At 64.3% G+C, this 55,555-nt stretch carries 59 protein-coding genes and 1 other RNA gene (2 of these 60 only partly in view); 34 read left to right on the top strand and 26 right to left on the bottom strand.

Going from position 1 to position 55,555, the window contains the following annotated elements; genetic code table 11:
* Positions 1-402: the final stretch of a BCCT family transporter gene (locus tag BG457_RS10105; protein WP_071797018.1), read on the top strand. The gene continues 1,278 nt to the left of window position 1, outside the view; 402 of the gene's 1,680 nt are visible here — the last part of the coding sequence; its start codon lies beyond the left edge, outside the window; it ends in the stop codon at positions 400-402.
* Between the two features lie 316 nt (positions 403-718).
* Here the strand turns inward: BG457_RS10105 and rpmG are convergent, their stop codons facing one another.
* The 3 genes from rpmG to rnpB form a co-directional block, all read right to left on the bottom strand.
* Entirely contained in the window at positions 719-886 is a 168-nt protein-coding gene (gene rpmG / locus BG457_RS10100) for a 50S ribosomal protein L33 (RefSeq protein WP_071797017.1), read from the bottom strand.
* Between the two features lie 109 nt (positions 887-995).
* A complete protein-coding gene (locus tag BG457_RS10095) occupies positions 996-2,465 on the bottom strand; it encodes an exopolysaccharide biosynthesis polyprenyl glycosylphosphotransferase (protein WP_071797016.1) in 1,470 nt (489 codons plus the stop codon).
* Positions 2,466-2,533: 68 nt separating this feature from the next.
* Positions 2,534-2,941: RNase P RNA component class A (gene rnpB, locus BG457_RS10090), an RNA gene on the bottom strand.
* Positions 2,942-3,027: 86 nt separating this feature from the next.
* Here rnpB and BG457_RS10085 point away from each other — a divergent pair.
* From BG457_RS10085 to BG457_RS10055, 7 genes are all read left to right on the top strand, one after another.
* Entirely contained in the window at positions 3,028-4,200 is a 1,173-nt protein-coding gene (locus BG457_RS10085) for a T6SS phospholipase effector Tle1-like catalytic domain-containing protein (protein ID WP_071797015.1), read from the top strand.
* Between the two features lie 58 nt (positions 4,201-4,258).
* Positions 4,259-5,044 carry a 5'/3'-nucleotidase SurE gene (surE, locus tag BG457_RS10080; protein ID WP_071797014.1) on the top strand — a complete coding sequence of 262 codons (786 nt, stop codon included), beginning with the start codon at positions 4,259-4,261 and terminating at the stop codon, positions 5,042-5,044.
* The gene (locus BG457_RS10075; RefSeq protein WP_071797013.1) at positions 5,041-5,688 is read left to right on the top strand and encodes a protein-L-isoaspartate(D-aspartate) O-methyltransferase; all 648 of its coding nucleotides are present in this window, start codon (positions 5,041-5,043) and stop codon (positions 5,686-5,688) included. The genes surE and BG457_RS10075 overlap by 4 nt, the downstream gene beginning before the upstream one ends.
* Positions 5,689-5,832: 144 nt before the next feature.
* A complete protein-coding gene (locus BG457_RS10070) occupies positions 5,833-6,939 on the top strand; it encodes a peptidoglycan DD-metalloendopeptidase family protein (protein ID WP_245770975.1) in 1,107 nt (368 codons plus the stop codon).
* A gap of 76 nt (positions 6,940-7,015) precedes the next feature.
* On the top strand, positions 7,016-7,657 hold the full coding sequence (eda, locus tag BG457_RS10065; RefSeq protein WP_071797011.1) for a bifunctional 4-hydroxy-2-oxoglutarate aldolase/2-dehydro-3-deoxy-phosphogluconate aldolase: 642 nt from the start codon (positions 7,016-7,018) through the stop codon (positions 7,655-7,657).
* Between the two features lie 126 nt (positions 7,658-7,783).
* Positions 7,784-8,506, top strand: coding sequence for a L,D-transpeptidase (locus BG457_RS10060; protein ID WP_217649513.1), 723 nt, complete (start codon positions 7,784-7,786; stop codon positions 8,504-8,506).
* 64 nt (positions 8,507-8,570) lie between these two features.
* On the top strand, positions 8,571-9,215 hold the full coding sequence (locus tag BG457_RS10055; RefSeq protein ID WP_071797010.1) for a L,D-transpeptidase: 645 nt from the start codon (positions 8,571-8,573) through the stop codon (positions 9,213-9,215).
* Positions 9,216-9,281: 66 nt separating this feature from the next.
* Here the strand turns inward: BG457_RS10055 and BG457_RS10050 are convergent, their stop codons facing one another.
* From BG457_RS10050 to lepB, 11 genes are all read right to left on the bottom strand, one after another.
* A complete protein-coding gene (locus BG457_RS10050) occupies positions 9,282-10,055 on the bottom strand; it encodes a gamma-glutamyl-gamma-aminobutyrate hydrolase family protein (RefSeq protein WP_071797009.1) in 774 nt (257 codons plus the stop codon).
* Positions 10,056-10,132: 77 nt separating this feature from the next.
* Positions 10,133-10,687 carry a GNAT family N-acetyltransferase gene (locus BG457_RS10045; protein ID WP_071797008.1) on the bottom strand — a complete coding sequence of 185 codons (555 nt, stop codon included), beginning with the start codon at positions 10,685-10,687 and terminating at the stop codon, positions 10,133-10,135.
* Positions 10,688-10,694: 7 nt separating this feature from the next.
* Positions 10,695-11,237 (bottom strand): GNAT family N-acetyltransferase, encoded by a 543-nt coding sequence (locus BG457_RS10040; RefSeq protein ID WP_071797094.1) that lies wholly within the window; start codon positions 11,235-11,237, stop codon positions 10,695-10,697.
* A gap of 148 nt (positions 11,238-11,385) precedes the next feature.
* A complete protein-coding gene (rpmA, locus tag BG457_RS10035) occupies positions 11,386-11,655 on the bottom strand; it encodes a 50S ribosomal protein L27 (RefSeq protein ID WP_071797007.1) in 270 nt (89 codons plus the stop codon).
* A gap of 6 nt (positions 11,656-11,661) precedes the next feature.
* Positions 11,662-12,225, bottom strand: a complete 564-nt coding sequence (gene rplU, locus BG457_RS10030; protein ID WP_084657579.1) for a 50S ribosomal protein L21 — start codon at positions 12,223-12,225, stop codon at positions 11,662-11,664.
* A gap of 244 nt (positions 12,226-12,469) precedes the next feature.
* Positions 12,470-14,635: an ATP-binding protein gene (locus tag BG457_RS10025; protein ID WP_071797006.1), complete on the bottom strand. Its 2,166-nt coding sequence runs from the start codon at positions 14,633-14,635 to the stop codon at positions 12,470-12,472.
* Positions 14,636-14,734: 99 nt separating this feature from the next.
* Positions 14,735-15,061: a DUF1491 family protein gene (locus BG457_RS10020; RefSeq protein WP_071797005.1), complete on the bottom strand. Its 327-nt coding sequence runs from the start codon at positions 15,059-15,061 to the stop codon at positions 14,735-14,737.
* Positions 15,058-15,969 (bottom strand): GTPase Era, encoded by a 912-nt coding sequence (gene era / locus BG457_RS10015; protein WP_071797004.1) that lies wholly within the window; start codon positions 15,967-15,969, stop codon positions 15,058-15,060. Before era ends, BG457_RS10020 begins: the two co-directional genes overlap by 4 nt.
* Positions 15,970-15,991: 22 nt before the next feature.
* Positions 15,992-16,879 carry a DMT family transporter gene (locus tag BG457_RS10010; protein WP_071797003.1) on the bottom strand — a complete coding sequence of 296 codons (888 nt, stop codon included), beginning with the start codon at positions 16,877-16,879 and terminating at the stop codon, positions 15,992-15,994.
* The gene (gene rnc / locus BG457_RS10005; protein WP_071797093.1) at positions 16,876-17,562 is read right to left on the bottom strand and encodes a ribonuclease III; all 687 of its coding nucleotides are present in this window, start codon (positions 17,560-17,562) and stop codon (positions 16,876-16,878) included. The genes BG457_RS10010 and rnc overlap by 4 nt, the downstream gene beginning before the upstream one ends.
* Positions 17,559-18,347 carry a signal peptidase I gene (lepB, locus tag BG457_RS10000; RefSeq protein ID WP_071797002.1) on the bottom strand — a complete coding sequence of 263 codons (789 nt, stop codon included), beginning with the start codon at positions 18,345-18,347 and terminating at the stop codon, positions 17,559-17,561. Before lepB ends, rnc begins: the two co-directional genes overlap by 4 nt.
* Before the next feature lie 286 nt (positions 18,348-18,633).
* Between lepB and BG457_RS09995 the strand changes: the two genes are divergently transcribed.
* Positions 18,634-20,199 (top strand): 2-isopropylmalate synthase, encoded by a 1,566-nt coding sequence (locus tag BG457_RS09995; RefSeq protein ID WP_071797001.1) that lies wholly within the window; start codon positions 18,634-18,636, stop codon positions 20,197-20,199.
* Positions 20,200-20,242: 43 nt separating this feature from the next.
* Here the strand turns inward: BG457_RS09995 and BG457_RS09990 are convergent, their stop codons facing one another.
* Positions 20,243-21,136 carry an NAD-dependent epimerase/dehydratase family protein gene (locus tag BG457_RS09990; protein WP_071797000.1) on the bottom strand — a complete coding sequence of 298 codons (894 nt, stop codon included), beginning with the start codon at positions 21,134-21,136 and terminating at the stop codon, positions 20,243-20,245.
* A gap of 267 nt (positions 21,137-21,403) precedes the next feature.
* Here BG457_RS09990 and BG457_RS09985 point away from each other — a divergent pair, with 267 nt between their 5' ends.
* From BG457_RS09985 to BG457_RS09950, 8 genes are all read left to right on the top strand, one after another.
* Positions 21,404-22,441 carry a rod shape-determining protein gene (locus BG457_RS09985; RefSeq protein WP_139257665.1) on the top strand — a complete coding sequence of 346 codons (1,038 nt, stop codon included), beginning with the start codon at positions 21,404-21,406 and terminating at the stop codon, positions 22,439-22,441.
* Between the two features lie 25 nt (positions 22,442-22,466).
* Positions 22,467-23,384 (top strand): rod shape-determining protein MreC, encoded by a 918-nt coding sequence (mreC, locus tag BG457_RS09980; RefSeq protein ID WP_071796998.1) that lies wholly within the window; start codon positions 22,467-22,469, stop codon positions 23,382-23,384.
* Entirely contained in the window at positions 23,377-23,973 is a 597-nt protein-coding gene (locus BG457_RS09975) for a hypothetical protein (protein ID WP_071796997.1), read from the top strand. Before mreC ends, BG457_RS09975 begins: the two co-directional genes overlap by 8 nt.
* Entirely contained in the window at positions 23,970-25,907 is a 1,938-nt protein-coding gene (gene mrdA / locus BG457_RS09970) for a penicillin-binding protein 2 (RefSeq protein ID WP_071796996.1), read from the top strand. Before BG457_RS09975 ends, mrdA begins: the two co-directional genes overlap by 4 nt.
* Positions 25,904-27,052 carry a rod shape-determining protein RodA gene (gene rodA / locus BG457_RS09965; RefSeq protein WP_071796995.1) on the top strand — a complete coding sequence of 383 codons (1,149 nt, stop codon included), beginning with the start codon at positions 25,904-25,906 and terminating at the stop codon, positions 27,050-27,052. Before mrdA ends, rodA begins: the two co-directional genes overlap by 4 nt.
* Positions 27,049-27,981 carry a 2-hydroxyacid dehydrogenase gene (locus BG457_RS09960; protein WP_071796994.1) on the top strand — a complete coding sequence of 311 codons (933 nt, stop codon included), beginning with the start codon at positions 27,049-27,051 and terminating at the stop codon, positions 27,979-27,981. Before rodA ends, BG457_RS09960 begins: the two co-directional genes overlap by 4 nt.
* A gap of 92 nt (positions 27,982-28,073) precedes the next feature.
* Entirely contained in the window at positions 28,074-28,703 is a 630-nt protein-coding gene (locus BG457_RS09955) for a hypothetical protein (RefSeq protein ID WP_071796993.1), read from the top strand.
* Between the two features lie 173 nt (positions 28,704-28,876).
* The gene (locus BG457_RS09950) at positions 28,877-30,106 is read left to right on the top strand and encodes an NAD(P)/FAD-dependent oxidoreductase (RefSeq protein ID WP_071797091.1); all 1,230 of its coding nucleotides are present in this window, start codon (positions 28,877-28,879) and stop codon (positions 30,104-30,106) included.
* Here BG457_RS09950 and BG457_RS09945 read toward each other — a convergent pair.
* From BG457_RS09945 to BG457_RS09935, 3 genes are read right to left on the bottom strand one after another with little or no spacing between them, the layout of a single operon-like run.
* Entirely contained in the window at positions 30,085-30,888 is an 804-nt protein-coding gene (locus BG457_RS09945; protein ID WP_071797092.1) for a metal ABC transporter permease, read from the bottom strand. The two genes, BG457_RS09950 and BG457_RS09945, sit on opposite strands and share 22 nt — an antisense overlap.
* Positions 30,878-31,642: an ATP-binding cassette domain-containing protein gene (locus BG457_RS09940; protein WP_071796992.1), complete on the bottom strand. Its 765-nt coding sequence runs from the start codon at positions 31,640-31,642 to the stop codon at positions 30,878-30,880. Before BG457_RS09940 ends, BG457_RS09945 begins: the two co-directional genes overlap by 11 nt.
* Positions 31,639-32,136: a Fur family transcriptional regulator gene (locus BG457_RS09935; protein WP_071796991.1), complete on the bottom strand. Its 498-nt coding sequence runs from the start codon at positions 32,134-32,136 to the stop codon at positions 31,639-31,641. The genes BG457_RS09940 and BG457_RS09935 overlap by 4 nt, the downstream gene beginning before the upstream one ends.
* A gap of 69 nt (positions 32,137-32,205) precedes the next feature.
* On the opposite strand from BG457_RS09935, the gene BG457_RS09930 reads away from it, so the two are divergent.
* The 6 genes from BG457_RS09930 to BG457_RS09905 all read left to right on the top strand — a co-directional run bounded on the left by BG457_RS09930 (position 32,206) and on the right by BG457_RS09905 (position 36,681).
* Complete coding sequence (locus tag BG457_RS09930) at positions 32,206-33,306, top strand: zinc ABC transporter substrate-binding protein (protein ID WP_071796990.1); 1,101 nt, start codon at positions 32,206-32,208, stop codon at positions 33,304-33,306.
* 60 nt (positions 33,307-33,366) lie between these two features.
* Complete coding sequence (gene ispH, locus BG457_RS09925) at positions 33,367-34,320, top strand: 4-hydroxy-3-methylbut-2-enyl diphosphate reductase (RefSeq protein ID WP_071796989.1); 954 nt, start codon at positions 33,367-33,369, stop codon at positions 34,318-34,320.
* Entirely contained in the window at positions 34,317-34,922 is a 606-nt protein-coding gene (locus tag BG457_RS09920; RefSeq protein ID WP_071796988.1) for a LysE family translocator, read from the top strand. The genes ispH and BG457_RS09920 overlap by 4 nt, the downstream gene beginning before the upstream one ends.
* Before the next feature lie 79 nt (positions 34,923-35,001).
* On the top strand, positions 35,002-35,607 hold the full coding sequence (locus BG457_RS09915) for a glutathione S-transferase family protein (protein ID WP_071796987.1): 606 nt from the start codon (positions 35,002-35,004) through the stop codon (positions 35,605-35,607).
* Positions 35,600-36,061, top strand: a complete 462-nt coding sequence (gene rnhA / locus BG457_RS09910; protein ID WP_071796986.1) for a ribonuclease HI — start codon at positions 35,600-35,602, stop codon at positions 36,059-36,061. The genes BG457_RS09915 and rnhA overlap by 8 nt, the downstream gene beginning before the upstream one ends.
* The gene (locus tag BG457_RS09905) at positions 36,058-36,681 is read left to right on the top strand and encodes a trimeric intracellular cation channel family protein (protein ID WP_071796985.1); all 624 of its coding nucleotides are present in this window, start codon (positions 36,058-36,060) and stop codon (positions 36,679-36,681) included. The genes rnhA and BG457_RS09905 overlap by 4 nt, the downstream gene beginning before the upstream one ends.
* Positions 36,682-36,697: 16 nt before the next feature.
* Here the strand turns inward: BG457_RS09905 and BG457_RS09900 are convergent, their stop codons facing one another.
* The gene (locus tag BG457_RS09900; protein WP_071796984.1) at positions 36,698-37,240 is read right to left on the bottom strand and encodes an invasion associated locus B family protein; all 543 of its coding nucleotides are present in this window, start codon (positions 37,238-37,240) and stop codon (positions 36,698-36,700) included.
* Between the two features lie 386 nt (positions 37,241-37,626).
* On the opposite strand from BG457_RS09900, the gene BG457_RS09890 reads away from it, so the two are divergent.
* The 4 genes from BG457_RS09890 to BG457_RS09875 all read left to right on the top strand — a co-directional run bounded on the left by BG457_RS09890 (position 37,627) and on the right by BG457_RS09875 (position 43,266).
* A complete protein-coding gene (locus BG457_RS09890) occupies positions 37,627-37,896 on the top strand; it encodes a hypothetical protein (RefSeq protein WP_071796982.1) in 270 nt (89 codons plus the stop codon).
* Positions 37,897-37,982: 86 nt separating this feature from the next.
* Positions 37,983-39,269, top strand: coding sequence for an O-acetylhomoserine aminocarboxypropyltransferase/cysteine synthase family protein (locus BG457_RS09885; protein WP_071796981.1), 1,287 nt, complete (start codon positions 37,983-37,985; stop codon positions 39,267-39,269).
* A 133-nt stretch (positions 39,270-39,402) separates the two neighbouring features.
* Positions 39,403-42,627: a hypothetical protein gene (locus tag BG457_RS09880; protein WP_071796980.1), complete on the top strand. Its 3,225-nt coding sequence runs from the start codon at positions 39,403-39,405 to the stop codon at positions 42,625-42,627.
* A gap of 39 nt (positions 42,628-42,666) precedes the next feature.
* Positions 42,667-43,266 carry an inner membrane-spanning protein YciB gene (locus BG457_RS09875; RefSeq protein WP_071796979.1) on the top strand — a complete coding sequence of 200 codons (600 nt, stop codon included), beginning with the start codon at positions 42,667-42,669 and terminating at the stop codon, positions 43,264-43,266.
* Positions 43,267-43,317: 51 nt separating this feature from the next.
* Here the strand turns inward: BG457_RS09875 and BG457_RS09870 are convergent, their stop codons facing one another.
* From BG457_RS09870 to BG457_RS09845, 6 genes are all read right to left on the bottom strand, one after another.
* A complete protein-coding gene (locus BG457_RS09870) occupies positions 43,318-44,019 on the bottom strand; it encodes a glutathione S-transferase N-terminal domain-containing protein (RefSeq protein ID WP_071796978.1) in 702 nt (233 codons plus the stop codon).
* A 119-nt stretch (positions 44,020-44,138) separates the two neighbouring features.
* On the bottom strand, positions 44,139-44,927 hold the full coding sequence (locus BG457_RS09865) for an FAD binding domain-containing protein (protein WP_071796977.1): 789 nt from the start codon (positions 44,925-44,927) through the stop codon (positions 44,139-44,141).
* A 14-nt stretch (positions 44,928-44,941) separates the two neighbouring features.
* The gene (locus BG457_RS09860; RefSeq protein ID WP_071796976.1) at positions 44,942-47,314 is read right to left on the bottom strand and encodes a xanthine dehydrogenase family protein molybdopterin-binding subunit; all 2,373 of its coding nucleotides are present in this window, start codon (positions 47,312-47,314) and stop codon (positions 44,942-44,944) included.
* Between the two features lie 65 nt (positions 47,315-47,379).
* Positions 47,380-47,865 (bottom strand): (2Fe-2S)-binding protein, encoded by a 486-nt coding sequence (locus BG457_RS09855; protein ID WP_071796975.1) that lies wholly within the window; start codon positions 47,863-47,865, stop codon positions 47,380-47,382.
* A 72-nt stretch (positions 47,866-47,937) separates the two neighbouring features.
* Positions 47,938-48,963, bottom strand: coding sequence for a molybdopterin-binding protein (locus tag BG457_RS09850; protein ID WP_071796974.1), 1,026 nt, complete (start codon positions 48,961-48,963; stop codon positions 47,938-47,940).
* Positions 48,960-49,946, bottom strand: coding sequence for an XdhC family protein (locus tag BG457_RS09845; RefSeq protein ID WP_071796973.1), 987 nt, complete (start codon positions 49,944-49,946; stop codon positions 48,960-48,962). Before BG457_RS09845 ends, BG457_RS09850 begins: the two co-directional genes overlap by 4 nt.
* Positions 49,947-50,134: 188 nt before the next feature.
* On the opposite strand from BG457_RS09845, the gene BG457_RS09840 reads away from it, so the two are divergent.
* A complete protein-coding gene (locus tag BG457_RS09840) occupies positions 50,135-50,944 on the top strand; it encodes a glycerophosphodiester phosphodiesterase family protein (protein ID WP_071796972.1) in 810 nt (269 codons plus the stop codon).
* Here BG457_RS09840 and trhA read toward each other — a convergent pair.
* Complete coding sequence (gene trhA, locus BG457_RS09835; protein ID WP_071796971.1) at positions 50,897-51,568, bottom strand: PAQR family membrane homeostasis protein TrhA; 672 nt, start codon at positions 51,566-51,568, stop codon at positions 50,897-50,899. The genes BG457_RS09840 and trhA overlap by 48 nt on opposite strands.
* Before the next feature lie 151 nt (positions 51,569-51,719).
* On the opposite strand from trhA, the gene BG457_RS09830 reads away from it, so the two are divergent.
* From BG457_RS09830 to BG457_RS09805, 6 genes are all read left to right on the top strand, one after another.
* Positions 51,720-52,331, top strand: a complete 612-nt coding sequence (locus BG457_RS09830; protein ID WP_071796970.1) for a ribonuclease D — start codon at positions 51,720-51,722, stop codon at positions 52,329-52,331.
* A gap of 9 nt (positions 52,332-52,340) precedes the next feature.
* Positions 52,341-52,970, top strand: coding sequence for a hypothetical protein (locus tag BG457_RS09825; protein WP_139257663.1), 630 nt, complete (start codon positions 52,341-52,343; stop codon positions 52,968-52,970).
* 14 nt (positions 52,971-52,984) lie between these two features.
* A complete protein-coding gene (locus BG457_RS09820; protein ID WP_139257661.1) occupies positions 52,985-53,473 on the top strand; it encodes an LptA/OstA family protein in 489 nt (162 codons plus the stop codon).
* Between the two features lie 6 nt (positions 53,474-53,479).
* Positions 53,480-54,250, top strand: a complete 771-nt coding sequence (gene lptB / locus BG457_RS09815) for an LPS export ABC transporter ATP-binding protein (protein WP_245770974.1) — start codon at positions 53,480-53,482, stop codon at positions 54,248-54,250.
* A gap of 207 nt (positions 54,251-54,457) precedes the next feature.
* A complete protein-coding gene (gene hpf, locus BG457_RS09810) occupies positions 54,458-55,024 on the top strand; it encodes a ribosome hibernation-promoting factor, HPF/YfiA family (RefSeq protein WP_071796967.1) in 567 nt (188 codons plus the stop codon).
* Positions 55,025-55,104: 80 nt separating this feature from the next.
* Positions 55,105-55,555: the 5' portion of a PTS sugar transporter subunit IIA gene (locus tag BG457_RS09805; RefSeq protein ID WP_071796966.1), read on the top strand. The gene runs 14 nt beyond the window's last position; 451 of the gene's 465 nt are visible here — the first part of the coding sequence; its start codon is at positions 55,105-55,107; its stop codon lies off the right edge, out of view.

Raw genomic sequence — 55,555 nt, 5'->3', positions numbered from 1 at the left:
ATCAGCCAGTTGATCGACAATGTGGCTGAAAGCGCCGTCTATGGCTTCGTGGTCGAAGCCTATGTGCCGGAGCTTTCGCTCTTCGGGATGCTCTCGGAACTGCCCCTTGCCGCGATTACCTCGGTTCTGGGCATCATTCTGGTGATCGTGTTCTTTGTCACCTCGTCCGATTCCGGCTCGCTGGTCATCGACACGATCACGGCAGGCGGCAAGATCAACGCGCCGGTCAGCCAGCGGGTTTTCTGGGTGATCTTCGAGGGTCTGGTGGCGGCAGCGCTGCTGCTGGGCGGCGGGCTTGTGGCGCTGCAGGCGGCATCGGTCTCGACCGGACTGCCCTTTGCCATCGTGCTGCTGATGGCCTGTTACGCGCTGGTCAAGGGGTTGATGAACGAACCCCGCTAGCCGGAGGCACCTGAGGCACCCCTACCCTCGGCGCCTCTGCGACTGATGGCAAGGCCCTCGCTTCCGGCGGGGGCCTTGTGCGTCAATCAGGTGAGCGAATGGCCTATGCTGAGGCCGGGGCGGCCGCGTTCGGCCGGTGATCTATCGCGCAAGGTGGCGGCAGGGTGTCCGTCCCGAGGCATGCCGCCGCTGCCGGTAAGGTGCGTGCTGCAGCACGCACCTTACATCCCGTAGCGCCCCCCCCTGTCCGCATGGCGGAACGAAAAAAGCCGCGTCCCGAGGGAGGCGGCCTTCCAGTCGGTCAAAGCGGGCAGGATTACTTGATCTTGCCTTCCTTGTATTCGACATGCTTGCGCACAACGGGGTCGTATTTCTTGATCGAGAATTTCTCGGTCATGGTGCGGGCGTTTTTCTTGGTGACGTAGAAATGCCCGGTTCCCGCGGTCGAGTTCAGGCGGATCTTGATGGTGGTTGGCTTTGCCATTGTCTCTCTCCTGACCGGGCAAAGCGCGGTGCGCGCCCGATTGAATTCTGAACCCGCCTTCTACTGGTCTGCTGCGCCATGTCAACCGCAAAGGGCCGGAAATCAGCACTCAGACCGCGTTTTCGCCACGCAGGACCGATGGCAGGGTCAGGGCAAGGATGCGCAGGTCCAGCATCAGTGACCAGCGGTCGATATATTCGAGATCCAGCGCCACGCGGCGGCTGATCTGATCCGGCGTCTGGACCGGCCCGCGCAGCCCCTGCACCTGCGCAAGCCCGGTGATGCCGGGCTTGACGCGGTGGCGCGCGGCATAGCTGCGCACGACGGCCGCGAATTCCATCTCGCGGTTGCGCGCGCCCAGTGCATGCGGGCGCGGCCCGACAAGGGACATGCTGCCTTCGATCACATTGAAGAGCTGCGGCAACTCGTCCAGCGAGCTCTTGCGCAGGATCCGCCCCAGACGGGTTACGCGGCTGTCGCCCGCAGTCACGGGCACCACCGCGCCGGGATCGCTTTGCGCGTGATGCAGGCTGCGGAATTTCCAGACATGGAAGGGGCGCGAGGCGTAGCCTTCGCGCGCCTGCCGGAAAAACACCGGGCCCGGACTGTCCAGCCGGATCGCGAGCGCGATCAGCCCGAAAAGCGGCGCGAGCAGCATCAGGATCAGCGCAGCAAGGCAGAGGTCAAAGCTGCGTTTGAGCGCGGCATCCGCCGCGCGCAGGGGCCGGTCGAAAAGGTCGAGCAGCGCGACGCCGCCCAGCCAGCGATAGGTCCGGGGACGGTAGATCAGGGTCGAGCGCACCGGTGCCAGCCGGATATCGACCGGCATGGCCCAGAGATCCGAAAGGATCTGGCCGATCCGGGCCTCTGCACTTGGCGGCATGGTCACGATAACCAGATCGAAAGGGGTGCGGCGCAGGAAAGCGGGCATGTCGCGGATCCGGCCCAGTTTGGCCACGCCCTGTTGCACCAGCGGCGAGCGCGCGGGTTCGCGATCATCAAAAATCCCCAGCACCTGCACGCCCTGACGGCGCAGTTTCGCAAGTTCCATCAGGGTCTCGCGCGCCTCGCGCCCGCCGCCCGCGACAACGACACGCAGGCCAAGGCGGCCTTGCCGGATCAGCCGACGCACCCGCGACGACAGCGCCGCGCGCCAGAGCAGGGACAGGAGCGCTGCGGGCAGAAGCCCGGTTGCCGCGATAAGCGCGGCTTCGGGTCCGAGTGCGGCATGCACCGGGCCGAGCGTGAGCGGCAAGGCGATCAGCCAAAGCCGTCGGGCATGGCGCAGGGCCTGTCCGGGCTGGTCATAGGCGCCGAGGATCTGGCTAGGCCGGGGGCGCGTCAGCCGGGCCCAGCCCCATACCAGAGCCGCCCCGGCAAGCACCCAGGACCCGCCCTGCCAGACCGGCCAATGCGGCATCCCAGCCCAGAGCCATGCGCCCAGCAGGCAGGCGGCGATCAGCGCCACCTCGCCCCCGCGGGCGAGGGTGAGGAATTGCGCCGGGTTCAGGCGCAGGCGCGCAGGTGGGGCCACGGCTTCCAGCCCCGGCAAGAGATCGGATTGGCGGGTCTGTCGCATCTGGCCCCATCCTGCGCGGCGGCATTGCTATGAGCTTGCCATACCGGGGCTTAAGAAAGGCTGAAGCGCGATGCGGAGGGTCTGTAAGCCGGGTTCTGTCCCGGAGTTGCCTCCGGGGATGACCATTCATCTGCCCCTGCCCTTGCGGACAGGATCTAGCTGCCAACCCGGACTTCGGGCTGAGGCGGCCCTGCGGGGATATCCGGAAGACCCGGATCACGCCCGCGCGAAGTCCCTATTCGGCATTGCTCCGGGTGGGGCTTGCCGTGCCGGTCCGGTTGCCCGTCCCGCGGTGGGCTCTTACCCCACCGTTTCACCCTTACCCAGCCGGTCCGGCATAGCCGACGCGACTGGGCGGTCTGTTTTCTGTGGCGCTTTCCCTTGGGTTGCCCCAGCCGGGCGTTACCCGGCACCCTTGCCTCATGGAGCCCGGACTTTCCTCGCACCGAAAGGGGCGCGGTCATCCGACCTTCCGCATCGCAGCTTTGACATAGGCGCGTTGCACGGGTGACGCAAGCGGGGATCCGGGCTATGCTTGGGTCCGTCTTCCCGGGAGCCATGCATGACCAAGACGATCATTCTGCTCTTCGATGGCACGGCGAATACGGTCCGGTCCAACCGCAGCAATATCCTGCGGCTTTATGGCTGTCTGGAGAAATCCGACCGCCAGCTGGTCTGGTACAGCCCCGGTGTCGGCACATTCGGCGGCGAGAATTCGCTGTTCTACTGGCGCGCGCGCCTGCGCGAGGTCTTTGACCGCGCAACCGGCTGGGGGCTGGATCGAAATGTCAAGGACGCCTACCGTTTTCTGGTGGAGAATTACGATAACGGGAAGCGCGACGGCAAGCGGGTGCAGCCGCGCGACCGTGTGGTGCTGTTCGGGTTTTCGCGTGGCGCCTATACCGCGCGGGTGCTGGCGGGGTTTCTGAATGCTTTCGGGCTGATGGCGCCCCGCCATCTGAACCTGCTTGATCAGGCATACCGCGCCTATAAGGGCGTGGCCGAACGCCCCGATGCGAGGGGCGACTGGGAGGAGATGGATCTGTGGTATCGGGTGTTGCGGCCCGATCTGGTGCCAATTGCGTGCCTGGGTCTGTTCGATACGGTCAGTTCGGTCTTTGAATGGGGGCGCAATGGGCCGCGCTTTCGCGCGCATGCCAATACGAGCGAGAACCCGTCCGTGGCAGCGGTGCGTCATGCCGTGGCGCTTGATGAGCGGCGCGCACTCTATCAGCCGCTGCACTGGCCGGGCGGGCAGATTTGCCATGGCAACCGCTTCAGGCGCGGCCCCGGACAGCCGCAGGATCTGCGCGAGATGTGGTTTGCGGGCGTCCATGCCGATGTGGGCGGCGGCTATCCCGAACACGATTCGGCGCTGGGCAAAGTGGCGCTGGACTGGATGATCCGCGAGACCGAGGCGCTGGGGGTGCAGTATCGGTGGGGCACTGTCAAGCGTATCGTTCTAGGCAGGCAGGGCGACGGGCCTTCGCCGCGCTATGTTGCGCCAGATCCGGGGGCGCCCGCGCAGAACTCGCTCTCGCTGCTCTGGAAGCTGACGGGTTTTCTGCCGCGCCGTGGCCCGCCCGCGCTTGCGTCTTTTGGCCTTTATCTGCCGCTCTGGCGCAGGCGCAGGGTCGGCGCGGCGGATCTGGTTCATGCTTCGGTGGCCGGGCGTCAGGGCAGCCCGCATCTTGCCTCGCCCAATCTGCCTGAGGATCCGAACTATCAGCCCTGAGGGCCTTGCCCGTCACCGGGCGCTGTTCTAAGCAGGTCGAAAGGCAATCGGGGGCGAGATGCGCATTCTTCTGACCAATGACGACGGGATCAATGCTCCGGGTCTGGCGGTGCTGGAGGAAATCGCGCTGAATGTCGCGGGGCCCGATGGCGAGGTCTGGATCGTGGCGCCTGCTTTCGAGCAATCGGGCGTGGCGCATTGCATCAGCTACACCCATCCGATGATGATCGCGAAACTGGGCAGGCGGCGCTATGCGGCTGAGGGCTCGCCTGCCGATTGCGTGCTGGCCGGGCTTTACGATGTGCTGCAGGGAGCCAAGCCCGATCTGGTGCTTTCGGGTGTGAACCGGGGCAATAATTCGGCCGAGAATGTGCTCTATTCCGGCACGGTCGGCGGCGCGATGGAAGCCGCGCTGCAGGGCCTGCCCGCGATTGCGCTGTCGCAATATATGGGACCGTTGAGCGAGGATCTGCCATCGCCCTTTGACGCAGCGGTCGGGCATGGCGAGGCGATCATCCGCCGCCTGCTAAAGCGCGGGATCTGGGATAAGGGCGACTACCGGCTGTTTTACAATGTGAATTTCCCGCCGGTCGGGCGCGAGGCCGTCAAGGGGATGAAGGTCGCCCCGCAAGGCTATAGAAAAGATACGTTTTTCGGGGTTGAGTCGCAAATTTCACCCACCGGGCGCAAATTCCTGTGGATCAAGGGCGGGCCGCAGCATCTGCCGACCGCAGCGGGCACGGATGCGGCGGTCAATCTGGATGGCTATATCTCGGTCACGCCGATGCGCGCGGATCTGAGCGCGCATGACGCGATGGATGATGTGCGAAAGGCGCTGGAATGAGTGATCCTGACGCGCTGATCGAGGCGCGGATGCGCTTCATCTACACGATCCGCTCGCGGGGCGTGACGGATACGCGCGTGTTGCAGGCGATGGAGAAGATCGACCGGCGGGCCTTTGTGACGGGGATTTTCGCCGATCGCGCCTATGAGGACATGCCACTGCCGATTGCCTGCGGCCAGACGATCAGCCAGCCCTCGGTCGTGGCGCTGATGACCGAGGCGCTGCAGGTCGGCCCGCGCGACAAGGTGCTGGAGATCGGCACCGGCTCGGGCTATCAGGCGGCGATCCTGAGCCAGCTTGCGCGGCGGGTCTATTCGCTGGAGCGTCACCGCCAATTGGCGCAGGCCGCACAAAAGGTTTTTGACGCTCTGGGACTGAACAATGTCACCGCGATGGTCACCGATGGCAGCCATGGCCTGCCCGATATCGCGCCTTTTGATCGCATTATCGTGACCGCAGCCGCAGAAGACCCGCCCGGCCCGCTCTTGGCGCAGTTGCGGATTGGGGGTATCATGGTCGTGCCGGTCGGCCAGTCTGACACGGTGCAGACATTGATCCGGGTGATCCGGCGTGACGACGGGTATGAGTACGAGGAATTGCGCGCAGTCCGCTTTGTGCCGCTGGTCGAGGGCCTGGGGCAATAGCCAGCGGATGGCAAGGAAGGGCGGATCAACCGCCGAAGTGACGCGCAGAAAAACATGAGGGCAGAGCAGATGTCGAGAACTCCGAAAACAGTGTTGCTGTGCAGCGTCGCCTTGCTTGGTTTGAGCGCCTGTAGCGACTTCGACATGGATATGCGTCGCTCCGATAATGGCTTCTCCACCGCTGAAGCCGCGCGACAGGCCACTGCCGCCCGTCCGCGCCCCGATGCGCGCGGCATCATAACCTATCCTGATTATCAGGTCGTTGTGGCGCGCCCCGGTGATACGGTCTCTGCTGTCGCGCAGCGTGTCGGCATTGCAGAAGGTGAGCTTGCGCGGTTCAACGCGCTGGATTCCGGCACGGCGCTGCGCGGTGGCGAAGTCCTTGCTCTGCCGCGCCGGGTCGATGGGACGGGCGGCACAACGGGCGTCGCGCAGAACGGGGCTATCGAGATCTCGACGCTGGCTGATGCCGCGATTGCGCGGGCCGAGGGCGGCAGCCCCGCGCCGCAAACACAGCGCCCTGCGGTTCAGCCAGCCTCGGAGCAGCCGCGCCAGCACCGGGTGCAGCGCGGCGAAACCGCGTTCCAGATTGCGCGGCTCTACAATGTCGCGCCGCGTGCATTGGCCGACTGGAACGGGCTGGACCCGGAAATGCGCGTACGCGAAGGCCAGGTGCTGATGATCCCGGTGCCCGATCAGCCTGCCCCGGCCCGCGCGGCGCCTGAGCCCGCCCCTGAACCTGCGGTTCCGGCCCCCGGTTCGGGCAGTGCCACGCCTTTGCCGCCAAGCGCCTCGACGCCACTGCCCCCGCCAGAGCCGCCCGCACGCGAACAGGAGGCTGCGGCGCAAGAGGCCCGCCCGCCCTCGCCCGCGCTGTCCGAGACCCGGACCGAGGCCACACGCCCGCGCTTTGTCATGCCTGTGGAGGGTCGGATCATCCGCGCCTATGCGCCGGGGCGCAATGAGGGGATCGGGATTGCGGCCAGCGCCGGAACCGCTGTCAAGGCGACCGCAGCCGGGCGCGTTGCCGCGATCACCGAGGACACGAACAAGGTGCCGGTCGTTGTGATCCAGCATGACAATGGCCTGCTGTCGGTCTATGCGCAGCTTGAGGGTCTGACGGTCGCGCGCGGTGCGTCGGTGACGCAGGGCCAGACCATCGGACGCGTTCGCGCAGGTGATCCGAGCTTCCTGCATTTCGAGGTGCGCCAAGGCATGAACAGCGTCGATCCGATGCGCTATCTGCAATAGGGGATGCGCGTCAGGCTTGCCAAACCGGGTCTTTGCGCGTATCCGTTAGCGCAAACACCGCAAGCGGAGTGATCCCATGACCCCAGCCGAGCAAAGCCAGCACGCCCTCGCCCTGTGCCAGATGGCCCCTGTCATCCCGGTTCTGGTGATCGAGGATATCGCCCATGCCCTGCCGCTGGCGCAGGCGCTGGTGGCCGGTGGATTGCCGGTGCTGGAAGTCACCTTGCGCACCGATTGCGCGCTGGATGCGATCAGGGCCATGGCGCAGGTCGAAGGCGCGGTCGTGGGCGCAGGCACGGTGTTGAGCCCCCAGCAGATGGAAGCCGCCGCGCAGGCGGGCGCACGCTTTGCGGTCTCGCCCGGTGCGACGCCCGCGCTGATTGATGCGGCCCGCGTCCACAACATGCCGCTTCTGCCCGGCGCGCAGACCTGTTCCGAGGTGATGGCGCTGCTGGAACAGGGCTATACGGTGCAGAAGTTCTTTCCTGCCGAATCCATCGGCGGGGCGAGCGCGCTGAAATCCATCGGCGGCCCGCTGCCGCAGGTCACATTCTGCCCGACAGGCGGGATCAGCGTGACGCGCGCCCCCGATTACCTGAGCCTGCCGAATGTGGCCTGTGTCGGCGGATCCTGGATTGCACCCAAGGATGCGATGATCCGGGGCGACTGGCAGGCGATCACCGATCTGGCGCGCGCGGCCAGCCAGTTGCCGCGCTGACGCGCGCTGCGGTGGCGCAAAGGTCACAGACCGCCCCGCATGCGCAATTTGTCGCTGTTCATGCTCCATCGCTTCGCCTAGCCTGAACCCGAGGCAGGAAAACAGGCAACCACAACAGGTTGCACGATGATGAGATTTTCCAGACGCGGGTTTCTGGCATCCGGCAGCGCGGCGGGCGCAGTGGCGCTGGCGGGCTGCGAAGCTTCGCAAACCACGGGTTCCGGAGCGGATCGCCTGCGCTTCACCGAAGACGGTCGCCCGATTGCGACCACGCGCGCCGAGCCCCTGTCCGATCTGGCTGCGCGTTTCGACATCACGCCAATCTCTTACGCAGAGCGTCAGGATGGCGACCGCATCCTGCCCGCCACCGGCATGAGCCTGATCCCGCCGCAGTTTCACCGGCAGGTGGTGGAATATCCCTCACCGCATCGCAAAGGCACGATTCTGGTGCAGAACAGCACGCGGCATCTTTACTTCATCCTCGATGAGGGCCATGCGCTGCGCTACGGGATCGCGGTCGGGCGCGAGGGGCTGACATGGCGCGGACGCGGGCATATCTATCGCCGCGCAGAGTGGCCGACATGGACCCCGACCGCGCGGATGATGCGCGAAGACCCGAGCCTGACGCGCTTTGCAGGCGGCATGCCGGGCGGACCGCGCAATCCGCTGGGCGCGCGGGCGCTTTATCTGATGTCGGGCGGGCGTGATCAGGGCTACCGTATCCATGGTACGCCGGAATACTGGTTGATCGGGCAATATGTCTCGTCTGGCTGTATCCGCATGGTCAATCACGATGCGATTGATCTTTACAACCGGGTGCCCGTCGGCACGCGCGTGATCACGATCTGACACAAGCTCTTGCAAATGCCTTGGGGTTTGCGATCATGTCTCCGTGAGTTCAGGAAAGCCGAAAATGACCGCACCCTTGTTGACCCGTCGCCGCCTGCTGGCGCTCTCTGCCAGCGCCCTTGCGCTTGGGGCCTGCGTGCCTGCGCTTGTGGCGCCGCCGCCCCCGCCCGAATTCGAGCCCATCGACTATGCCAGCCGCCGCGACGGGGCGCACCGCCTGCGCGCGATCAATCTGCAGGAGATCCCCGAATTTCTGCATCGGCAAGTGGTGCCCTATCAGAGTGAGGAAGCCCCCGGCACCATCGTCATCGAGAACAATAATCGCCTGCTCTATCTGATTCTCGAAAACGGCTATGCGCTGCGCTATGGCATCTCGGTCGGGCGCGAAGGCTTTGACTGGACCGGCGAATCGACGGTCTATCGCAAGGCGCATTGGCCGACATGGACCCCGCCGCCCGAAATGATCGAACGCGACCCGAAACTGGAGCGCTGGAAAGATGGCCAGCCGGGCGGGCCGGAAAATCCGCTGGGTGCGCGGGCGCTCTATCTGATGACCGACGGGCGCGATCAGGGCTACCGCATTCACGGGACGCCGGAATGGCGTTCGATCGGGCGGTTTGCCTCATCGGGCTGTTTCCGCATGCTGCAGCAGGATGTGATCGACCTCTATCAGCGGGTGCCCATCGGCACGCGGGTTGTGGTGATCTGAGGCCACTGCATTTTCTTGCTGAAAATACTCAATCCTCACCGCTGCGCAGGGCGCATCGGTTGCGCCTCACGCGCTCTGCGCCCAAGGTGTGCGGGTTTTGGCCCAGGCGCGCACCGCGTCGCCAAAAGCCTCGAATAGCGGGCGCGAGACCGGATCCTGCCCGGCCCGCCATTCCGGGTGCCATTGCACCGAGAGGGTGAAACCGGGCGCGCCCTCGACATAGAGTGCTTCGGGTGTGCCGTCGGGGGCGTGCCCGTCGATGATGATCCGCGCGCCGGGGGTCTTGATCCCCTGCCCGTGCAGCGTGTTGGTCAGCACCTCGGACGCCCCCATCAGGCGGTGAAACACGCCGCCCTCGCGGAAGCTCACCTTGTGGCGCAGAGCGAATTTCTCTTCCAGCGTGCCATCGGGCGGCATGCGGTGATTCATCCGGCCCGGCAGGTCGCGGATTTCCGGGTGAAGCGTGCCCCCCAGCGCCACATTGACTTCCTGAAAGCCACGGCAGACCCCAAAAAACGGCTGGCCGCGCGCCACGCAGGCCCGCACCAGCGGGAGCGTGATCGCATCGCGCGCGCGGTCAAACGCCCCATGCGCCGGGGTCTCGGCCTCGCCATATTCCTCGGGATGGACATTGGGGCGCCCGCCGGTCAGCAGGAAGCCGTCACAGACTTCGAGCAATTCCTCGACTGAGACAAGGCGCGGGTCCGAGGGCACAAGCAGCGGCAGGCAGCCCGAGACCTCGGCCACGGCCTCGGAATTCATGGTACCACCGGCATGGGCGGGGTATTCATCGTTGATCAGATAGGAATTGCCGATGATTCCGACGACCGGTCTGCGCATGCGCCCCTCTGCCCGTTAGGTCAGGATATGGTATCACGCTTCTGCCAAAGGTCTAGAGGCTGGGGCTGAAATGGCGCTCAGCAGGGCCGGTCCGGGCTGGGATGCTGCGGCGCCTGCCCGCGCGGCAGGCAGAGCTGATACAGGCGCTCTGCCCCGCAGCGCAGGGGTGAGCAATTCCCCTCACGCTGCCCGGTCTCGACAAAACCAAGGCCAAGCAGCAAGGCCATCGATGCCGCGTTGTCGTGATATACCTCGGCGCGGATCGCTGGCAGTTCCGTCTGCGCAAAGACATGGGTGACAAAACCGGCCAGTGCGACCCGCATCAGCCCTTGGCCTTCGGCCTCTGGCACAAGAAAGAAGGTCAGCTGTTCGGGATCGCGTTCGGACAGGCCGACAAGGCCAAGAAACCGCCCGTCGCCTGCATCAAGCGCGAAGCAGGGCCAGTCGACGCGACTGGCAAGGCGCGCAATCAGCGACCGGGCCTGCTGGAGTGTCCAGCCAGCGGGGAAGCCATGCAGCATTCGTCCGATCCGGGGCAATGTGACGGCCCCGTGCAGCGCCGGGGCATCCGCCTGCTGCAGGGGCCGCAAATGTAGCTCTGGATATTGGTCATGGTTCAGTGACAGCCGCATCAGCGCGTCACATCCGTCGGATATAGGTCCATGTCGGCACCGTGGCGCGGCGGGCCACCGAATAGGCTTCGGCATCGCCCAGATAGTCGAACCCGGCATTGGTCAGCACATGGGCCGTGGCCGCATTGTCCTGAAACACCTCGGCGAAGAGCGTGCGCGCGTGATGTGGATTGGACTTGATCACCGCGCGCACGGCTTCAGAGGCGAAACCTGCATTCCAGAAAGCCGGGGCCACCCAGAAGCCGATCTGGCTTTGCTGCCGCTCCAAGGGTTTCAACGACAAGAGCCCCATCACCTGCGCCGCCCCCGACACCGAGCCATCGAGCACCCAGACATCTTCTTCGCGCTCCGGCGCGGTCGAGCGGGCGATGAACTGTTCGGTGGCACCCGGCGGCAAGGGATGGGGGATCGAGCGCGTGCCTTCGGCCACGCGCCTATCGCTCGTATACAGCGCCAGAAGTGCGGCATCGCTCTGCGCGAGCGGGCGCAGGACGAGCCGTGCAGTTGTCAGAATTGGTTGATCCGCTTGAATCGTCTTGTCAAAACTCATGCTCATTCTCTCCTGTCAGGCCGCAGCCTGCCCTCCTCAATCCTTGAGCATGCGGCCGGTTCCAATGATATAGGAACGGATCGCACAAAAAAGAACAGGGCCGACGCTGCCGCCGACCCTGCTTACATCCGAAATGTAAAAGTTCGGCTTATTCGGCAGCAGTCTCCATCGGCACGACGGATACGAAGCTGCGCCCTTTGAGACCTTTGGTAAATACGATACGGCCTTCGGTCAGGGCAAACAGCGTATGGTCGCGGCCCATGCCCACGCCTGCGCCGGCCCAATGCTTGGTGCCGCGCTGACGCACGATGATATTGCCGGGAATGACGTGCTGGCCGCCATAGAGTTTCACGCCCAGGCGACGACCGGCTGAGTCGCGCCCGTTACGGGATGAACCGCCTGCTTTCTTGTGTGCCATGAGGGATTACTCCTCTGTCTTGGCTGCGGGCTTCTTCGCAGCGCGTTTCGGTTTGGCGGGCGCTTCTGCGGTTTCCGCAGCAGGCTCTGCCTTGGCTTTCTTGGCTTTCTTCGCGGGGGCGTCAGCCTCTGCGGCAACGTCGGCCTTTTTCGCCTTTTTGGGCTTCGGGGCTTCTGCCGGGGCGGCCGGGGCCTCTGCGGACCAGTCCTTGACCGAACCGGTGCCGATGGCGGCTTTCACGCCGGAAGCGTCTGCGCCCGAGGCGAGGATATCGGTGATCTTGATCAGCGTCAGTTTCTGGCGGTGGCCCTTGGTGCGCTGCGAGCTGTGCTTGCGGCGGCGCTTGACATAATGGATCACCTTGTCGGCCTTGATCTGGTCGATCACCTCGGCCTGAACGCCAGCACCGTCGACAGTCGGCGCACCGATCACCGGGCTGTCACCGCCCAGCATCAGGATCTCGTTGAACTGAACTGTTTCACCAGCATGGGCAGCAATGCGCTCGACGCGCAGCAGATCGCCTGCCTGCACGCGGTATTGCTTGCCACCGGTTTTGAGGACCGCAAACATCGGGTCTTTCCTTCTTTACTCTGCCGCGCCCTGTGGCCCCTGCGGATCAGATGCAGGCGTTTGGTGCTCTCGGACTGCGTGTCCGGAATCGCCGGACAATAGCTGACTGCCGCGCGGGCCGGATGCCCGAACGGAAGCTGGGATATGCTGGAAAGCAATTACAGTGTCAAGCGCGATGTCGGCAGCAATGGATCAACCCGCTGCGATTTCGCCGGGCAGGACGCAACCCGAAAGCCAGGCCCGTTCAGGAGCGAGACGCGAGCGCATGTTGCACGGTCTCGACCAGTGTTTCGCGCCGCACGGGTTTGGGGATCGTACCCGCAAAGCCCTCGTTGAGGTAGTGGCGGACCTGATCGGTCATGACATTCGCGGTTACGGCGATGGCGACGGGCGGCTGACCTCCCGCTTCCCGCGCCTCGCGGATCATGATCCGCAGGGCCTCGACCCCATCCAGCACCGGCATCGAGATATCCAAGAGGGCCACATCGAAATTGCCGCGCCGCCACAAATCGCATGCTTCCTCGCCATTGCTCGCGAATTCGGCACTGGCACCGAGCCGCGTCAATATCGTGCCCAGAACCTTGCGGTTGACCACATTGTCATCGGCGACCAGCACCTTGCAGCCGCTCAGAGCATCCGCCTGCGTCGGCCCCTCGGGTACTGCGGCGGCGGGGCGCTCTGCCGTGCTCTCGGGCGCGGGTGTCGCGGCACTCGGGAGCGGGATATCCAGAGATATCCGGGTTCCCTTGCCGAGGGCGGTCTCTATGCCGATCTTGCCATTCATCAGATCGATCAGGCGGCGCACGATGGTCATGCCCAGACCGCTGCCGCCAAAACGTCGGGTCGTGCTGGCCTCGGCCTGCTCGAACACGTTGTAGATCCGCGCCAGCTGGTCATCGGACATGCCGATTCCCGTGTCGCTGATCACGAATTTCAGGGATGTGGCCTCGCTTGCATCGACCTCCAGGGTGATCTTGCCCGCGCTGGTGAATTTGACGGCGTTGCTGAGCAGATTGTTCAAAATCTGCATCAGCCGGGTCTGATCGCCAAGGCGCGTGACAGAGGTATCGCCGCTCTGTGACAGGACAAGCTCCACCCCCTTGGCCCTGGCATTTGCCCCATGCAGCGAAACGAGCCCTTCGATCATCGGCGGCAGCTGAAAGCTCTGATATTCCAGTTCCACCTTGCCCGCCTCAACACGCGAGAGATCAAGAATATCGTTCAGCAATGTCAGCAGGCTCCACCCGGAGTCGCGGATGGTCGAAATCATCACCCGCTGATCCTGATCGAGATTTGTCTGCGCCAAGAGATCCGCCATGCCCAGGACACCATTCAGCGGCGTGCGGATTTCATGGCTCATATTGGCCAGAAACACCGATTTTGCCCTGTTGGCCGCTTCTGCGGCTTCACGGGCATGGGTCAGTTCGGTGACATCGACACGCAAGCCGACCCGCCCGCCCTCGGCCGTGCGCCGGTCGACGATCCGCAACACCGTGCCATCCGCAAGAACCTGCCGGTCGGGGCCATCGCCGCGATGCATCGAAAGGCATTCACGCAGCCATTCCTCTTCGCGGCCAAAGGCTTCGACATACTGCCCCCGTTCAAGCCCGTAGCGCAGGATATCCTCGTATCGGGCACCGGGCACGATCGAGGGCGCGCTGATTGCATAGATCTCGCGATACCTCTGATTGGCCATGACAAGGCGATCATCGGCATCAAAATACGCAAAACCGTCCTCCAGAGCCTCGACTGCGCTGACGAGTTGTCGTTTGACCCGCTGCAACTCGTGGAAGCGATTCTGCGACACAAGCATTGCCGCGTTCAACGCGTTGCTTGCGCGGGTCTGTTTGAACAGATTTTCCCCGATATTGTAGCCATAGAGCAGCAGCGCCATGATGATGAGAACCCATCCGTAAGGCCCTGCGGGCTCGATCGGGTTATGGGCGATCAGCCAGACAACCACCCCGGCGCCAAGAACCGCCGGAATCAGCAAGGAACATGTGTAGAGCGGCATCTTGCCATAAGCATTTGCGGCGTAGATGAAGACGCCACAGGTCCAGATAATGCTGATGACGACGATCGCCAGATCCGGGTGCCCGGCCAGACTGATACCCGGAATCATGTAAACTGCAGTGCTGAACATATTCAGCAGCCAATGCCCGAGCAGCACGCCGATTGGCACCTCCTCCTGAGCCGCAATTTCCCGGCGCGACAAGGCTTGTGCGGCCAGTTCGACAAAGACGATCAGAATAGCGGTGACAACGACGATCCTGCCCATGCCCAGATAGACCATCAGCGACAGGAAAACCGCCGCCATCATCGCACGTTTCGGCAAGTCGCTTATTTCGATGGGGCGCAGCAGTTCCGTTTCTCTGCGCACTGCTCGAACAAAGGCGTCTGGCAGTTTCATTCCTGGTTCTCTCGCGGGCCTCAGGGAGACGTTAGCAAAAATTCATATGCGATGGGTTAATATTCTGCTACCGGACGAAGCTTCGCGCACGGGCCGCCGCTATCCCATCGAATCCAGCAGATTGCGCCCTCGGGCATCCTCGATCTCGATCACCCAGAGGTCAGGGTCAAAGCGGCGCTGGCGAGTGATGGCGGCATCGACTTCGTGTTCCGGCCCTTCGATCAAGACCCGCCAGACCCGCGCATCCAGCGCCATGTCATATTCGCGCAGATAGGCGCGCGCCGTGCCGTCCAGCAGCGCGAGCTTCACCAGCACCGCGCCCGCCGTCTCGTCCCCGCGCGCGAGGACATAGGCGGGGATATTGTCGATCTGGAGGCGCCGCAGGTAGGCCGCGACCCAGATGCCGGAGGCCAGCCGCGCGCTCATGTATTCCCGTCGCGGAACTCCAGCCCCATCTCCGAATAGCGCTCGGACTCTTCCATCCAGTTCTCGCGGACCTTGACCTGCAGGAACAGATGGACCGGGCGGCCGAGAAATTCGGCGATCTCGGCGCGGGCAGCCTGAGAAATCGCCTTGATCGTCTCGCCCCTGTTGCCCAGCACGATCCCTTTATGGCCGTCGCGCATGACATAGATCATCTGGTCGATCCGCACGGAGCCATCCTTGCGCTCCTGCCATTGCTCGGTCTCGACCGTCAGCTGATAGGGCAGTTCCTCATGCAGCCGCAGGGTCAGCTTTTCGCGCGTCATCTCGGCCGCGATCATGCGCATGGGCAGATCGGCGATCTGGTCCTCTGGGTAGAGCCAGGGGCTTTCGGGCAGGGTTTCGGCCAGCCAGCGGCGCAGGGCGTCCACGCCGTGGCCCTTTTCGGCAGAGATCATGAAGGTCTGGGCAAAGGGATAGGCGTCATTGAGTTTCGCGGAAAGCGCGAGCAGCGCCTCGGCCTTCACGCGGTCGATCTTGTTGATGGCGAGCGCCACGGTCTGTTTGGGCGAGATCCGGTCTTTCAGCGCGTCGAGTATGGCCTGCGTGCCCTCGGTCAGGCCGCGATGCGCTTCCACCAGCAGCACGACGATATCGGCATCCGCAGCCCCGCCCCAGGCAGCGGCAACCATCGCGCGATCCAGCCTGCGGCGCGGGCGGAAAAGGCCCGGCGTGTCCACGAAGACGATCTGCGCCGCGCCTTCCAGTGCCACGCCACGAATGCGGGCGCGGGTCGTCTGCACCTTATGGGTGACGATCGAGACTTTCGCCCCCACCATGCGGTTGGTCAGGGTGGACTTTCCGGCATTGGGTTCACCGATCAGGGCCACGAAGCCCGCGCGTGTTGTCATCTCTTACGTCTGCCTTTGTGCTTCACTTGCCTTGGGACTTAGCCGGTTTCGACCGCTCCCGCCAGAGCGTATAGAGCCCTGCGCCCACGATCAACGCCGCACCTGCCCATGTCACCGCATCCGGGCGCTCGCCGAAAACAAGGATGGCAATGGCCAGCGCGGCGACCAGACGACTGTAGCGAAAGGGGGCAACGGCAGACACTTCGCCCGTGCGCATGGCGCGCGTAAGCGCCGTGTAGGCGATCACGCCCGCGATAGCGGTCAGCGCCATGAATCCCAGCCCCGGCGGTGCGGGAAGGCGCGGCGCCCCCGGTTCCGCGATCAGCAGGACAATACCTGCAATGGTGACGACCCCAAAGCCCAGCAGCGAAAGCTGCGCGGGGCGCACCTCTGGCGGGCTGGTGCGGGTGGCCAGATCGCGCAACGCAAAGCCGAGCATGCCCAGAACGGCAAAGATCGCTGTGGGTTCGAATTGCGCGGGCACCGGGCGCAACACCAGCACGACGCCCGCCAGCCCCAGCCCCATCGCGATCCAGCGGCGCGGCCCTGCGCGTTCGCCGAGCAGGAACACGGCACCAAGGGTCACGATGATCGGGGTTGCCTGCAGGATGGTCGTGGTCACGGTCAGGCTGTTATAGAACAGGCTGAGCGCGAAGAAGAGCCGCCCCATCACCTCTGCCGCGGTGCGCGCGAGCAGGCGGGGTTGCAGATAGGCCGGGTGCCAGAGCGGGCAGCCCTGCAGCTTTGCCGCTATGCCGGAAATGCCGAGCGCAATCAGCCCGAACAGCAGCGTTCCCATGCCCGGCGTCAGCCAGCCTGCCCCGGTCGCGGTCTTGAACAGCGCATCCTCGACGGCAAAGCCCAGCATCGCCAGCACCATCCACAGCGCGCCGCGCAGGTTGTCGCTCATCCGGCCTTGTCCAGACGCGCGAGCAGCGCGCGGGCAGCTTCCTGCTCTGCCACGCGCTTGCTGCCTGCTGTGGCGGTCGCGCTCTCGCCCGTGGCGATCTGAACCTCGATGGTGAAGCTTGGCGCATGATCGGGGCCGGTGCGGGCGATCTCGACATAAAGCGGCAGCGCGAGCCCGCGCCCCTGCGCCCATTCCTGCAACATGGTCTTGGCATCGCGCGCATCGGCATCGACCCGCGTGACGCGGTTGCCCCAATGGCGCAGGATCAGGGCGCGGGCGGCGTCAAACCCGGCATCGAGATAGACCGCCGCGATCACCGCTTCCATCGCATCGCCCAGGATCGCTTCCTTGCGCCGCCCGCCCGAGAGCATCTCGGAACGCCCGAGTTTCAGCGCCGCCCCAAGGTCCAGCGCGCGCGCCACATCGGCGCAGGCTTCCTTGCGCACAAGCGCATTGAAGCGCGGGGCAAGCTGGCCCTCAGAGGCGGATTTGTCGGCCTGCAGCAGCGCCTCGGCCATCACCAGCCCGAGCACGCGGTCGCCCAGAAATTCCAGCCGCTGGTTGTCGGGGCGCGAGGGCGAGGACATGGAGGGATGCGTCAGCGCCTGGTGCAGAAGCTCCGGGCGCTTGAAATCATGCCCCAGCCGCGCGGCAAAGGCTATGAGATCGGCAGAGAGTTTCACGGCAGCCTCTGGAAGAATCGATCCCCGCGCCATGTCCAGAAGAAGAAGAGCGAACGCCCTTGCGCCGAGAAGACCACATGGCGCGCACGTCCGATCAGATGGTCGAAGGGCACCATGCCGACACCGCCGACCTGACGCGGCATACGCGAGTCGAGCGAATTGTCGCGATTGTCGCCCATGAAGAAGAAATGCCCCTCGGGCACGGTGAATACGGGCGTGTTGTCGCCCGCGCCATTGTCCACGATATTCAGGACCGGATAGCTTACACCATTGGGCAGGGTCTCGATGGCGCGTGATTTGCGGCAATCGCCGCCCTCGCCCACGGGCGCATTCTCGCAGCGCGGGAACTGGCGGGCGCTGCCCTGACGCTCGAACACCTCGACGAAATCACCGGCCGGTTCCTGCGGCACCTCTTCATCATTGAGATAGAGCACGCCCTCGCGCATCTGCACCCGGTCGCCGGGCAGGCCGATCAGGCGCTTGATATAATCTGCGCCCGTGCCGGGATGGCGGAAGACGACGATATCGCCGCGCTCGGGGTCAGAGGCAAAGAGCCGCCCGTCAATCGGGCAGATCGCGAAGGGGCAGGAATAGCGCGAATAGCCGTAAGCCATCTTGTTGACGAAGAGGAAATCCCCGATCAGCAGGGTCTCCTTCATCGAGCCTGAGGGAATCCAGAAGGGCTGAAAGAACAATGTCCGGAACAGCCCCGCAATGAGAAGCGCATAGACAATCGTCTTGATATTGTCCCAAAGCCCGTCTTTCTTGCTGTCAATCGCGCTCATCTGTGCTTTTCCCTGCCCGAAACCTGTCGCGCGCTACATGAGGGGGGGCGCGCGCGGAGTCAAGCATGAGCGCCCCGCGCGGGAACCTACCGCCCGAGATTTGGGGTTTTCAACAGCGCAAGCGCCGCCTATAACGGCGCCCATGAGACTGACTGTTGCCCTTCGTCCGCTGCCCGGCCTGCTTCTTCTTAGCAGCCTCTGAGCGTGTCCTGTTGCAGGCGCGCCGCTCAGAGGTGACCAGCGCCCGCGTAACGGACAAGACAGACAGGATAGACAGGAACATCCCATGACAGACGCATCCGCCAAACAGGACCGAGTCCTGATTTTCGACACCACTTTGCGCGATGGCGAACAAAGCCCCGGCGCGACCATGAGCCATGCCGAGAAGCTGGAGATCGCGGGCCTGCTCGATGACATGGGCGTCGATATCATCGAGGCCGGGTTTCCCATTGCCTCGGAAGGGGATTTTCAGGCGGTCAGCGAGATTGCAAAGAATGCGCGCAATTCGGTCATCTGCGGGCTGGCGCGGGCCAATTTCGCCGATATCGACCGCTGCTGGGAAGCGGTGAAACATGCGCCCCGTGCGCGCATTCACACCTTCATCGGCACATCGCCGCTGCACCGGGAGATCACGGCGCTGGATCAGGACGGGATGGTCGCGCGTATCCATGACACCGTGACCCATGCGCGCAATCTGTGCGACAATGTGCAATGGTCGCCGATGGATGCGACCCGCACCGAGCATGACTATCTGTGCCGTGTGGTCGAGACCGCGATCAAGGCCGGGGCCACGACGATCAATATACCCGACACGGTGGGCTATACCTATCCGCGCGAAAGCGCCGATCTGATCGCGATGCTGCTGGAACGTGTGCCCGGCGCGGATGAGATCATCTTCGCCACGCATTGCCATAATGATCTGGGCATGGCCACGGCCAATGCGCTGGCGGCGGTCGAGGCCGGTGCGCGCCAGATCGAATGCACGATCAACGGGTTGGGCGAGCGCGCGGGCAATACCGCGCTGGAAGAGGTCGTCATGGCCCTGCGGGTGCGCAATGACATCCTGCCCTATCGGACGGGCATCGACACCACCAAGATCATGGGCATCTCGCGCATGGTCGCGGCGGTCTCGGGCTTTCCGGTGCAGTTCAACAAGGCGGTCGTGGGCAAGAATGCTTTTGCGCATGAATCGGGCATCCATCAGGACGGGATGCTGAAGAACAAGGAAACCTTCGAGATCATGCGCCCCGAGGATATCGGGCTGGCCGCAACCAATCTGGTGATGGGCAAGCATTCAGGCCGGGCGGCGCTGCGCGCGAAACTCTCGGAACTGGGGTTTGAACTGGGCGACAACCAGTTGAAGGATGTCTTCGTGCGGTTCAAGGCGCTGGCCGACCGCAAGAAGGAAGTCTATGACGACGATCTGATCGCGCTGATGGCCGAGGCCAGCACGGCGGATGAGGAATCCTACCTGCAAATCCGCAAGCTGCGCGTGATCTGCGGCACCGAAGGGCCGCAGGAGGCGGAACTGACGATGCTGGTGGGCGGCGAAGAGAAGTTCATTGATGCCACTGGGGACGGGCCGGTCGATGCGACCTTCAACGCGGTCAGGATGCTGTTCCCGCATGACGCGCGGCTGGAACTCTATCAGGTCCATGCCGTGACCGAAGGCACCGATGCGCAGGCCACGGTCAGCGTGCGGCTGAAACTGGATGATATCGTCTATTCCGGCCAGTCTTCGGACACCGATACGGTGGTGGCCTCGGCCAAGGCCTATGTCAATGCGCTGAACCGGCTGGTGCTGCACCGCCATCGCGGCAACCTGTCGGCGCTGATGAGTTCGGCAAGCTGAGACAGGTTCTGCGCCACAGGCGATCCCCGTGGCGCGGTTCTGCTTATGCCTTGGCGAGTTCCGTGCGCCAGTCATGTTGCGGCGCGAAACCGAGCAGGCGTTTGGCCTTGGCATTGCTGTAGAAGGTTTCGCGCGGGCCCATCTCGGACCGGACCGGCACATCTGCATAATACTCAGTGATCAGATCAGCGGTGCTGCGGTCTACGGAATGATCGTCATTGGCGACATTGAAGATCTGATAGCCCAGCCCATCGGTCTGCAGGCAGCGCCCGACCATCTGCCCCAGATCGCGCGCGTCGATATAGGCGAAGATATTGCGCCGCCGCAGGCCCGGATTGGCAACATAGGCGGGGAAATCGCGCGCATATTCATGGGGTTCTATGACATTGTTAATGCGCAGCCCGTAAATATCCGCCCCGCTGCGGCGCTGGAAGGCGCGTGCGGTCACTTCATTGACCACCTTGGACATGGCGTAGCTGTCTTCGGGCTCGGTCGGGTGACCCTCGTCCATCGGCAGATAGTCGGGCTTGCGGGTGCCATCGGCGAAACAGACGCCATAGGTGGTTTCGGATGAGGCGAAGATGATCTTGCGCAGACCGAATTTCACCGCGGCGTCGATGACGTTATAGGTGCCAAGCGTATTGACGCGAAAACACTCATTATCGCTCTTGAGCAGGATGCGCGGGACAGCGGCAAAATGCACCACGGCATCGAAACGCGGCATGCCGGTTCCGGGGTCGAGTTCGTCAAAGCCCGCATAGCTTGCCATCACATCAAACATCTGGCCTGCATCGGTGATATCGGCGATGCGATTGTCCACGCCCGGCAGATCAAGCGGCGCAAGATCGACATTCAGCACCCTGTGGCCCTGCGCGAGAAGGACCGGGATGACATGCCGCCCTGCCTTGCCGCTGCCGCCTGTGAACAAGATGCGCATATCTGTCTCCTTCTCTGTTGGCTGCCCGCCCGCAATCCTGGGCGCCCGGTCGCATATGATCGCGGGCAGGCGGTCAAGGCAAGTGGAGAGCGGCCACCGGCGCCGGCGAAGGATCTGTGGGTCACAGTATCGTGCGCGACACGCCACTTCCCGCCGATCTGCATGCTGCCCCCCCTTTACCGCGCCCATATCCCCGCCCTATAAGGCGCAAAGCGCAAGGCGACCCGTTCCGGGCGCTGCATCTCTCGTGAGCACTGGATATCCCGCATGAATTTCTTTCCCAGCCTGTTCTCATCCGACATGGCCATTGACCTCGGCACTGCCAATACGCTGGTCTATGTCAAGGGACGCGGGATCATCCTGAATGAACCCTCGGTGGTGGCCTATCACTCGAAAGACGGGCGCAAGGCCGTGCTGGCGGTGGGCGAGGATGCGAAGCTGATGCTGGGCCGCACGCCCGGTTCCATCGAGGCGATCCGACCCATGCGCGACGGGGTGATCGCGGATTTCGATGTGGCCGAGGAAATGATCAAGCATTTCATCCGCAAAGTTCATCGTAACACTGTGTTTTCAAAGCCGAAAGTGATCGTCTGCGTGCCCTATGGGGCGACCCCGGTGGAAAAGCGCGCGATCCGGCAATCGGTGCTTTCGGCAGGGGCGCGGCGCGCCGGGCTGATCTCGGAGCCCATCGCGGCGGCCATTGGTGCGGGCATGCCGATCACCGATCCGACCGGCTCGATGGTCGTCGATATCGGTGGCGGCACGACCGAAGTTGCGGTGCTCAGCCTGGGCGATATCGTCTATGCGCGCTCGGTGCGGGTGGGCGGCGACCGGATGGACGAGGCGGTTGTCAGCTTCCTGCGGCGCAACCAGAACCTGCTAATCGGCGAATCGACCGCCGAGAAGATCAAATGCTCGATCGGCACCGCGCGGATGCCCGATGACGGGCGCGGCAAGTCGATGCTGGTGCGCGGGCGCGATCTGCTGAACGGCGTGCCGAAAGAGGCCGAAATCACACAGGCGCAGGTGGCCGAAGCGCTGGCCGAAACCGTGACCACGATCTGCGAGGCCGTGATGATCGCGCTGGAGACCACACCGCCCGATCTGGCCGCGGATATCGTGGACCGGGGCGTGATGCTCACCGGCGGCGGCGCGCTCTTGGGCGAGCTGGATCTGGCGCTGCGCGAACAGACCGGGCTTTCGATCTCCGTGGCCGATGAAGCGCTCAATTGCGTCGCCATCGGCACCGGCAAGGCGCTGGAATTCGAGAAGCAGTTGCGCCACGCCATTGACTACGAGAGCTGACGCATAACGCGACTGGGTGGCAGTTTTGGCCGAAGATCGCAAATACGATCAGGATTTCATCCGCCCGCTGCGGCGTGTGCTGGTGGGCGTGATCGCGGTCCTGCTGGCGCTGACCTTCCTGATCTGGCGCATCGACAGCCCGCGCGTCGAGCAGTTCCGCATGGCAGTGATCGACCGGGTGGTGCCCTCTTTCGACTGGGCGATGAAGCCCGTGACGCGGCTTGCCGTGCTGACCGAGGATTTCCGCTCCTATGCGCGCATCGTCGAGCAGAATCAGGAATTGCGCCGCGAATTGCAGCAGATGCGGGCCTGGCGCGAGGCGGCCCTGCAGCTTGAACAGCGGAATGCGCAGCTTCTGGATCTCAATCATGTGCGGCTGGATCCGCAACTGACGCATGTGACGGGCGTGGTGATGGCCGATAGTGGCTCGCCGTTTCGCAAATCGGTCCTGCTGAATGTGGGCGCGCGCGACGGGGTGCAGGATGGTTGGGCCGTCATGGACGGGCTGGGGCTGGCCGGACGCATCGCGGGTGTCGGGCAGCGCACGGCGCGGGTGGTGTTGCTGACCGATACCGCGAGCGCCGTGCCGGTGATCGTGCAGCCCTCTGGCCAGCGCGCCATGCTGATCGGGGATAATTCCGCCTATCCGGTGCTGGAATTTGTCGAGGCCCCGGATGATCTGCGCCCCGGCGACCGGGTGATCAGTTCGGATGATGGCGGGGTGTTTCCGGCGGGGCTGCTGGTGGGCGAGGTGGTGATCACGCGCGACCGGCGCTTGCGGGTGCGGATCGCCGCCGATTACGGAAGGCTGGAGTTCCTGCGGGTGCTGCGCTCGCGCCCTGTCGAGCGGATCACCGATACGGGCAGTCTGATCGCGCCCGGTGACGAACCGGTCCTGGAGTCAGCGGAGCCGGTGGCCCCGGAGGGCACGGGCGATGGTTGAGCGGCGCCAGACCAAGCGCCTGATCTATGTGGCGCTGTTTCTGGCGCTGGCGGCTGGGCTGATGTTCTACCGCTTCCTGCCGCTGGGCGGCTATGGTGCGGATTTCGGCATGATCGAGGGCGCGGCGCTCGTCGATTACGACGATGCGCGGGGCTGGAGCCTGCCGCTGCCGGATCTGCTGCTCTGTCTGACGCTGGCCTGGGTGCTGCGGCGGCCTGATCTGCTGCCCGCGCCGATCATCGCGGGGTATTTCTTTATCGAAGATATCCTGCTTTTGCGCCCCCCCGGTCTGTGGGCGCTGATCGTGCTGATGGGCAGTGAATTTCTGCGCCGCCGCTCGGACCAGTTCCGGGGCTATGGGTTCTTGCATGAATATGCACTGGTCGCGGGGTTGATGCTGGTCATGTATCTGGCAAATCGCGCTGTGCTCGCGATTGTGATCATGCCGCTGGAACCGCTTGGCTTGAGCTTTGCGCATTTCCTCGGCACTGTACTGGCCTACCCGGTGGTGGTGGCGATATCACATTTCGTCTTTGGCCTGCGCAAACCGGCCACGGGCGAAGTGGATGCATTGGGGCAGAAACTGTGAAACGCTCGGATCGTGACAAGGAACTCAGCCGCCGCACGATCAGCCGTCGTGCGCTGCTGCTCGGGGCTGTGCAGCTTGGCTTTGCGGGCACGCTCTTGTGGCGGCTGCGCGACATGCAGCTGAACCAGTCCGAGCAGTTCCGGCTGCTGGCCGAGGAAAACCGTATCAACCTGCGCCTGCTGCCGCCCATTCGGGGGCTGATTCTGGACCGCAATGGCGTGATTCTGGCGGGAAACGAGCAGAATTACCGCGTCGTGATCAAGCGTGACGATGCGGGCGATATTGATCTGGTCCTGAGCCGTCTGGCCCGACTGATCCCGCTGAGCGAGGAAGATATCGAGCGCGCAAGGCGCGACATGCTGCGCAACCGTCCTTTCGTGCCGGTGACGGTGGCCGAGCGGCTGAGTTGGGAAGAAATCAGCCGGGTTGCAGCCAATGCCCCTGCCCTGCCCGGTGTCACGCCGGAAATGGGCATGTCGCGCGCCTATCCGCTGCGCGAGGATACCGCCCATGTCGTGGGCTATGTCGGCCCGGTCTCGGAACGCGATCTGGAGGCGCTGGAAAGCCCCGATCCGGTGCTCTTCATCCCGCGCTTCCAGATCGGCAAGAGCGGGGTCGAGCGCATGGCCGAGGACCGGCTGCGCGGGCGCGCGGGCTCGCAGCGGGTCGAGGTCAATTCCGTGGGCCGCGTCATGCGCGAGCTGGACCGGGTGGAGGGCACGCCCGGCGCGAATGTGCATCTGACGATTGACGCGCGGCTGCAGAATTACGCGCTGGAGCGGCTGCATGGCCATAGTGCGGCTGCCGTGGTGATGGATGTGAAGAATGGCGATATTCTGGCGCTGGCCTCGGGTCCGAGTTTCGATCCGAACCTCTTCGTGCGCGGGATCTCCAGCACGAATTTCAATGAACTTCTGAACAATGACTACCGCCCGCTGGTTAACAAGACTGTGCAGGGCATGTATCCGCCCGGCTCGACCTTCAAGATGGTGACCGCGCTGGCCGCATTGGAGGCCGGTGTCACCAATGGGCAGGAAACCGTATTCTGCCCCGGCCATATGGACGTGTCCGGCAACCGGTTCCATTGCTGGAAACGCGGCGGGCATGGGCGCGTCGGGCTGGTCTCGGCGCTGGCGGAGAGTTGTGACGTCTATTTCTACGAGATGTCGCAGCGCTGCGGGATCGACAAGATCAATGAAATGTCCACCCGGCTGGGCCTTGGGATGCGCTATGATCTGCCCATCACCTCGGTCGCGGGGGGTCTGAACCCGACGCGGGAATGGAAACGCAACAATCGCAATGCCGAATGGCGCATCGGCGATACGGTCAATGCCTCGATCGGGCAGGGTTTCGTGCTGACGACACCTCTCCAACTGGCGGTGATGACCGCGCGTCTGGCCACCAACAGCGCAGTGCTGCCGCGGCTGGTGCGCGATCCGCTGGAGCGGAGCGAACGCGAATTGGCCAGCCTTGATCTGCGCCCGGAGTGGTTGCGCATGATCCGTCAGGGCATGGACCAGACCGTCAATGATCGGCGCGGCACAGCCTATTCCTCGCGCATTGTCGCGGACGGGCAGTTGATGGCGGGCAAGACCGGCACCTCTCAGGTTTTCTCGATCACCCGCGCCGAGCGCGAGGCGGGCGTGCGCCGACAGGAGCAACTGCCCTGGAACCGGCGCAACCACGCGCTGTTCGTGAATTACGCCCCGCATGACGCTCCGCGTATCGCGGTTTCGGTGGTCGTGGAACATGGCGGCGGCGGTTCTTCTGCTGCTGCGCCTATCGGACGCGATATCACCCTCGCGGCGCTGAATGACGCGCTGCCGCCGCTCTCGGCCTATCCGGCCCCGCAACGCAACCGGATCCAGTATGAACAGGACGAGATGCATGAGCGCCTGCGCCGCCCCGAAGATCTGAGGCTCAGCCGGGCATGAGTTATCTTGAGTATAACACCCGCCAGATGCCCTCGGGGCTGCGCAAGGTGCTCTATCTGAACTGGCCGCTGATCGCGCTTCTGATCATGGTGGCGGGATACGGCTTCGTGATGCTCTATTCCGTGGCGGGCGGCAGCCTGACGCCCTGGGCCGAGCCGCAGATCAAGCGCTTTGGCATCGGTCTGTTATGCATGCTCATAGTGGCCTTCACGCCGCTGTGGTTCTGGCGCTCGATTGCGGGGGTGGCTTATGGCGTGACGATCCTGCTGCTGCTGGGGGTCGAGTTCTTCGGCTCGGTCGGCATGGGGGCAAAACGCTGGCTGGTGATTGGTCCCATGCGCCTGCAACCGTCGGAACTGGCGAAAATCACCACGATCCTGGCGCTTGCGGCCTATTACGACTGGATCGACATGAAGAAGATCTCGCATCCTGTGCATGTGGTCATCGCGGCGCTGATCGCTCTGGTGCCGACGTTACTGGTGCTGCGCCAGCCCGATCTGGGCACCGCCATGCTGATTGCCGCGGGCGGCGGCGTGGTGATCTTCGCGGCCGGCGTCCATTGGGGCTATTTCGCCGCCCTGATCGGCTCTGCGGCGGGTCTGGTCACGGCGGTGCTGCAATCGCGCGGCACCGAATGGCAGTTGCTCAAGGATTACCAGTATCGCCGGATCGATGCCTTTCTGGACCCGACGCTTGACCCGTTGGGCGCAGGCTATCACATCAACCAGTCGATGATCGCGCTGGGCTCGGGCGGCTGGTCCGGGCGCGGTTTCATGGAAGGCACGCAGGCGCGGCTGAACTTCCTGCCCGAAAAGCATACCGATTTCATCTTCACCACATTGGCCGAGGAATTCGGCTTTGTCGGCGCCTCGTCGCTGCTGCTTCTCTATATGATGATCATTGCCGTCTGCCTGCTGACCGCTCTGCGCACGACAAACCGTTTCGGAGCGCTCTTGGTGATGGGGGTGATCGGCAATTTCTTCCTCTATTTCGCCGTGAATATGGCGATGGTCATGGGGCTGGCGCCGGTGGTGGGCGTGCCGCTGCCGCTGGTCTCTTTCGGCGGGTCGGCCATGCTGGTCTTGATGGTCGGATTCGGGCTGGTCCATTCGGCGCATATCCATCGCGCCCGGTTGCCGTCATGACGCTGACCATCCTCTTTGCCGCTGGTGAGGGCGATTTCGCCGAATATGCACCGCATCTGAAAGATGCGCTGGCCGAGGCGGGTCTGGAGGCCGCGCTGGTCACTGAAGCCCCGCCCGAGAGCGTGGATTACATCATCTATGCCCCGGCGAACCCCCTGCGCGATTTCAGCCCATTCACGCGCTGCAAGGCCGTGCTCAGCCTATGGGCCGGGGTGGAACGGATCGTGGGCAATCCGACGCTGACCCAGCCGCTGGCGCGCATGGTGGATCCGGCGCTGACCAGGGGTATGGTCGAATATGTCACGGGCCATGTGCTGCGCTATCATCTGGGGCTCGACGCGCATATCCATGCGCGGGCAGGCGAATGGGCGGCGGAGCCCCCGCCGCTGGCCGAGGCGCGGGTGGTGGGATTTCTTGGCCTTGGCGCGCTGGGACAGGCCTGCGCGGATGCTTTGCGGGGCTTGGGATTTCAGGTGATCGGCTGGTCGCGCAGCCCGAAATCGCTGCCGGGGATCACCTGTCATCACGGCGATGAGGGCTTGAAGACCGTCCTGCAACAATCTGAAATTCTTGTGACTTTGCTGCCGCATACCAGCACGACCGAGAATCTGCTCGATGCGCGGCGGTTTGGCTTTTGCCGTCCGGGCCTGTGTCTGATCAACCCCGGACGCGGCGCGCTGATTGATGAGGCCGCACTGATCGACGCGCTGGACGCCGGGCCGGTGCAGCATGCCACGCTGGATGTGTTCCGCACCGAGCCGCTGCCCGAGGATCATGCGTTCTGGCACCATCCGAAGGTCACGGTCACACCGCATATCGCGGCGGCCACCCGCACCGAGACGGCAGCGCGGGTGATTGTCGGGAATATCGCACGGGTGGAAGGCGGTGCACCGCTCTTGAATGAGGTCTGTCGCGCGCGCGGGTATTGAACCCGACCGAGTGCCGGGATTTGTTCAGAGATTGGCAATGGATCGGTGCTAGGTTTCGGGCTAGACTGAGGGCCGCAAGTCAGGATCTGTCGATGCAGGATCGCGCCGCGCCTTTGCACAGCCCGCGCCGCCGCAGGCGCGCAGGCCGTTCTTTCCTGCCTGAGCAGGCGAGCGTGCCGCCCCCGGTGCGGCCCGCTGCGCGCGGGCTCAGCTGGCGCGATGTGCTTGCTGCCGTCGCTTTCAGTCTTGCCGCCCTGATCGCGGTCAGCGCGGGGCTGGACTATTGCGCGCGACCGGGGGCCTTCTGCCAGTCACCGCAAGATCTCGCCGGGGAAAGCATGACGGCTGCGCCCCCTTCCGTTGCGCAGGCATCCGTGCCCGAACCGGTCGAACCGGAACGCCCGGTTCTGGCCCATGCCTTTGCGCCCCTGCCGCTGAGTTTCGAGACCCGGACCACGCGCAATTTCGTTCTGCCGCCGGGGCGCAGCATGCTGGATATGGCGACCGAGGCAGGGCGGATCGCGCTTGATGACCTGACCCTGATCGCAGTCGTGCAGCAAAACGGGGTGCGGCATGCCTTGGTGCGCCTGCCCGATGGCCGGATCGCGCGGCTGCAACAGGGTGATCTGCTGGAGGGCGGCACGGTGGCGGCAATCGGCGAAGATGCGCTCTATCTGCTCGATGACAATCAGCGCCCGCGCGCTCTGGTGCTGGGCGGATAAGCGCGCGGGGCTTGGGGACACGGGCATCAACAGGGAACACCGATGGCAGGTGGGTTTCACTGCTTCGCACGCGGTGTCGGACATGCGGCGCCGACAATGCTACCTGATGATGGCAGGGCTTGCTGTCGGCGCATTGGCTTGGCATGACAGGCTGGGCAGATGAGAGCGCGTTCATGCAGCAGGATAGCGAAATCGCCATTATCGGCGCGGGGGTCGTGGGGCTGGCCTGTGCCCTGCATCTGGCAGAGGCCGGGCATCAGGTCACGCTGATCGCACCCGAAGATGACGAGAGCGGCGCCTCCTATGGCAATGCGGGTGTGATCGCGGATTATGCGGTCATGCCTGTCGGCACGCCCGATGTGCTGCGCAACCTGCCTGCGCTGCTTTTCAACCGCGACAGCCCGCTGGCCATCCGCCCTGCCCTTGCGCTGGCGCCATGGCTGCTCCGCTTTGCCCGCGAATCGCTGCCCGGACGCGCGCGGCTGAATGCGCAGGCCATTGCGGCCCTGCTCGCGCCTGCGGCATCAAGCTGGAAAGAGCTTGCTGCGCAGATTAGCGGGCAGGATCTGCTCAAGCCCCTGGGCTCGCTCTATCTGTTCGAGACCGAGGCTGACCGGCGCGGCACGCGGTTCGAGACTTACCGCGCGCATGGGGTTGCGGTCGAAGAGATCAGCCGCGCCGAACTCGGGCAGTTGCAGCCGGGCCTGCCCGAGGGGATTGGTCTGGGCGCGGCCTTCTTTCCCAACACGATCACGCTTGATGATCCCGGCCAGATGCTGCGCCGCCTGCGCGTGGCGGTCACGGCTGCGGGGGTGGAACGGATCGCGGCGCGGGTCACGCGGCTGAAGCGTGGCAAGGGGCAGGTCACGCTGCGCGGCGAAGGACTGCATCTGAACGCGCGGCGCGTGGTCATCGCGGCGGGCGCATGGTCGCGCGCATTTGCCGCGCAGGCAGGCGACCGGGTGCCGCTGGATACCGAGCGCGGCTATCATCTGGAATATGACAGCCCTGCCCCGCGCCTGATCCGGCAGATGACACCGGTTTCGCGCGGCTTCTATTTCTGCCCGATGGCGGGTCGGCTGCGGGTGGCAGGTACGGTGGAACTGGGCGGGCTGGACGCGCCCGCCTCAGAGCATCGCTGGGCCGTGCTGGAACGCGGCGCACGCGCGATCCTGCCCGATCTGCCGGAACCGGACCGGCGCTGGATGGGCTGCCGCCCCTCGCTGCCCGATTCGCGCCCGGTCATCGGCCCGTCCCGCGCCGGGCCAGAGGTGATCCATGCTTTCGGTCATGGCCATCTGGGTCTGACCCTTGCGCCCATAACCGCGCGGCTGGTCACGGCGCTGGTGACGGGGCGCGCGCCGGAACTCGACCTTGCGCCTTACCGGGCTGATCGGTTCTGAACCAGCGCCGCGCCGAGTGTGGTGGCCAGAAAGATCAGCGCGGCAATCACCACGATAGAGGGGCCGGAGGGCGTGTCCCGCGCCAGTGACAGTTGCAATCCGCCAAAGACCGACACGGCGCCGATGGCCATGGCGAAAGCGGCCATCATCTCGGGCGAGCGCGCGAGGTTACGCGCGGCGGCGGCCGGAATGATCAGCAGTGCTGCGATCAGAAGCGCGCCGACGATCTTCAGCGCGACCGCGACGACCACCGCCAGCGCGAGCGTCAGCACCATGCGTTCGCTCCCCGGATTGATCCCCGCCGATTGCGCCAGATCCTCGCTGAGCGTGGCCATGAGCAGCCCCTGCCAGCGCCACAGGATCAGCCCCAGGACCAGCGCGGAGCCGAGCACGATCACCGCGAGATCAAAGCGCGAGACTGCAAGGATATCGCCAAAGAGATAGGCGGTCAGATCGACGCGCACATTGGGCAGGAAGGATACGGCCACCAGACCGAAGGCCAGCGCCGAATGGGCCAGAACGCCGAGCGTGGTATCCATCGCCCAGCCGCGCCCTGCCAACGTGGCCACAACCATCGCCATGATCAGCGCCACGACCATCGTGCCGATGAAAATGCTGATCTGGAAGCCGAGCGCCAGCGCCACGCCGAGGATCGCCGCATGGGCCGTCGCATCGCCGAAATAGGCCATGCGCCGCCAGACCACGAAACAGCCCAGCGGGCCGGTGGCGATGGCCACGGCCAGCCCGGCCAGCAGCGCGCGCATCAGGAAATCATCCAGCATGATGGGCATGCTCCTTCGTATGGTTGTGGTCGTGGTCGCAATCTTCGTCATGCACATGGTCATGGCTGTGCTGGTAGAGTGCCAGCGCGCCACCCGTGCCAAGCCCGAAAAGCGCGCGATATTCGGGCGCGGCGCGCACCACCTGCGGCGCGCCTTCGCAGCAGATATGACCGTTGATGCAGATCACCCGGTCCGAGGCACTCATCACCACATGCAGGTCATGGCTGACCGACAGGACCGCGCAATTCATTTCGCGCCGCACATCCTCGATCAGCCGGTAGAACGCCGCAACACCGGGCTGGTCCAGCCCGGCAGTGGGCTCATCCAGCATCAGGATATCGGGCCGGGTCAGCAGCGCGCGGGCCAGAAGCACGCGCTGGAACTGCCCGCCCGACAGAGTGGCCATGTTCTGCCGCGCCACATCGGGGACGCCCACGCGCTCCAGAATCGCGGCAATAGCCTGCGGGCTTTGGCGGCTGGGCAGAGACAGGAAGCGTGACACCGGCATGGGCAGTCCGGGGTCAAGGTGCAGGCGTTGCGGCACATAGCCGATACGCAGCCCCTTCGCGCGGGTGATGCGGCCCTTGTCAGGCGCGACGACGCCCAGAAGCACGCGCAGGAAACTGGTCTTGCCAGAGCCGTTGGGGCCGACGATGGTGACGATCTCGCCCCGGTTGATCTGAAAATCAATGTCGAACAAGACGCGGCGTCCGGTATAGCTGACGCCGACTGAATTTGCTGTGATCAGGCTCATGCAGCGCTATCCCGGCAGGCGCTGCACTGGCCCACAGCCTCGATCGTGGCGCGGTTCAGATGAAAGCCTGCGGATTGCGCGGCCTGATCGAGTGCGGCACTGACGGCACCGGCATCGGCCTCGGTCACACTGTTGCAGCTCTCGCAGATCAGAAAGGCCGCGCGGTGGTCATGGCCGGGATGGGCGCAGGCGGTAAAGGCGTTGAGCCGCCGGATGCGATGCGCAAGCCCGTGATCCACAAGGAAGTTCAGCGCGCGATAGGCAACCGGTGGCTGGCTGCCGAACCCTTCGGTGCTGAGTTTTTCCAGCACCTCATAGGCGCCAAGCGCGCCATGCGCCTGCAGCAGGATTTCCAGCGTGCGCCGCCGCACCGGGGTCAGACGCGCGCCTTGCGCGCGGGCGCGCGTCTCGGCCTCGGTCAGGATCGCCGTGACATTGGCCGCGCCGCTATGGTCCGCGCAACAAAAACCGGGGCCGTGGTCTTGTGGTGTCATCTGCCTTGCCTTGACTGTTATGATATAACGTTAGATAAGCCTGCCCAGACATAGCACAAGGAGAACAGGATGCGCTACTCACTTGCCATGGCCTGCGCCATGATGGCCACACCGCTTGCGGCACAGGATCTGCGGGTGACGACCGATTTTCAGGTGACGCATTCGCTGGTCTCTATGGTGATGGGTGAGACCGGCACGCCGGATCTGCTGCTGGATCAGGGCGGCGATCCGCATAGCTTCCAGCTACGCCCCTCGCAGGCGCGCAATCTGGCCGATGCGGAGCTGATTTTCTGGATGGGGCCGGACATGACACCCTGGATGGCGCGCGCGATCGCAGGGGTCGAGGCGCAAGGCGAGGTGGTGACGCTGCTGGAGGCCGAGGGGCTGCGCCTGCAGGACTATGCGCAGGGTCATGCGCATGATGACCATGGGCACTCCAATGACGAACACGGGCATTCCCACGATGACCACGGGCATTCCCACGATGACCACGGGCACTCCCACGATGACCATGGGCACTCCCACGATGACCACGGGCATTCGCACGAAGATCACGGCCATTCGCACGACGACCATGGCCACTCGCACGATGACCATGGGCATTCCCACGACGACCACGGCCACGCGCATGACCACGGGCACAGCCATGACGGAACCGATCCGCATGCCTGGATGAATACCGACAATATCGCCGTCTGGCTTGACCTGATCGCGGCGGAACTGGCCGAGCATGACCCGGCCAATGCCGAGACCTTCGCCGCCAACGCCTCTGCCGCGGGTGCGGAAATTGCAGAGCTTGCCAATGAGCTGCAGGCGATTCTCGCGCCTGTCGGTGACGCGCCTCTCATCATGTTCCATGACGCCTATGGCTATCTCGCCCGCCAGTTCGGGCTGAATATCGCAGGCACTATCGCGCTCGGTGATGCTGCCGCCCCCGGCGCACAGCGGCTGAGCGAATTGCGCGATCAGTTGCGCGATGCTGGTGCGGTCTGCATCTTCCCCGAGGTCAATCATTCCTCGCGCTATATCGATATGGTGATCGAGGGCACCGAAGTGCGCGTGGGTGCAGAGCTTGACCCCGAAGGCGTGACGCTGGAGCCGGGCGCGGATCTGTACCCGACGCTGATGCGCAACATGGCGCAGGCGATTGCCGATTGCGTCGCGGGCTGAGGGCTGGACGCGCGGGCGCTCAAAGGTTAGGTCTGGCCTTGTGATCGAAAGGGCCAGACCATGACTGACCGCTCCCCCCTGACCCTCTATCTCGCGGCCCCGCGCGGGTTCTGCGCGGGCGTGGACCGGGCCATCAAGATCGTCGAGATGGCAATCGAGAAATGGGGCGCGCCGGTCTATGTGCGCCACGAGATCGTGCATAACAAATATGTCGTGGACGGGCTGCGCGCGAAGGGTGCGGTCTTTGTCGAGGAACTGGATGACTGCCCGCTGGACCGGCCGGTGATCTTCTCGGCGCATGGCGTGCCGAAATCGGTGCCCCTTGAGGCGCAGGCGCGCGAGATGCTTTATGTCGATGCCACCTGCCCGCTGGTCAGCAAGGTGCATATCGAGGCAGAACGCCACCATCAGAACGGCTTGCAGATGGTCATGATCGGCCATGCAGGCCATCCCGAAACCATCGGCACGATGGGGCAACTGCCCGAGGGCGAAGTGCTGCTGGTCGAAACCCCTGCAGATGTGGCGGGGCTGGTGGTGCGTGACCCGCAAAAGCTGGCCTTCATCACTCAGACCACGCTTTCGGTGGATGACACAGCCGAGGTGGTGACGGCCCTGAGGGCGCGGTTTCCCACGATTGTCGGGCCGCATAAGGAAGATATCTGCTATGCCACCACCAACCGGCAGGAAGCGGTCAAGGCGATTGCGCCGAAGATCGACGCGCTTTTGGTGATCGGCGCGCCCAATTCGTCGAATTCACAGCGACTGGTCGAAGTGGGCCGCGCCAAGGGCTGCGCCTATGCGCAGCTTGTGCAGCGCGCAAGCGAGATCGACTGGCGCGCGCTGGACGGTATAAGCAGCATCGGGATCACCGCCGGGGCCTCGGCCCCGGAAGAGCTGGTCAATGAAGTGATCGATGCGTTTCGCGCGCGTTTTGATGTGACCGTGGAACTGGTGGAGACCGCGCAGGAGCGGGTCGAGTTCAAGGTGCCACGGGTATTGAGAGAACCGGCATGAGTTGGGATTTCCTGCTGACCGCCTTCATCGTCTGTGTCACGCCCGGTATCGGGGTGGTGTATACGCTCTCGACCACTCTGGGGGGCGGGCTGCGTGCAGGGCTATGGGCGGCGCTCGGGTGCACTGTGGCGACGGTCATTCATCTTGCGGTGGCCCTTGGCGGGCTTGCCGCGATCCTGCTGACCTCGGCGGTCCTATTCCAGACCCTCAAATATCTGGGAGTTGCCTATCTGATGTGGATGGCATGGGCTGTGCTGAAAGATGTCGGAGGCATGTCAATCAGCCCTGCTGCACCGCTTCCCGCAGGGCGGCTGGTCTGGCGGGGAATTGTGCTGAACCTGCTCAATCCCAAATTGCCCCTGTTCTTCGTGGCCTTCCTGCCGCAATTCCTGCCCGCGACGGGCGCGACCTCGGCGATGATGATCGAGCTTGGCCTGGCCTTTACCATGATTACCTTACTGACCTTTGTCCTTTACGCAGGACTCGCAGCGCAGGGGCGCACGGCCGTTCTGGGTTCGGAACGGATCATGACCTGGCTCAAGCGGGTCTTTGCGCTGTCTTTCGCAGGGCTTGGCCTGCGCCTTGCTACCGAACGCGCATAACCATTCTTCGTCTGGCACTGGCCTTGGGGCTTTGGCTGGGCTAAGCCACGGACAGAACATTGCACAGGAGAGTCGGGCCATGCGGCTTTATTCAATGCCCACATCGGGCAACAGCTACAAGGTGCGGCTGCTGCTGGCGCTGCTTGGCCAGCGGGCAGATCTGATTGATGTCGAATATGGCTGGGAGTCGCTGGCGCAGGCCAAGGCCGAGGGCAAGATGCCCTTCGGCAAAGCCCCGGTGCTGGAACTCGACGATGGCACGCTTTTGCCGGAATCGAATGCGATCCTGTTCTGGCTGGGGCGGGAGACGCGCTTTGTGCCCGGGGATGCGCTGGATCAGGCGCAGATGCTGTCCTGGATGTTCTGGGAGCAGAACCAGCATGAAGGCGTGATCGCCGTACGCGCAGCATTGCTGAACTACCCGCATCGCCGCGCACAGGCCACGCCCGAACGGCTGGCCGAGTTGCTGGAAAGCGGCAACGCCCTGCTGCAGATCATGGAGGATCATCTGGCCACCCGCGACTGGCTGGTGGGGGCGGATGCAAGCCTCGCCGATATCTGCCTCTACGCCTATACCCATACCGCCGACACGCGCGGCGGCTTTGATCTGTCCCCCTTCCCTGCCCTGCGTGCATGGCTTGGCCGCGTCAAGGCGCTGCCCGGATATATCGGCCTCGATGACTGAGGTGATCGCCTATACGGACGGCGCCTGTTCCGGCAATCCCGGCCCCGGCGGCTGGGGCGTGCTGATGCGCGCCTTGCGCGGGGGCGCGATTATCAAGGAACGCGAGCTTTCGGGCGGTGAGGCCGACACCACCAATAACCGCATGGAACTGATGGCCGCGATCACGGCGCTGGAAACCCTGCGCCAGCCAAGCACGATCACCATTGTCACCGACAGCGCCTATGTGAAGAACGGGGTCACAATCTGGATCCATGGCTGGAAGCGCAATGGCTGGCGCACAGCGGACAAAAAACCGGTGAAGAATGTCGAATTGTGGCAACGGCTGGACGCGGCACAGGCGCAGCATCGCGTGACATGGGAATGGATCAAGGGCCATGCCGGGCACCCCGAAAACGAACGCGCCGATGAACTGGCGCGCGCGGGCATGGCGCCCTTCAAGCCGGTCAAGACATGACGCTGCTGCAGGGGCTGGATTACGCATCGGTGTTCATCTTCGGACTGACCGGGGCGCTGGCCGCGTCGCGCGCGCAGCTTGATATCGTGGGCTTTGTGTTTCTGGCCTGCCTGACGGCGGTGGGGGGCGGTACGATCCGCGATGTGATCCTGAACCGCGATCAGGTGTTCTGGGTGGCCGATCCCGGCATGATCTTGTCAGCCTCTCTGGCGGCGGTGCTGGTGTTTTTCACCGCGCATCTGCTGGAATCGCGGATCCGCACGCTGGAATGGCTGGACGCGCTTGCGCTGGCCGTGGCCGTGCCAGCGGGCGTCGGCGTCGCGATGGGGATGGGGCAAAGCTGGCCGATCGTGCTGATCATGGGGGTGGCAACGGGCACATTCGGCGGGCTGATGCGCGATGTGGTCTGCAATGAGGTGCCCTTGGTGCTGAAAAAGGGCGAGCTTTATGCCACTGCGGCCTTCAGCGGCGCGCTGGCGGCGCTGGCACTGGCGCAGGTGACAGAATCGATGCTGGTAATCCTGCTGGGCTGCGCAGTCACGACCTGCGCGCTGCGCGCAGGCTCGATGTTCTATGGCTGGTGCCTGCCGGTCTATAAAAGCCGCCCGCCGCGGCGTTAGCCGCGACGCTGCGGGGTCAGCTGGCGCATTGGCGCCCGGCTTCCTCGGATGCGGCGGTGAAGCCAAAGAGCGAGAATGTGTCGCGCGTATTGGTCCCGCGCGAGGAACGTGCGGTCAGCACCGCTTCTGCACCAGCGCGCATGGCCGTGAAGATGCGCTGGTCATCCTCGGGCGAGCCCGCCCAGGCCCATTGGCCATCGACGAACAGCTGGAATTCATTGCTGCCGATGGTGATCCCGACGGTCGAATCCGGTGCGAAAGGATAGCCCCCGGTGAAGGAAATCTCGGGTGTGGTGCGACCTGGCCGGTAGGTGGCGAACATCAGGATGTCGCCGCGCCGCACCTGCACCGGTTGCCCGTCGCGGGTGTTGACGGTCTCGCGCGGTGCGGAAACCGCCCAGCATTCCTTGCTCGGCGAATTCTCGACGAAGACGCTCCAATCCGTCTCGGCGGCGACGCGATTGGTGGATTCCTGCGCCTGAGCCGGGGCGGTCAGCCCCGTGACGAGAAAACTTGCCGCGACTGCAACGGTCGCTCCGAAATGACCCAGTGACGCCATCTGCTGTCTTGCCTCCAATTGACCCGGCCCTTTTTGCGCCACACCAGACCCGGATGGTCGGGTGGCAGAGAACCATTCGCTAGTTTCTTAGCGTTATGCCAGCGAGATTTCAAAGCCCAACGGCAGAAAATCGCGCAGCCGTGAGCAGTTGCGAGACCGGCGTGACCAAAATGAGCGACAAGATGCCGAGTTTCGCGCAAGACAGCGCTGAAACTGCGCTTAGGATCGCCTCGCGGCCTGTCAGGACGGCGGGCAAGCGCCCTGTGCAGGCGGGTTCTTGCTGACCATGATGTAAAGGCGAAACCCCGCGCGGCAGCACAGGCCCTTTTCCCATACCGGTTCAGCGTGTAAAGCCAAAGGTATCATCAGAAAAAGGGGATATTGCCATGTTCAAGTTTCTGTTCGGCGCAAAGGACAAGAAGCCCGAAGTCAAGCGCGAAACCCAGCGCGAGACGGTTCTTCGGGCGCAACAGGAACTGAACGATATCCTTGCCGGTCTGAGCCCCAAGGCGAAGATCACGATCTACCCCGAAGAGGGCACGTTCACCATCGCCCTGCCCGAGCAGATGCCGGATGAAGCGAAGGCCCTGCCGTCACCGGCGAAACCAGAGGACAACCCCGCGACACCGCCGACGCAGACCACCGAAGCGGCCTGATCGCGGGACAGCGCCGCACTCCACGCTTGCCCTGCGCCAAGCCCTCGTCTAGCTTCGCCGCGACAGCCAATAGCGGAGGTATGGCGATGAGCGACAAGCAGCCCGGTTTCGACACATTGCAGATCCATGCGGGCGCGCGGCCCGATCCTGCCACCGGCGCGCGGCAGGTGCCGATCTACCAGTCCACCGCCTTTGTCTTTCGCGATGCGGATCACGCGGCGGCGCTCTTCAATCTGCAGGAACTGGGCTATATCTATTCGCGCCTGACCAACCCGACCGTCTCTGCGCTGCAGGAGCGCATGGCGACGCTCGAAGGCGGTGCAGGCGCGGTCTGCTGTTCTTCGGGCCATGCCGCGCAGATCATGGCGCTGTTTCCGCTGATGGGTCCGGGGCTGAATATCGTGACCTCGAACCGGCTTTATGGTGGCACGGTCACGCAGTTCAGCCAGACGATCAAGCGCTTTGGCTGGTCGGCGAAATTCGTCGATACCGAGGATCTGGCGGCGGTCGAGGCCGCGATTGACGACAATACCCGCGCGATTTTCTGCGAATCCATCGCCAATCCGGGCGGCTATATCACGGATATCGACGCGCTGGCCGCCATCGCGGATCGCAATGGCATTCCGCTGATCGTCGACAACACCACCGCGACCCCCTATCTGTGCCGCCCTATCGAGCATGGCGCGACGCTGGTGGTGCATTCGCTGACGAAATACCTGACCGGCAATGGCACGGTAACGGGCGGCTGCATCATCGATTCGGGCAAGTTCAACTGGTCGAACGGCAAATTTCCCTCTTTCTCGGAGCCGGAACCCGCCTATCACGGTCTGAAATTCCACGAGACCTTCGGGCATCTGGCCTTTACCTTTCATTCCATCGCCATCGGGCTGCGTGATCTGGGCATGACCATGAATCCGCAAGCGGCGCATTACACGCTGATGGGCATCGAGACGCTATCGCTGCGGATGGAACGCCATTGCGCCAATGCCGTGAAAGTAGCCAAGTGGCTGGAGCAGGATCCGCGCGTGGCCTATGTCACCTATGCGGGACTGCCGTCGTCGCCCTATCATGACCGGGTGGCGCGGATCTGCCCCAAAGGCGCGTCGGCGCTTTTCACCTTCTCGCTGAAGGCAGGCTATGAAGCCTGCGTGAAACTGATCGATTCCGTCAATCTGTTCAGTCATGTGGCCAATCTGGGCGATACGCGCTCGCTGATCATCCATTCCGCTTCGACCACACACCGGCAATTGACCGAGGCCCAGCAGATCGCCGCCGGAGCCGCGCCGGATGTGGTGCGCCTGTCGATCGGGCTGGAAGACCCGGAAGATATCATCGCGGATCTGGATCAGGCGCTGGCGAAGGCCACTGCGTAAGTCATTTGCGCGCACAGAGTCATGTCCCTGTGCGCGCAGAACACGGACCTGATGGGCGATTTTTTGCCCCGGTTCAAGGAACTGAGGTATTTGTGACTCCCGATCTCGTGGAATCCTGTGCTAAAGGCCAGACATGAAACCGAATTTCGCTCTTGGCCTGACCGATGATGGCATCACCCTGTGGCAACGCGACGCAACCGGATGGTTGCGCGTGGGTGCAGTCGCGCCGGAGGCCGCCGATCTGGCCGCGCAGATGCAGGGGCTGGTCAAGATCGCCTCTGCGCTTGCCCCGGAAGGTGTGCGCACCAAGCTTGTGGTGCCTGACGAGCAGATCCTGTTCTGCGATCTGCCGGTCTCGGCGCGCAATCGTGACATGCAGAGCCACGAGATCCGTGCCCAGCTTGCCGGCCGCACCCCCTACCCGGTCGAGGAACTCGATTTCGACTGGACCGTGAGCGATGGCATGGCCCATGTGGCGGTGGTGGCGCGCGAAACATTGGTCGAGGCCGAGGATTTCGCGCGCGGTTTCGGGCTGAACCCGATCAGCAGCGTTGCATCCCCCGCCAATGGCAGCTTCCCGCAGGAGCCGTTTTTCGGCCCGACGCGCGGCGCGCGCGCGATTATCGGCGATGTGTCGCAGCTTGAGCGTGACAGCGCGCTGTTGCGCGAAACCGGAATTGCGCGCCTGCCGGAACCGGAACTCAAGCAACCGGAGCCGGAACCCAAACCGCAGGTTGATCCGGAGGTGACGCCGGACCAGGCGGCAGAGCCCGAGGCACCGCGAATCTCCGGATCCGCACCAGCCCCGGTTGCGAGATCCGAGGCAGAGGCAGAGGCAGAGGCAAAACCGGAGAAGCAGCCCAAGTCAGGCCCCGAAGCGGCAGCGAAAACGCAAGACCCTGCGCCGAAGAAATCCGAAACCGGCAAGGAAAAGAAAGCATCCTTGGAGGCTGCGAAATCTGCCACGGCGGATGCGCAAGCGACTGGCAAGGACGGTCCCGAAACGGCAGAGAAGAAGGCCGGGCGCCCGGCGGATGCCAAAGGGGATGCAAAAGCCGCAGCGCCCGCACCTGCCGCGTCGACGACCGAGCCACCCGCCGGGAAGGTCGGGGATAGGGTGTCGACCGGATCACCCTCTGGCGATGCGCAGAAATCTTCCCTGATTGCAAAACTCCGTGCCGCCAAGGCCGCGTCAGAGAGCCGGAAGGCTGCGGCAGGACCATTGACCGGCGGTATGAGCGCCCTTGGGCGCGCGAGGCAGAAACTGACAGATGTACTGCCCTCAAAGCAATCCTCGGTGAATGCCGACGCAGAGCCGGTGCAGGCCGCCAGCGGAACGGGTGAAGGCGCGGTGGCCTTTCGGTCCCGTCGTGCAAGCGCGCCCGTACCGGGTGCGACCCCTACTGAGGCGCAAGCGCCGAAACCCGCTTCCGATCTGCTTGGCAGCTGGCGCGCGAAGCTTTCGGGCGCTCAGGATTTGTCGAAACGCACCTTCGGCGGCCTGAGCAAAGCCGACGGTACGCCCCCGGCGGAGACGTCCCAGCGCAGGGCGGTGCCGACAGAGCCTGCGCCCAAGGCAGAAAAGACCGGCACGCCTGCGAACGGCAAGAGCAAGTCGAAACCCGCTGCAGAGGCCAAGAGCCCCGCCCCGGTCAAGATGAGTTCTGGGGCGGCGACCACCGGACGCAAGGATCCGCTGGAGACCCTGCAGGCGCGTGCAGGCGGCAAATCACCGCCCCCCTCCAACGAGGCAGAGCGGCTGACGATCTTCGGCGCGCGCGGTCAGGCGGAGAACACAGGCGCCGCACCGCGTCGGGCGCTGCTGGTCCTTGTCGGTCTCGGGCTGATCCTTGTCGCGGTGGCGATCTGGGTCGTGTATTTTCTCAATACTGGCCCGGTGACCACCGAGGTTTCGGAACAGGCAGACCCGCCAGCCGCATCCGCGCCTCTGGTGACAGGTCAGGCAGAGCCTGAAACGGTCCTGCCTGAAAGCCTGGAAGATATCGAGGCTGCATTGGGCCTTGAAGACGCCGCGCAGCAACTGCCGCTTGATGCGCCGGAACCTGCGCCGCTGGATGATCCGGTCCATCAGGCAGACGCGGTTTCGGGAGATGCCCCTGTCACCGAGAGCGAACAGCCCGCTGGGCGCGTTGCCGGGGTGCGCAGTTCAGCGCTGCTGGCGCCGCAGGATCATCTGCCACTTCCGGATGCGCCCTCGGCTCCGGCGCCTTTCGGCGCGGAGCCTTTGCCGCCGCTGCGCTCTGAAGTTGAACAGGCGGCGCTGGCGCAGGCCGAGGCCCCGGATCCGGCGGCAGAAGCCGCACCGGATGCCGAAACCCAGACTGGCCCGTCCTTGCCCGAAGGCGAGGAGGCGCTGGAGATTGACGTGACCGAGGGCACCCCGGCAGTAGTGCCGCCCGCGCGGCCCGAAGGGCTGGCGCCAGAGACAGAGGCTGCGGTTGAAGCGGCGCTTGAAGCCGCAACTCTGGAAGCTGCGGCGGAAGCCGTGATCGCGGGTGATGCAACGGATGCTCCGGAAGCCGGGATCGCGGCGGAAGATCTGGCCGAATCTCTGGCCATGCCTGATCCGGCTGCGGACCCGCTGGATGAGAGCGGTCTGGAGATTGTCGTGACCGAGGGGCGCCCTGCGGTTGTCCCGCCTGCGCGCCCGGAAGGGCTGGCCCCTGAACAAGCCGCGCCCGAACCTGCAGCCGCAGACGCGGACTCAGAGGCGCTGGCCCCCCCGACAACCGACGAATCCCATCCTGATCCGAGTGCGGATCAGGCAGAGCTTGACACGCCGCCTCCGGGCGGCGTTGCGCTGACTGCGCTGCGTCCGGCGGCGCGCCCCTCGATGGTCGCCGAACTGGCCGAGGCCGCGCGCGCTGCAGAGGCCGAACCGGTCTTTGATGCCACCGAACTGGCCGTTGCCGCATCGGCCCGTCCCACTGCGCGACCGGGACAATTCGCCGCCGTGGTGCAGCGCGCCCTGCGTGCGGCGCAACCACGCAGCACAACCCAGACCCCCGCCGCTGTTGCTGCCGCCCCGGCGCCAGAAGCACAGGCCCCGGTCCAGACCGCGCGCGCCGCCGTGCCCGCCGCCCCGCCGATCCCGTCTTCGGCCTCGGTCGCGCGCGAGGCGACGCAGGCCCGCGCCATCAATCTGCGCCAGATCAACCTGATCGGGGTGATGGGCACATCGTCAAGCCGCAGGGCACTGGTACGGCTTTCGAACGGGCGGGTGGTGACAGTCCGGGTCGGGGATTCGCTCGATAACGGAAGTGTCACCGCGATCAGCGAAAATGAACTGCGCTACTCCAGACGCGGGCGCGATGTGGTGTTGCGCATCGCCTCCTGAGCCGCGATAAGTCCGGGAAATGACCTGAGAGGAATGTCGATGTCGGAAAAACAGGTTTCGCCTGCGGTCAAGATCGGTCTGGAACTGGGGCCGGTCTTTCTGTTTTTCGTGGGCTATATCTCGACGCGCGGGCAGAGTTTCCTGATCGGCGGCACGGAATATGATGCGTTCATCCTGCTGACTGCGGCTTTCATCCCGCTGATGGCGCTTGCGACATTTGTGCTTTGGAAACTCTCGGGGCGGCTGAGCCGGTTGCAGCTTGTCACGCTGGTCATGGTCGTCATCTTCGGCGGGCTGACCGTCTGGCTGAATGACGAGCGCTTCTTCAAGATGAAGCCAACCGCCGTTTACGGCATTTTCGCGAGCCTGCTCTTTATCGGGCTTGCGCGCGGGCAAAGCTGGCTGGAGCTGGTGATGGAAGGCGCGCTGCCGCTGACCCATGAGGGCTGGATTCTGCTTACCAAGCGCATGGCGCTGATGTTCGTCGCAATGGCGGTCGCCAATGAACTGGTCTGGCGCACGATGACGACCGATGCCTGGGTGAATTTCCGCACCTTCGGCCTGCCCTTCGCGCTTTTTGCCTTCCTGATGCTGCAAGGCAAGCTCTTCGAGCGCTACAATACCAATCCCAAACAATAAGGCGCTGTCCGGCGGCGGGAAGGCGGGGTGGTCCCCACCTTCCCGAAATCCTCAGCCGCGCTTGCCGAACAGGATTTTCTGCGCCTCACGGTCTTTGATCGCATCCGAGCGCAACTCCGCCCCAAGCGCCCGCCCGCGTTGTACCGCAGCCCGCGCGCCAACCGCGTCAAGCCAGCGTTTCAGGTTCGGCTTGTCCTCCAACGTCTGTTCCTGCCCTTCCCAGAGCGAGGCCCAGGGCCAGATCGCCATATCGGCGATGGAATAGAAATCGCCTGCGACGAATTCATGCTGCGCAAGCTGGCGGTCAAGCACGCCATAGAGCCGCGCGACCTCGCGCTGGTAGCGATCCTTGGCATAGGGCAGATCCTGCGGCGGTTCCAGCGACGGCGCGTATTTCAGGAAATGATGCGCCTGCCCGGCCATCGGCCCCACACCGCCCATCTGCCACATCAGCCACTGATCCACCGCCACGCGGTCACGCTCGGTCGCGCCGTAGAATTGACCGGTCTTGCGCGCCAGATATTGCAGGATGGCGCCGGATTCGAAGATCGAGATCGGCGCACCGTCCGGCCCGTCATGATCCACGATTGCGGGCATGCGGTTGTTCGGTGCGATTTTCAGGAAGTCGGGATTGAACTGGTCGCCCGCGTTGATGTTGACCAGATGCACCTGATAGGGCAGCGCCATTTCTTCAAGCGCGATAGAGATTTTCCAGCCATTCGGCGTGGGCCAGTAGTAAAGGTCGATGCTCATGGAGCCTCCGGGGGTTTTGCGGTTGCTGCACAAGCTAAGCATCCTGACGCCGAAGCCAAGTGCGATATGCAAAAGAGGGCCGCGCGGGCCCTCTCTCATTTTCGCACAGAAGTTGCGGATCAGTGTGCGGCGCGCACCGCGCGCTGGGTCATCACCCGGACCAGATGGGCGCGATATTCCGCTGTACCATGCAAGTCTGCAATCATTCCGTCCGAGGGGTGCGAGAGCCGCCCGATACTGTCAGCGTCAAAACCCGACGACAGCGCCGCCTCGGCCTCGGCCCAGCGGAACACGCCGCCCTCGGACGCCCCGGTCACGGCCACGCGCACGCCCGAGGCATATTTTGCCACGAAGACGCCCGTCAGCGCGAAGCGCGAGGCCGGTTGCAGGAATTTCGCATAGGCCGCTTTCTCGGGGATCGGGAAGCGGACCGAGGTGATGATCTCGCCCTCGTCCAGCGCTGTGGTGAACATGCCCTGAAAATAGTCATCTGCCGCGATTTCGCGGGCATTGGTCACGATGGTTGCGCCTGTGCCAAGTACGGCTGCCGGATAGCAGGCCGACGGGTCGTTATTGGCCAGACTGCCGCCAAGCGTGCCGCGCGTGCGCACCGCCGGATCGCCGATCTGGCCAGCGAGCGCCGCGAGGGCCGGAAAATGACTGGCGGCGTCGCGGGCGACCGCGGCATGGGTCGTGGTCGCCCCCACCACCAGCGCGCCGCCGTCGCGCCTGACGCCGTTCATCTCGGCAATCCCGGTCAGGCTGACCAGTATTTCCGGCGCATTGAGCCGCGCCTTCATCGACGGGATCAGCGTCTGGCCGCCTGCAAAGGGCTGCGCCTCGGCATTGGCCAATACCGCGACAGCATCCGCGACGGTCGAGGGTTTCACGAACTCGAAATTATGCATGGGTTCCTCCTCCCTCAGCTGTTGATCGCCGCCCAGACGCGCGCGGGCGTCAGAGGCATGTCGATATGGGTGACATGGGTATGGCCCGCGCGGTGCAGCGCATCGATCGCGGCATTGACCACGGCAGGGGGCGAGCCGATCGCGCCTGCCTCGCCGCAGCCTTTGACGCCAAGGGGGTTATGCGTGCAAGGCGTGACGCAGCTATGATCCACGGTGAAGCCCCGCAGATCATCGGCGCGCGGCATGGCGTAATCCATGAAACTGCCCGACAGAAGCTGGCCCTGATCGTCATAGACGCAGTTTTCCAGCAATGCCTGACCGATCCCCTGCGCCAGACCACCATGGACCTGACCTTCGACAATCATCGGGTTGACGATATTGCCGAAATCATCCGCCGCGATGAAGCGCAGGATGTCGATCTTGCCGGTCTCGGGGTCCAGCTCGATCTCGCAGCCATAAGCGCCTGACGGATAGGTGAAGTTCGACGGATCGTAGAAGGCGGTTTCTTCCAGCCCCGGCTCAAGCTCTTCCAGCGGGTAGTTATGGGGGACATAGGCGGCAAGCGTCACCCCGGACCAGTCCACCGATTTGTCGGTGCCTACGACCGAGAACTTGCCGTCCTTCAACTCGATATCCTCGGGCGCGGCTTCCAGAAGGTGCGCGGCAATCTTCTTGGCCTTGTCGATCACCTTGTTGGTGGCCTTGACGATGGCCGAGCCGCCCACGGCGAGCGAGCGTGAGCCATAGGTGCCCATGCCCATCGGCGTGTTCGACGTGTCGCCATGGTGGATTTCGATGCTCGACGCATCCACACCGATCATATCGGCCACGACCTGCGCGAAGGTGGTCTCATGCCCCTGCCCGTGGCTGTGGCTGCCGGTATAGACCGAAATCGAGCCGGTGGCATTGACCCGGATCGAGGCGCTCTCATAGAGCCCCGCGCGCGCGCCAAGCTGGCCCACAAGGTTCGAGGGCGCGATGCCGCAAGCCTCGATATAATGGGCAATGCCGAAGCCGCGCAGTTTGCCCTTGCTGGCGCTTTCCGCGCGACGCGCCTCGAAGCCCGCATAATCGGCAAGCTCCAGCATCTTGTCCATAGTGGCGTGATAATTGCCCGTGTCATAGACCACCGCCACCGGGGTCTGATAGGGGAAGTCCTCGGGCTTGATGAAGTTCTTGCGCCTCAACTCAATCGGGTCCACACCCAATTCGCGCGCGGCCTTGTCCACCAGCCGCTCGATCTGGAATGTGGCCTCGGGGCGACCCGCGCCGCGATAGGCGTCCACCGGCACCGTATTGGTGAAAACCGCTTTCACATTCACATAGATCAGCGGGGTCTTGTAATTCCCGGCCATCAACGTGCCATGCAGCCATGTCGGGATCGACGGCGCGAAGGTCGAGAGGTAAGCCCCCATATTCGCATAGGTTTCGGTACGGATCGCCATGAAGTTATGGTCCGCATCGAGTGCCAGTTCGATTCTGGTCTTGTGGTCGCGCCCATGCGCATCCGAGATGAAGGCTTCGGAGCGCGAGGAGGTCCATTTCACCGGGCGCTTCAGAACCTTGGCCGCGTAGGTGCAGAAGGCTTCTTCGGCATAATGGTAGATCTTCGAGCCGAAACCGCCGCCCACATCAGGGGCGACAACACGCAGCTTGTGTTCGGGGATCGAGAGCACGAAAGCCCCCATCAGCAGCCGGATCACATGCGGGTTCTGGCTGGTGGTGTAGAGCGTGTGCATATCACCCCAGGGGTCGTAATCGCCGACAGCGACGCGCGGTTCCATCGGGTTGGCGACAAGGCGGTTGTTGGTCAGATCCAGACTGACCACATGCGCGGCGCTCTCGAAAGCTGCGTTCACGGCCTCCTTGTTTTCCTCGACAAAACCCCAGTCATAGCAAAGGTTCGAGCTCAGATCGTCATGGACCTTGGTGGCGCCATCCGCCAGCGCGGCCTGCATGTCGATGACCGGCTCCAGTTCCTCGATATCGACCTCGATGGCCTCAGCTGCGTCTCTCGCCTGTTCATGGGTTTCGGCGACCACCGCCGCGATGGGATCGCCGACATGGCGCACCTTGCCTTCCGCGAGGATCGGATGCTTGGGTTCCTGCATCGGCTGGCCGAAACGGTCGGTCACCTGCCAGCCGCAGGGCAGACCGCCTGCGCTTGCGAAATCTGCAGATGTGAAGACCTTGAGCACACCGGGCATGGCCTCGGCGGCGGCGGTATCGATACTGGTGATGCGCCCATGCGCCACATCCGAGCGCAGGAAATGGACATGCGCCTGTCCACGCAGGTTGATATCGTCGGTATATTTCCCGTTTCCTGTCAGGAACCGCACATCCTCGCGCCGTTTGGTGCTGGCGCCAATGCCATCATCTTTGGGCATTTCTCTCTCCCTGAAAAACCTCTGATCTCGGGTAGGGTGCGTGCTCAGCACGCACCTTACGGCGCTTACTCCGCCGCGAGGGCTCCGGCATCCTGACCGGATGCCGCCATCACCGCGCGCACGATGTTCTGATAGCCCGTGCAGCGGCAGAGATTGCCCTCAAGGTAATGGCGTACCTCTTCCTCGCTGGGCTTGGGGTTCTCGGCCAGAAGCGCGGCCGTCGACATGACCATGCCCGGCGTGCAGAAGCCGCATTGCAAGCCGTGATAATCCTGAAATGCCTGCTGGATCACGCCCAGACTGCCATCGGGGTTCGCCATGCCCTCGACCGTCGTGACCTCGGCCCCTTCCAGATCGGCGGCGAATGCCGTGCAGGATTTCACGGGCTGGCCATCGACCAGCACCACGCAGGCCCCGCATTGGCTGGTATCGCAGCCGACATGCGTGCCGGTCAGCCCCAGCCCTTCGCGCAGATAGCTTGACAGCAGCGTGCGCCCCTCCGCCTCGGCGCTCACCGCACGGCCATTCACGGTCATATTCACTTTTGTCATCAAGTCCTCCCTAGACCTAAATTTTAGTTCATCTAACCACGGTTTCCGGCCCGCGCCTATGCGACCTTGGGCTTAGTCTCCCCCTGCGTCTGCGGCGCCCTCCTCACCCTGGCGGCGCGGTCTCGGGCGCGTCGGAATTTCCTTGAGCAAGCCCCCCACTCCCATCGCCATGATATCGGCAGGTGTCACCTCCAGCCCGCAGATCACCCGTTCCAGCACCCAATCCGCCCCGTTCAGCGCAGGGCTTTTGGCGCAGCCCGGCAGGCCGATCACCCGACGCGCGCCAAGCTGGCCCAGAAACAGCAGATTGCCCGGATCCACCGGCATGCCGAAATGCGCGACGCTGCCGCCCGCCTGCCGCAGCGCCTGCGGGGCGGTGTCGAAAGCATCCGACGTGGCCGATCCGGTCAGGATCAGGATCAACTCGCCCGATGCCGCGCGCAAAGCTTCGGCCAGCGGCGCGATCTGATGCGGCACGATACAGGGCGGGTCCAGCGTCACAGCCAGCCGGTCCAGCCGCGCCGCTGTCACGGAATGTCCCTTCGCCCCATCCGCGCGCGCATCGACCCGGGTCTGGATCAGGCTGGCATGGCGCAGAACCGGCGGCAGGATTTTCATACTGCCCGCACCGGCCAAGCAGGCCGAGTGCAGCGCGGGTTGCGCCACGCCATAGGTGATGATCTTGACAGTGGCGACCATCGCGCCGGGATCGACGCGCATCAGATCGGGCAGGGTCGCAACCGTGATCGCCGGATCGACATTGTTCACGGCATTTATCCGCGCCGCTTCCAGCCGCACCAGACCGGGACCAGCGGCCACGATATTGACCCGCCCGGTGCCGACGGGTTTCAGCGTCAGACCTGCCGCATCCGGCGCGGGCACCAATGCGCGGGCAAGGGCGATGGCCGCGTCATCCTCATGCACGTCACCGGGGTCCAGCCGCGCGAGGGTCAGGCTGTCATGCCCCGCAGCCCTCAGCGCGGCCACATCCTCGGCGCAAAGCACCCGGCCCTTGCGCAGACGCCCGCCTGCGATCGTGACCGAATGGGCGAGGATCGCGCCTTCGGCCTGCGCGACGGGATGCGGGCCGAACCTCATCGCGCCCCCCGCAAAGCAAGGGTGATCTGCGCGAGCGTGGCCAGCGCGATTTCCGCAGGGCTGCGCGCGCCAAGGTTCAGGCCGACCGGCGCGTGGATACGGGCAAGCTGGTCCTCGGACAGCCCCGCCGCGCGCAGGCGCTCCAGCCGTTTGGCATGGGTGCGGGTGGAGCCAAGACAGCCAAGATAGAACACATCCGAGCGCAATGCCGCGATGATCGCAGGGTCATCAAGCTTCGCATCATGCGTCAGCGTCACGACCGCCGTGCGCGCATCAAGGCCGAGCGCGTCCAGCGCCTCGTCGGGCCAGTCCTGCAGGATCGTCTCGCCCGGAAAGCGCGCTTGGGAGGCAAATGCCGCGCGCGGATCGACCAGCGTGGGGGAATAGCCCGCCAGCCGCGCCATCGGCAAGAGCGCCTGCGCGATATGCACCCCCCCCACGACCACCAGGCGCAGCGGCGGGTTATGGAGCGTGATCATGCGCCCGGCCTCATCCCGGCCCGACTGATCCGCACGGAAACGCGCCGCCATGCCCGGCGCGTCGGGGGTCACGAGGGCGCGCTCCCAGCTTGTCAGATCGGTTGCGCAGGCGATGGGCTGGCGCGCGGCGCGCGCCTCGACCAGCGCGCGCAGCGTCCGGGGTTTCAGCGCGTCGGGGCCGTCGCCAACAGGCTCTACCAGCACCTCGATCCGGCCACCGCAGGCCAGACCCACCTCGAATGCCGTCTCATCGGCCACGCCGAAGCTCAACAGGCGCGGGCGGCCGTCGGCCAGCGCCTCTACGGCCTCGACCACCACTGCGCCTTCGACACAGCCGCCAGAGACCGAGCCCATGATCTCACCCGCGCCGGAAATCGCAAGCTGGCTGCCCGGCTGGCGCGGGGCCGACCCCCATGTCGCCACGACCGTTGCCAGCGCCGCGCCCTGCCCGCGCTCATGCCAGTCCAGCGCGGCTTCGGGAATCTGGTCGAATCGCAAATCCATGCCCGCGCCTCCCCGCGCGCTCAGATGTCCTCCGCGCAAGGATGGCAGCAAGACCGGCACTTGGCAAATACGACCTTTGGCGCGGGGGTCACATGGCAGCGGAAAAGCGCGGCTCTCCTTGAAACGCTGCGGCACGAGCGCTGCCGCCCCTCTCGACATGACCGGCGAAACCAAGCAAGACTGCGCGCATGTCGCGCCCTGCCCTGCATCCGCTGCTTGCCCATCCCGGTGCCATCGCCATCGCCCATCGCGGCGGCGGGCTGGAGGCCGAGGAAAACACCCTGCCCGCCTTTGATCACGCGGTTTCGCTGGAATTCACCCATGTGGAACTCGATGTGCATGCCACGCGCGACGGGGTTGTGGTGATCCATCACGACCCGGAGCTGACCCGCCTGTGCGGCGATCCGCGCCGGATTGCCGATCTGGACTGGCGCGACTTGCAGCAGGTTCGGACGAAGGGCGGCGCAGAAATCCCGCGTCTGAAGGATTTGCTGGAGACGCACCCGGCCCTGCGGGTCACCATCGAGGCGAAATCCGATTCTGTCGTGGACCCGCTTTGCGATCTGATCCAGCGCATGGGCGTCTTGCCGCGTGTGAGCATCGGGGCCTTTGCCCCGGCGCGAACTGCGCGCGCGCGCGACCGATTGGGGCCGGGGCTGCTCTGGTCGCCCGCGCATGGACAGGTCGCGCGGCTGTTCGCGCGTGGCTGGGGGCTGCCCTTGCCCCTGCAGGATTTCCGTGTCGTGCAGATCCCGACGCAGTGGAAGGGCATTCAGCTTGTCACCGCGCGCTTTCTGCGCGCCGCGCATGCGGCAGGTGTGAAGGTACAGGTCTGGACCGTGAATGACGAGGCCGAGATGCACCGACTGCTGGATCTGGGGGTTGACGGGCTGATGACCGACCGGCCCGCCCTCTTGCGCGCGGTGCTGGAGGCGCGGGGCCAATGGCCCTCAGCCGCCGAGCACCAGCACCATGATCGCGGCGTAGAACAGAAATGACGCGACCAGCACGAAGACATGCCAGATCGCGAAATGATAGGGCAGCGCCTGCCACAGATAGAACACCACGCCCAGCGTATAGACCAGCCCGCCTGCCAGCATCAGCCCGACGATGACCGGCGACAGGCTGTGCGCCAGATCCGGCAGGATCATGAGACCGGCCCAGCCCATGCCCAGATAGAGCGCAATCGCCAGCAGCCGGAAGCGCGCGGGCGAGATCAGCTTCAGGACCACCCCGCACCCCGCCGCCCCCCAGAGCCCGGCAAGCAGCCATAGCCCCTGCCCGGTGATCAGCGTAAACGGCGTATAGGTGCCTGCGATCTTGAGATAGATCGCGGCATGGTCAAGCCGCTGGAACAGCCAGGCCAGTGCCGGGCGCAGGCTAAGATTGAACAGTGCCGAGGCGCCGATCATCGCCGCGAATGTCGCGCCGTAGATGCTGGCGCCAAGGATGATCTGGCCGGTGCCCTCGGTCAGTCCACGCATGAGCGCGGCCCCGATCAGCAGTGGCACTGCGACCACGACACTGGCAAGCCCCAGATAGTGGATGGACGCATCCAGCCGCTGTTCGGCGGCGCTATAGGTCTTGGTCTGGGCGGATTGATGGGACTGCATGCGGATCATGCGCCATCATAGCCCGGTTTCCGGCCGCTTGCGAAACGCTTTCACGCGAGCGGCGGGCTGACCTCGCGTCAGCACAACACGCCAAATCGCTTGATTTTCCTGCCAAACCCGCCTAGCCCCACGGCAAGCGACATGAAGAACCGAGGCCGCCATGACTGTCCATCTCTACGCCGATGACCTGCCCGACGGGCTGGATCTGGGGCCCGTCGTGGCCATTGACTGCGAGGCGATGGGGCTTCACCCGCATCGCGACCGGCTTTGCGTGGTGCAGCTGTCAGGCGGAGACGGGAATGCGCATCTGGTGCAGGTTGCGCGCGACATTCGCCCTGCCCCGAACCTGACCCGGCTTCTGGCTGACCCTGCGGTGCTGAAACTCTTTCATTTCGGCCGGTTTGACATCGCGCTGCTGCGCCATAGCTACGGGGTGACAACCGCGCCGGTCTATTGCACCAAGATCGCGTCGAAGCTGGTGCGCACCTATACCGACCGGCACGGGCTGAAATACCTGCTCTCGGAGCTTTTGGGCGTGGATATCTCGAAACAGCAGCAAAGCTCGGACTGGGGGGCTGCGCGCCTGTCGGATGCGCAGCAAAGCTATGCGGCGTCAGACGTGCTGCATCTGCACCGGCTGCGCGAGGTGCTCGACGGGATGCTTGCGCGTGAAGGGCGCAGCGATCTGGCGCAGCGGTGTTTCGATTTTCTGCCCAGCCGCGCGGAACTGGATATCGCGGGCTGGCCGGATATCGACATTTTCGCGCATTGAGCCCTTGCAATGCCGCCACCGTCCCGCATGACCACTGCCCGCATGAGCCTGTTCCGGCTTCTGCGTCTGGTCCTGCCTCTGGGCGCGCTAGTCCTGCTGTCCACTGTGTTTCTGGTGTCGCGCAGCATTGATCCGCAGCGCGCGGTCGAACTGGCCGATATGGATGTGACCGAACTGGCCCGCGAGCCGCGCATCGGAACCGCGCGTATCGCCGGGGTCACGCGGGAAGACACGGCCCTGATGATTGAGGCCGAATCCGTGCGCTCGCTTGGCGATCTGCAGCAATCGGGACCGGTGCATCTGACCCTCACCGCCCCGAACGGCGCGCTGAACTTTCCCTCGGGCCGGGTCGCGCAGTTTCGATCCGACACCGGCGTGCTTGATCAGACGCGCGATCAGATCGTGATGCGCGGGGGGGTGCTGCTGGAAACCTCGGACGGATACAGGCTGGCGATGTCGGAACTGATCTCGCGGTTGCAGAGCACGCATGTCACGGGCCTTGGCGGTATCGAAGGCGACGGTCCGGCGGGGTCAATCTCGGCGGACAGGGTGGAACTGACCGCCAAAACCGGCGGAAGCGGCGGATATCTGCTTGCCTTCTCGGGCAATGTCAGGCTGATATACCTGCCAGAAGACTGAAGGAGCCGACCAGAGTGCGCGTTTCGGGAATGATCCTCGCGGTGAGCCTTGCGCTTGCGACCGGCCCGGCTTGGGCGCAGGGCACCGGCCTGTCCTTTTCCGGGCTGAACGCGGTGCGCGGGCTACCGGTCGAGATCCGGTCGGATCAGTTGCAGGTCGACAACACCACGGGCGAGACTGTCTTTTCTGGCAACGCGGTTCTGGGACAGGGCGATATGCGCATCGCAGCCCCGACCATCCGCATCATCTACGCCCCGCAGGACGGCAACCGCATCCAGCGGCTTGAAGCCTCGGGCGGGGTAACGCTGGTCACCGCAGCGGAAGCCGCCGAAGCCGCCACAGCGGTATATGAGGTGATCGCGGGCACTGTCGCCATGCGCGGATCGGTGATCCTGACCCAGGGGCGCAATGTGCTGTCCGGCGACAGCCTGCATGTGAATGTGCGCACAGGTCAGGGCCGGATGGAAGGCAATGTGCGCACCATCATCCAGACCAATCCCTGAGCCTGCATGCCCGACGGACCGACCAACCGCATGACCTTGCCAACGGCTCAGGATAACGCGCTTCAGGTGGTGAACCTGCAGAAACGCTATGGCAAGCGCGTCATCATCCGCGATGTGTCCCTCAGCCTGCATCCGGGCGAGGTGGTGGCGCTGCTGGGGCCGAACGGCTGCGGCAAGACGACCTGTTTCTACTGCATCGCCGGCATTGTGCGTCATGAGGGCGGGCTCGTGCGCATTGACGGGCAGGACGCAACAGGACTGCCGCTTTACCGGCGCGCTCGGCTGGGTCTGGGCTATCTGCCGCAGGAAATGTCGATCTTTCGCGGGCTGAGCGTGGCGCAGAATATCATGGCCGTGCTGGAACTGGTCGAGCGCGACCGGAGCAAGCGCCAGACCCGGCTGCGCGATCTGCTGCAGGAATTTTCCATCGAGCATCTGAGCGACTCACCGGCGCTGGCACTGTCCGGGGGCGAGCGGCGGCGCGTCGAGATCGCCCGCGCGCTGGCCGCGAATCCGCGCTATGTGCTGCTGGATGAGCCTTTCGCAGGTGTCGACCCGATCGCTGTGGGCGAAATCCGCATGCTTGTCGCGGATCTGAAGACCCGCGGGCTTGGCGTGCTGATCACCGACCATAACGTGCGCGAAACCCTGTCGATTGTGGACCGCGCCTATATCCTGCATGATGGTGGTGTGCTCAAGGAAGGCGCCCCCTCCGAGGTGGTCGCCGATATGGATGTGCGCCGCGTCTATCTGGGCGCGGATTTCCGGCTGGACTGATCCCGCCGACACGGCCCTGTTCAGCGCAGAAAGCATTGACAGAGTGCCGCAATCCGTTGCCAAATGGGGTCAAGACGTCACGCCTGACCGCCCTTGCCCGCCACATGAATACCGGCAGGCAATTAACGGAAAAACAGGGAAAAGTCGCGATACTACAGAGGCGGCAGGCCCGGAATCGTGTCTGCCAATCACAGCAAGGAGACGCGCATGCGCTACCAGATCAGCGGCCGACAAATCGACATTGGCGAAGCACTGCAGACCCATGTCAAAGCCGAATTCGGAGAGTTGGTGGAGAAATATCAGCAACGCCCGACAGAAGCCGTAGTGATCTTTTCGCGCGATGCGCATAATAATGTCTGCGAAGCGACGCTGCATCTGTCCACCGGTCTGACCGCTGCCGCCCGCGCGCAGGCCGGAGAGATCTACGCAGCCTTTGAATCCTGCCGCGAGAAACTCGACAAGCAGTTGCGCCGCTACAAGCGCCGCCTGAAAGACCATCACCGCGAACGTTCAAACCCGGTTGAGTTTGCGGACGCATCCTCTTATATCCTCGCGTCAGATGACACCGAGTCCGCAGACGAGCCGGACTCGTTGCAGCCGATGATCATTGCCGAGATGGAAACCCGTATTCCATCTATTTCCGCAGGAGAAGCCGTGATGCAGATGGAACTCGCCCATGCCCCGGTTCTGGTGTTCCGCAACGAACGCCACGGAGGTCTGAACGTGGTCTATCGCCGCGACGATGGCAATATCGGCTGGATCGACCCGCAATAATCCAAGCCATCCGCGCCCATCTGAACGCCCAGCGCGTGCAGATGGGCGTTTGCCAGCCAGAGTTCCGGGAGACAGCCTTTATGGACATGACGACGCTTCTGAATCCGAAAGCCGTGCGTTTCATCGCCTCGGCCACCAGCAAGAAGCGTCTGTTCCAGACCATCGGCGAAGCCGCCCGAACCGTCTATGGGCTGGAAACCGAAAGCGTGATCGGCGCGCTGCAGGAACGCGAGAGTCTGGGGCCGACAGGCGTGGGCCATGGTGTCGCGGTCCCGCATGCGCGGCTCGATGAGATTGATCGCGTGCTGGGCGTGTTCTTCCGGCTGGACAAGCCGTTGGATTATGGCTCGGTCGACAAGGCCCCTGTCGATCTGGTCTTCGCGCTTTTCGCGCCGCGCGATGCCGGGGTCGAGCATCTGAAGGCGCTGGCCTTCATTTCGCGCACTCTGCGCAATCCGCGTATCTGCGAAAAGCTGCGCGCAAATGATGATCCGACGAAGCTTTATGCGATCCTGTCCAGCGGCGAAGTGA

It is taken from the genome of Natronohydrobacter thiooxidans (assembly GCF_001884735.1).
Classification (GTDB): domain Bacteria; phylum Pseudomonadota; class Alphaproteobacteria; order Rhodobacterales; family Rhodobacteraceae; genus Roseinatronobacter; species Roseinatronobacter thiooxidans_A.
The sequence above is the reverse complement of the archived record's forward strand: the minus strand, read 5'-3'. Positions and strand labels throughout refer to the sequence as shown.

Coding starts and splice junctions, on each gene's coding strand:
- rpmG (WP_071797017.1), bottom strand. CDS start 886: ATGGCAAAGCCAACCACCATCAAGATCCGCCTGAACTCGACCGCGGGA.
- BG457_RS10095 (WP_071797016.1), bottom strand. CDS start 2,465: ATGCGACAGACCCGCCAATCCGATCTCTTGCCGGGGCTGGAAGCCGTG.
- BG457_RS10085 (WP_071797015.1), top strand. CDS start 3,028: ATGACCAAGACGATCATTCTGCTCTTCGATGGCACGGCGAATACGGTC.
- surE (WP_071797014.1), top strand. CDS start 4,259: ATGCGCATTCTTCTGACCAATGACGACGGGATCAATGCTCCGGGTCTG.
- BG457_RS10075 (WP_071797013.1), top strand. CDS start 5,041: ATGAGTGATCCTGACGCGCTGATCGAGGCGCGGATGCGCTTCATCTAC.
- BG457_RS10070 (WP_245770975.1), top strand. CDS start 5,833: ATGGATATGCGTCGCTCCGATAATGGCTTCTCCACCGCTGAAGCCGCG.
- eda (WP_071797011.1), top strand. CDS start 7,016: ATGACCCCAGCCGAGCAAAGCCAGCACGCCCTCGCCCTGTGCCAGATG.
- BG457_RS10060 (WP_217649513.1), top strand. CDS start 7,784: ATGATGAGATTTTCCAGACGCGGGTTTCTGGCATCCGGCAGCGCGGCG.
- BG457_RS10055 (WP_071797010.1), top strand. CDS start 8,571: ATGACCGCACCCTTGTTGACCCGTCGCCGCCTGCTGGCGCTCTCTGCC.
- BG457_RS10050 (WP_071797009.1), bottom strand. CDS start 10,055: ATGCGCAGACCGGTCGTCGGAATCATCGGCAATTCCTATCTGATCAAC.
- BG457_RS10045 (WP_071797008.1), bottom strand. CDS start 10,687: ATGCGGCTGTCACTGAACCATGACCAATATCCAGAGCTACATTTGCGG.
- BG457_RS10040 (WP_071797094.1), bottom strand. CDS start 11,237: ATGAGTTTTGACAAGACGATTCAAGCGGATCAACCAATTCTGACAACT.
- rpmA (WP_071797007.1), bottom strand. CDS start 11,655: ATGGCACACAAGAAAGCAGGCGGTTCATCCCGTAACGGGCGCGACTCA.
- rplU (WP_084657579.1), bottom strand. CDS start 12,225: ATGTTTGCGGTCCTCAAAACCGGTGGCAAGCAATACCGCGTGCAGGCA.
- BG457_RS10025 (WP_071797006.1), bottom strand. CDS start 14,635: ATGAAACTGCCAGACGCCTTTGTTCGAGCAGTGCGCAGAGAAACGGAA.
- BG457_RS10020 (WP_071797005.1), bottom strand. CDS start 15,061: ATGAGCGCGCGGCTGGCCTCCGGCATCTGGGTCGCGGCCTACCTGCGG.
- era (WP_071797004.1), bottom strand. CDS start 15,969: ATGACAACACGCGCGGGCTTCGTGGCCCTGATCGGTGAACCCAATGCC.
- BG457_RS10010 (WP_071797003.1), bottom strand. CDS start 16,879: ATGAGCGACAACCTGCGCGGCGCGCTGTGGATGGTGCTGGCGATGCTG.
- lepB (WP_071797002.1), bottom strand. CDS start 18,347: ATGAGCGCGATTGACAGCAAGAAAGACGGGCTTTGGGACAATATCAAG.
- BG457_RS09995 (WP_071797001.1), top strand. CDS start 18,634: ATGACAGACGCATCCGCCAAACAGGACCGAGTCCTGATTTTCGACACC.
- BG457_RS09990 (WP_071797000.1), bottom strand. CDS start 21,136: ATGCGCATCTTGTTCACAGGCGGCAGCGGCAAGGCAGGGCGGCATGTC.
- BG457_RS09985 (WP_139257665.1), top strand. CDS start 21,404: ATGAATTTCTTTCCCAGCCTGTTCTCATCCGACATGGCCATTGACCTC.
- BG457_RS09975 (WP_071796997.1), top strand. CDS start 23,377: ATGGTTGAGCGGCGCCAGACCAAGCGCCTGATCTATGTGGCGCTGTTT.
- rodA (WP_071796995.1), top strand. CDS start 25,904: ATGAGTTATCTTGAGTATAACACCCGCCAGATGCCCTCGGGGCTGCGC.
- BG457_RS09960 (WP_071796994.1), top strand. CDS start 27,049: ATGACGCTGACCATCCTCTTTGCCGCTGGTGAGGGCGATTTCGCCGAA.
- BG457_RS09955 (WP_071796993.1), top strand. CDS start 28,074: ATGCAGGATCGCGCCGCGCCTTTGCACAGCCCGCGCCGCCGCAGGCGC.
- BG457_RS09950 (WP_071797091.1), top strand. CDS start 28,877: ATGCAGCAGGATAGCGAAATCGCCATTATCGGCGCGGGGGTCGTGGGG.
- BG457_RS09945 (WP_071797092.1), bottom strand. CDS start 30,888: ATGCTGGATGATTTCCTGATGCGCGCGCTGCTGGCCGGGCTGGCCGTG.
- BG457_RS09940 (WP_071796992.1), bottom strand. CDS start 31,642: ATGAGCCTGATCACAGCAAATTCAGTCGGCGTCAGCTATACCGGACGC.
- BG457_RS09935 (WP_071796991.1), bottom strand. CDS start 32,136: ATGACACCACAAGACCACGGCCCCGGTTTTTGTTGCGCGGACCATAGC.
- BG457_RS09930 (WP_071796990.1), top strand. CDS start 32,206: ATGCGCTACTCACTTGCCATGGCCTGCGCCATGATGGCCACACCGCTT.
- ispH (WP_071796989.1), top strand. CDS start 33,367: ATGACTGACCGCTCCCCCCTGACCCTCTATCTCGCGGCCCCGCGCGGG.
- BG457_RS09920 (WP_071796988.1), top strand. CDS start 34,317: ATGAGTTGGGATTTCCTGCTGACCGCCTTCATCGTCTGTGTCACGCCC.
- BG457_RS09915 (WP_071796987.1), top strand. CDS start 35,002: ATGCGGCTTTATTCAATGCCCACATCGGGCAACAGCTACAAGGTGCGG.
- rnhA (WP_071796986.1), top strand. CDS start 35,600: ATGACTGAGGTGATCGCCTATACGGACGGCGCCTGTTCCGGCAATCCC.
- BG457_RS09905 (WP_071796985.1), top strand. CDS start 36,058: ATGACGCTGCTGCAGGGGCTGGATTACGCATCGGTGTTCATCTTCGGA.
- BG457_RS09900 (WP_071796984.1), bottom strand. CDS start 37,240: ATGGCGTCACTGGGTCATTTCGGAGCGACCGTTGCAGTCGCGGCAAGT.
- BG457_RS09890 (WP_071796982.1), top strand. CDS start 37,627: ATGTTCAAGTTTCTGTTCGGCGCAAAGGACAAGAAGCCCGAAGTCAAG.
- BG457_RS09885 (WP_071796981.1), top strand. CDS start 37,983: ATGAGCGACAAGCAGCCCGGTTTCGACACATTGCAGATCCATGCGGGC.
- BG457_RS09880 (WP_071796980.1), top strand. CDS start 39,403: ATGAAACCGAATTTCGCTCTTGGCCTGACCGATGATGGCATCACCCTG.
- BG457_RS09875 (WP_071796979.1), top strand. CDS start 42,667: ATGTCGGAAAAACAGGTTTCGCCTGCGGTCAAGATCGGTCTGGAACTG.
- BG457_RS09870 (WP_071796978.1), bottom strand. CDS start 44,019: ATGAGCATCGACCTTTACTACTGGCCCACGCCGAATGGCTGGAAAATC.
- BG457_RS09865 (WP_071796977.1), bottom strand. CDS start 44,927: ATGCATAATTTCGAGTTCGTGAAACCCTCGACCGTCGCGGATGCTGTC.
- BG457_RS09860 (WP_071796976.1), bottom strand. CDS start 47,314: ATGCCCAAAGATGATGGCATTGGCGCCAGCACCAAACGGCGCGAGGAT.
- BG457_RS09855 (WP_071796975.1), bottom strand. CDS start 47,865: ATGACAAAAGTGAATATGACCGTGAATGGCCGTGCGGTGAGCGCCGAG.
- BG457_RS09850 (WP_071796974.1), bottom strand. CDS start 48,963: ATGAGGTTCGGCCCGCATCCCGTCGCGCAGGCCGAAGGCGCGATCCTC.
- BG457_RS09845 (WP_071796973.1), bottom strand. CDS start 49,946: ATGGATTTGCGATTCGACCAGATTCCCGAAGCCGCGCTGGACTGGCAT.
- BG457_RS09840 (WP_071796972.1), top strand. CDS start 50,135: ATGTCGCGCCCTGCCCTGCATCCGCTGCTTGCCCATCCCGGTGCCATC.
- trhA (WP_071796971.1), bottom strand. CDS start 51,568: ATGATCCGCATGCAGTCCCATCAATCCGCCCAGACCAAGACCTATAGC.
- BG457_RS09830 (WP_071796970.1), top strand. CDS start 51,720: ATGACTGTCCATCTCTACGCCGATGACCTGCCCGACGGGCTGGATCTG.
- BG457_RS09825 (WP_139257663.1), top strand. CDS start 52,341: ATGCCGCCACCGTCCCGCATGACCACTGCCCGCATGAGCCTGTTCCGG.
- lptB (WP_245770974.1), top strand. CDS start 53,480: ATGCCCGACGGACCGACCAACCGCATGACCTTGCCAACGGCTCAGGAT.
- hpf (WP_071796967.1), top strand. CDS start 54,458: ATGCGCTACCAGATCAGCGGCCGACAAATCGACATTGGCGAAGCACTG.